The sequence below is a fragment of the Streptomyces sp. BE303 genome (assembly GCF_036290945.1).
Lineage (GTDB): Bacteria > Actinomycetota > Actinomycetes > Streptomycetales > Streptomycetaceae > Kitasatospora.
In genome coordinates this window covers 1-57,671 of the sequence record NZ_JAQYWZ010000804.1, presented here as the reverse complement: position 1 = coordinate 57,671, position 57,671 = coordinate 1, and the positions used below count along the sequence as shown (strand labels likewise).

The window sequence follows — 57,671 nt, the reverse complement described above, 5'->3', positions numbered from 1 at the left end:
GTCTCACCGGTCCAGTACCCGGCCGCCCGGTAGCGGTCGGCGGCGTCCTGGGGGTAGAGGCTCATTCGGCGTTCTCCAGTCCGACGGCGTGCAGGAAGGTCCGGAACTTCGCGGCCGTCTCGGCCAGTTCGTGTTCCGGGACGGACGCGGCGACGACCCCGGCACCGGCGAACAGCCGCAGCAGGTCGCCGTCCGCCTCGGCGCAGCGCAGGGTGACGACCCATTCGCCGTCGCCCGAGGCGTCGCCCCAGCCGACCACGCCCGTGTAGAGGCCGCGGTCGAAGGGTTCCAGTGTGCCGATCAGGTCCCGGGCCCGGTCGGTCGGGGTGCCGCACACGGCCGGGGTGGGGTGCAGGGCCAGCGCGAGGTCCAGGGCGCTGGTGGAGGGGTCGCGCAGCGTCCCGGTGATGGTGGTGGACAGGTGCCACATGGCCGCGGTGCGGATCAGGGACGGCCGCTCGGGGACGACGAGGTCGTCGCAGTGGGGTGCGAGCGCGCGCCGGACGGCGTCGACCACGAAGGCGTGCTCGGCGAGGTCCTTGGGGGAGCGGGCGAGCTCCTCGGCGCGGCGCCGGTCCTCCACCGGGTCGGTGCTGCGGGCGGCGGACCCGGCGAGCGGGTTCGACACGACGTGCCGGCCCCGGCGGGAGAGCAGCAGTTCGGGGCTGGCCCCGACCAGGGTGGCGGTCCCGCCGGCCGGTACGGCGAAGGTGTAGCCGTTCGGGTCGCGGTCGAGCAGCCGGCCGACCATGGCGGGGATGTCGGTGCCGCCGGGGGTGGCGAGTTCCAGGGTGCGGGCGAGGACGACCTTGGCGAGGTCGGGGTCCGCGTTCATGAGCCGCACGGCGCGGGCGACCGCGTCCCGGTAGCCCTCGGGCGCGGGGACGGGGCGCCGGGTCCACGCGCTCTCCGCGGTCCGGGCCGGCCCGGGGGTGGCGGTGAGGCCGGCGCGTATCGGGGCGGCGCGGTGCACCTGCTCGGGGATGAACAGTCGGGCGGGCCGTCCGGGTGAGAAGGGGATCGCCCCGACGACCAGCGGGTCGCGGCCCTCGGCCCGGGCCGCCGCCAGCAGCCGGCCGGCCTCGGCGGGGTCGGGCACGGGCCGGTGCACGCCTTCGGCGAGCAGGGTCCGGGTGGGGCCGGCGAGGAAGGCCCGGTCGGCACCCGGCCGGTAGGAGGCCAGAAGCTCACTGCCGTCCACCGGGGTCGCGACAGGGGACCGGGCTTCGGAAGCCGTGGTCATGGTGCTCCGTTCTGCCGGTGCCGGGGGCACCGGGTGGTGGGACTCGAAGGGGGCGGGCGATTCCGGGATCGCCCGGTTCGGGGTCAGGCCCGCAGCGTGGCGCCGCCGTCGACGTAGAGGTCGTGCATCGTGACGTGCCGCGCGCGGTCCCCGGCGAGGAAGAGGACCGCCTCGGCGATGTCCTCGGGCGTCGCGATCCGGCGGAGCGGGATCCCGGCCCGGTAGCTGGCGAGGTCGCCTTCGATGACCCGGCGCTCGCTCTCGTCGTCGGTCCACAGCGCCCGCTGCATCGGGGTGTCGGTCGAGCCGGGCGAGACGAGGTTGCAGCGCACGCCGGAGCCGGCGAGCTCCAGGCCCAGGCAGCGCATGAACATCGTGGTGGCCGCCTTGGAGGCCGCGTACGCCGCCATGTTCATCCGGGGCACGCCCGCGGCGTTGGACCCGACGGTGACGATGCTGCCCCGGCCGCGGTCGGCCATCCGGCGGCCGACGGACCGGCAGGTGTGGAACACCCCGGTGGTGTTGACGGCGAAGGTGTGCTGCCAGTCCTCGTCGCTGGTGCTCAGTGCGGGGCCGGCGTGCAGCACGCCCGCGACGTTGACCAGGATGTCGAGCGGTCCGTGCTCCTGCTCCGCAAGGTCCACCAGCTTCTCGACCGCGTCGGCGTCGGTGACGTCGAGCAGGTGCACCGAGAGGTCGGACGGGGAGCGGTCGCTCGCGACGACCCGGGCCCCGCGGTCGGCGAGCATGCGGGCGACGGCGGCTCCGATGCCCTGGGCGGCGCCGGTGACCAGGGCGGTCCGGCCGGCGAACTCGTCGGTGGATATCGAGGTCATCGGTCACCCCACCGTCGTGGCGGCCGACTTGCCGGTGTCCCGGCCGGTGCGGCGCGGTCTGGGGACACGGCTGGTGGTGGGTGGCATGGACCTTCTCCCTGGGGCGGAGCGCGGCGGCTGTCGGACGGGCTTGCGAAGCGGTGAGGTAAGGTTAGCCTAACCGCATCGGGGGTACGTCGGGGACCGTCCCACACGTCCTGAGGTACTGCTCCCCGGGCTCAGCTCCGCTCCACTGTTCTTCCGGCTCCCGCCAGGGCCGACGGCGACCCCGTCCACCCGGCCGGGGGCCCGCCCGCCGCCTGACGGAGCGTGACCTCCGGCGCGACGCCGGGTGCGACCGCGCGACGTCCGGCGCGGTGGGACGGCCGCCGGGCGCGGCCCGTGCGGCGCCGCCGACCGGCTGACATCCGTGCGGGTCGGGCGGCGGCTGCCCCGGGCCGCTGCGACCATGACCCGCATGGCATCCAGGGCAGCGGGCGCAGGGACGTCCCAGAAGTCGTCGAAGGCCGGGACCGTGCTGCTGACGCTCGCGGCCGGACAGTTCCTGATGGCGCTCGACAGTTCGGTCATGAACGTCTCGATCGCCACGGTCGCCGAGGACGTCGGCACGACGGTGAGCGGGATCCAGGGCGCCATCACGGCCTACACGCTGGTGATGGCGATGTTCATGATCCCCGGGGGCAAGGTCGGCGCGCTCATCGGCCGCAAGCGGGCGTTCCTGATCGGCAGCGTCATCTACGGCTGTGGCTCCCTGACGACCGCCGTCGCCCCGAACCTGCCGGTGCTCCTGCTCGGCTGGTCCTTCCTCGAAGGGGTCGGGGCGGCGCTCATCCTGCCCGCGATCGTGGCGCTGGTCGCCGGCAACTTCGGCGTCGAACGCCGCCCCGCCGCCTACGGGCTCGTCGCGGCGGCCGGGGCCGCGGCAATCGCCGTCGGGCCGCTCATCGGCGGCCTCGCCACGACGTACTTCTCCTGGCGCTGGGTCTTCGCCGGGGAGGTCGTCATCGTGGTCGGCATCCTCGTGCTCGCCCGCCGCATCGCGGACGCGCCCACCGCCGGGCGTGAGCGGATCGACCTGGTCGGCGCCGCGCTCTCCGCCCTCGGCCTGGGCGTCTTCGTCTACGGCGTGCTCCGGTCGAGCACGTGGGGCTGGTTCCTGCCGAAGCCCGACGCGCCCGCGTGGCTCGGGATCTCCCTCGTCGTCTGGCTGATGCTCGCCGGCCTGCTCCTGATCCGGCTCTTCCTGTCCTGGGAGGCCCGGCTGGTGGAGCGGGGCGCGGAGCCGCTGGTGGATCCGGCCCTGCTGCGCAACCGGCAGCTCACCGGCGGTCTGACGATGTTCTTCTTCCAGTACCTCGTCCAGATGGGCGTGTTCTTCGTCGTCCCGCTCTACCTGTCGGTCGCCCTCGGCCTGTCCGCGCTGAAGACCGGCGCCCGCATCCTGCCGCTGTCACTGACCCTGCTGGCCGCCGCGATCCTGATCCCGCGGCTGCTCCCGGACGTCTCGCCGCGACGGGTGGTGCGGCTCGGGGTCCTCGCGCTCTTCGCGGGAGCGGTGGCGCTGCTGGCCGCGCTCGATGCCGACGCGGGTGCGGAGATCGTGACCGTGCCGCTCCTGCTGATCGGGCTCGGCATGGGGGCGCTGGCGTCCCAGCTCGGGTCGGTCACCGTGTCCGCCGTGCCGGACGAGCAGAGCGCGGAGGTCGGCGGCGTCCAGAACGCCGTCACCAACCTGGGGGCCTCGATCGGCACGGCCCTGGCCGGGTCGATCCTGATCGGCGCGCTCACGTCGTCGTTCCTCGCCCACATCGAGCAGAATCCGGCCTTCCCGGCCGACGTCCGGAGCCAGGCGGTGGTGAATCTGGAGAGCGGCGTGCCCTTCCTGTCGGACGCCCAGCTCACGACCGTCCTCGCCGACACGGGCGCCACCTCCGAGGCCACCCAGGCGGCGTTGGACGCGAACGAGGCGGCGCGGCTGGACGGCCTCCGCGCCGCGCTGGCCGTCCTGGCGTTCGCCGCGCTACTCGCGCTGTACTTCACCCGGCGGATCCCGGTGACCCAGCCGGGCGCGCCGAAGGCGTCCCACGGCGCGGCCTGACCTCCCGGCGTCCGGAGGTCCCGGCTGCCCGGGGTCCCGGCGGCCTGACATCCCGGCCTGACGACCCGGCGGTTCGGGCGGGACGCCGGGAGGGGCCGCGCGTCAGCGGGCGTCGCTCCCGGCGGCCGGCTGCGAGGGCGCCGGCCGGTTCTGCGCGGTCGGCCACTTGAGCTCGATCTCGATTTCGATCTCGCCGTCACCGACCTCCACCTCGACCTCGCTCCGCAGCTCGTCGGGGATGCGCAGGGTGAGCGTCCCGGGGCCGAGTTCGAGCTCGGCGTTGCCGCCGTGCTTCAGCGCGGCCGCGAGTGCGGTGAGCAGATCGGCGGCCTCGAGACGGGTCAGCGAACGCTTCTGCTCGAACTTGAGGTCCTTCACGGATCTCTCCCGTCCGGCGGTGCGGTGCCGAGGGAGCGCCGCCGGTCGCGGCGTCCGGAGGGGCACCTCCTCCCTCCAGCCTGCGCGCCCCCGGCGGCCGGTGCCACCTCGGGCCGGCCGCGTCAGCCGCCCCGGGCCTCGGGTCCCGGTCCCGGTCCCGGTCCCGGTCCTTGCTCCGGCTCGGGCGGTCGGGGCCGGGCGAAGGCGAGGGCGAGGATCTCGCGCCAGTTCGGCGCGGGCCGGGCGGGCGGCGGGCCGGGGCGGTGCCGCGGTACCAGGACCCGCAGCGCGCCCGGGCGGATGCCGCAGACGACGGGGGCGGGCAGGAGCAGCGCCTCCCCGTCGACGGCGACCGGGAGGAGGTCCGCGTCCGACTCGACGACGACCCGGTGGCAGGTCAGCACCCGCAGTCCCGTCGCCCTGCCGCTGCGGAGCGCGACCTCGGCCGCCTGGGCCGCGTTGGTCACCCGGATCCCGACGACACCGAGCACACCGAGGTCCAGTCGTGGCCGCCGGCCGCCGGTGACCGGTTCGGTGCCCGCGTAGGGGTTGTTGCTGACCAGGAGCGCCTGCTGGGCGTCCAGCCGACCGCTCTCGGTCCGGGCGTCGACGCGGTGTCCGGAGAAGCCGAGCAGCAGGTCGGGCAGCGCGTCCAGGGCCGCGCCCGCCTTGGCACCGCGGTACTCGGGGCGCTGCACGATCTCCGCGTACACGCCGAACGAGGCCGTGTTGACGAAGGCGCGGCCACCCACCGTCCCCAGGTCGACGCGCAGTTCCTCCCCGTCGGTCAGCGCGTCGAGGCAGCGGGCCGGGTCGGTGCGGTCCAGGCCGAGGTCCATCGCGAAGTGGTTCCGCGTCCCGGCCGAGACGACCAGGAACGGCAGGCCGTGTTCGGCGGCGACCTCGGCCACCCTGGCCTGGGTGCCGTCGCCGCCCGCCACACCGAGCAGGTCCGCCCCCTCCGCGACCGCCCGGCGGGCGAGCGCGGCGACGTCGACCGGCACCGACGTGTCCAGGAGGACCACCCGGGCGCCCAGCGCCTCGGCCTTCTCGACCAGCCCGAACCGGCCGACCTTGCCGCCGCCCGACTTCGGGTTCATGATCAGGAACGGGTGGCGGGGGAGCGGTCCGGCGACCGCGCGCATACCGTCGGGCCGGCGCACCAGACGCACGGCGGACCGTGCGCTCGCCGCGGCGGCGGCCCACAGCACGATCGCGGCCAGCGCCTCCGGCCACAGACCCGCCCGGGCGTAGAGCACGACGAGGGCAGCGGGCGCGCCCACCATCAGCAGGAGACCGCACACCCGGACGGCCCCGTGGTGGGACACCGCCCACCAGATGCCGGCGGCGGTGAGCGCCGAACCGACCACCGCGGTGACCAGGAGCAGCAGGCCGCCGGGGCCGCCCCCGGCGACCAGCACCACCAGCGCGCCGAGGGCACAGACCACGGCCAGCCGGGCCGACAGCCGGGCGCGCCGGGGCACGGCCGAAGGGGGTGCCATCCTCCTCACCTCCTCCGGCCTCCTCCGGCCTTCCGACCCCGGCCGCCCGGACGGCCGCTCCGGGGTCATCCTGCGGTCGCCCTGTTCAGACGACCGGCCCGCCGTGGTCGCGGTGGACCGCGCAGAGGCCCCAGATGACGAAGGCACTGATGGCGATCACGGTGATGGACCAGACCGGGTAGTACGGGATGGAGAGGAAGTTGGCGATGATGAGCAGTACTGCCAGGGCCACACCGAGGATCCGGGCCCAGAGCGAGGCCCGGAACAGGCCGAGGCCGATGCAGATGGCGATCACGCCGAGGATCAGGTGGATCCAGCCCCAACTGGTCAGGTCGAACTTGAAGACGTAGTTGGGGGTCTGCACGAAGACGTCGTCCTCGGCGATCGCCATGATCCCTCGGAAGATGCTCAGCGCGCCCGCGAGCAGGAGCATCACGGCCGCGAAGGCGGTCAGGCCGCCCGCGAAGCCGGAGGAGCCGCTGTGGCCGGCGTGCACGGTGCCGGTGGGTGCGGACATGGATGCCTCGATTCGTACCGTCGGATTGGGGTCAGCCCTGGGAACCGGCGTCGATCTCGGCCACGGCGATGGCGAAGCCGAGGGCCTCGGTGATGTGGCCGGCGGCCGACATCACGCGGGCGGTGCCCACCACGGGGGCGATGGCCACCAGGACGTCCTGGACCTGGTCGGCGGTCACGTCGGACTCCATGGCGGGACCGAGGTGGGCGAGGTAGGACATCGGCGGCGCGTCCATGGCCACGAGCGCGGCGATGCGGGTGAGGAGGAGCATGTCGGTGGGCAGCCCGCAGCGCTCGATCGAGTCGAGAGTCATCGCGGCGAGGGTGTCCAGGACAGGAGTTTCGGACGATGTGGTCATGCCGGGTCATCTCCTGAGGGATCGGGTGCCGACGCTGTCGACCCGCAGGAAAGCGGGTTCCGGCGCGTCGCACCCCCGTGCTTCCGACCCTAGGAGCTTTCCGGTGCGGGTGCACCTTCGCACGGTCCCGCGTGCGGGGGGTGGCCGGCCGGGTGCGCGCCGTGGCGGCGCCGCCAGAACGGCTGGTCGGCCCAGCGCTGTTCCTGGCGGTAGGACAGCGCGTGGTTCCCGGTGTAGGCGGCGGCGATGCCGTCCAGGAAGTCGGTGTACCCGGCGAGTGCGGCGGCGGTCCGGCCCGGGTCGGTCAGGCAGTCGGCGACGGCCCGGCCGGCGCGGACCCCGGTGTGCAGCGCGGTGAGGATGCCCTGGGAGGAGAGTGGGTCGAAGGCGAGAGCGGCGTCCCCCGCGGCGACCCAGCCCGGGCCGGCGGCGGGCTCCAGCCGCAGCCCGTGGGCGGGCGTCCAGCGGGGGACGGGGGCCGCGGCGGGGTCGTACCCGGCGACCCGGCGGCGGACGTGGTCGGTCCGGGTGACGCCGTGCCAGAAGCCCTCGGGGGTCCGGAGTGCCGGGTCCGCGAGGTCGGGGTCGGTCAGGTGGGCGACCAGGCGGCCGGCCGGGACGAGGGTGGTGTACCACCAGCCGTGCGGCACCGCCTCGACGAGCGTGCGCGCCTCGCGGTCCCCCGTCCGGCGTGCGCCGCCCTCCTCCCCGCCTTCGCCGTTCTGTCCGCTCCCTGCGCTCCCTGCGCTCTCGGGGTGGCGGACGCCGAACACGGTGTAGACGGCGACGAGGCGGTCCTGCCGGTGGCGCAGGCCGTGCCGGCGGCCGATGACACAGCGGCGGCCCGTGGCGTCGACCGTCCACCGGCTGCGCAGCTCCCGCACGGCGCCGTCGTCCCGGTCGCGGACGACCAGACGGCCGCCGTCGCGCCGCCCCAGGACGCCGGCCCGCCGGACGTCGGCGCCGGCCGCGACCGCCGCGTCCCGGAGGAACGCGTCGAAACGGAGCCGGTCCAGGTGCCAGCCGTGGCCGTACGGGTCGAAGAGGTGACTGCGGCCGTGCAGGGCCGCCGAACCCCAGGCGGCGAAGGTCCCCGTGGAGCGGGGGTGCCCGGCGGCCAGGAAGGCGTCCAGCAAGCCGAGATCGCGCAGCAGCGGGCGGGCGGCGGGCGGCAGGAACTCGCCGATCCGGAACCCGGCTCCGCCGCTGCGGCGGTCGCCGCCGGGGCCCGGCGGGCGGGTCCCGGCGGGGCCGCCGTCGTCGAGGAGCACGACGCGGTGACCGGCGCCCGCCAGGACCAGCGCCGCGACGGCGCCCGCCGGGCCCCCGCCGGCCACGGCGGCGTCGACGCCGCCGGGCGCGCGCCGGACAGCGGTCATCGGCGGTGCCGGAGGCGTACGACCTTGTCGATGTAGCCCGCCGACACCTCCTCGTCGGGCTGCTCGGCCAGGGTGACGGCGCTGGCCAGCGCGGACTCGCCGAGGTCGGGGTCGGCGCCGAGCGGCACGTGCAGGGTGACCAGGTTGCGGGTGGCCGGCGGGGCGGGCTCGCGGGGGAAGGAGACCTCCGACTCGACCAGCATCTCGGCCGGGAACCGGGGGTCGTCCTCGACGCCGGGGCGGCGCTCGACGACACCGAGCCTGCCGAAGTCCTTCACCATCGCGTTGATGGTGTCGAGGTAGCCGGAGGGCAGCCAGCGGAGCCAGGTCCGCCGCTTCTCGAAGGCCGCCAGCCGCTCCGCGACCGGACGGGAGGTGTCGACCACGACGTCGTAGTCCTCCTCGGCGAGGACGTGGTTGGGCACCCGGGCGGGCCAGAAGGTGGGGAGGTACGGGTCGTACTTGGGGCCGAAGCCGGGTGCGCCGTAGCCGTACCCGGAGAGGCAGCTGGCGGTGTCGGTCTGCCACGGCACGGCCATCCACCGGGTCAGGTCGCCCGGGCCCTGGGCGTAGAGCGGACCGTCGACGGAGAGCGCGATCTCCGGGGTGAGCTTCGGCCCGTAGGACGCCGGTCGCGGGGCCCCCGGGTCGCGGTGGCGCACCCGGAACGGCCGGCTGTACAGCGTGGTGTGCCGCATCGGCCAGGTGAGTTCGCACCCGGGGTGGAACGCGTCGGCGAGGCAGAAGGACAGGGCGGCCCGGTCGAGGGCCTCGGGCCGCCGGGCGAGCGGGAGTTCGTCGAGGGACCGGGGCGGGGGTGCCTGCGGGTCGTGGTCAGCGGTGAAGTCGCCGTCGGCCCAGCGGTCCAGCAGCCGGTACTGCAGGGGGGAGAGCGTCACGTGCTGGCGCTCGGAGTCCGGGGGCAGGTTCATCGCGTCGCCGTAGATCGACGGCCACGGTACGGGCGACATGCCGTCCCGGTCGTACGCGCGCATGGTGGCCCAGACCTGCCGGCGCAGTTCGCGGTGGGCGGGCGAGGGGTCGGCCAGCTCCGCGAGCCGGCCGGGGGCGAGGAAGTTCGCGAACCCGCCGTGCCCGAACTGGACGGCCAGACCGTGGTTGACCCACTGGAGGCCGCAGAGGCGGCGCAGCACGGGCAGCACGTCGCGGGTGAACGACACCTGCTGCGGGGCGGGGAGCAGGCCGGCGGTGACGAAGGCGTCGCGCACCAGGTCGTGCATGGTCCGTACCGAGGTGAGTTCGGGCGCGTAGTTGGGCGGTGTGGTGACCACCCAGGCGGGCTCGACCGGCACCGTCCGCCCGTCGATGCGGACCTCGGCGGTGACCGGGCCGTCGGAGACGTCGTCGTGCCAGCCGTCGTTGTTGGCGAAGGTGTCGGCGGGGGTGTCGGTGGCCGAGGCGGAGACGCCGCGCCCGCCGAGGAAGAGCAGCCGGCCGCTGTCGTCGGTGCGCAGCTCGCCGAGGTAGACCGGCCGGTCGAGGAAGGTGCCGGTGTCGAAGCGGTACTCGGCCAGGCCGGAGCGGTTCCGGCCGCGCACCGAGCGCGGGCCGGGGTCGATGACCAGGCGGCCGCGCTGCGCGGCCGGGACCTTGGCGTTGCGCAGCAGGCTGTCGTCGGTCCGCTCCGCCTCGGGGATGTCGAGGGCCAGCTGGAACTGGTACCAGGCGGCCTTCGAGTTGGCGACGTGGACGGTCCACCGCAGGTCCGCGTTGTCGGCGGTGAGTTCGGCGACCGGCTCGCCGGCGGCGTTGTAGCCGTAGACGCGGAAGCGGACGGCCTGGCGCTTGAGGGCGCCGGTGGCGTCCTTGTAGCTGCCGGTGGGCAGCGCGGGTGCGTCCTCGGTCTCCGGGGCGAGGACGTACTCGTCCGTGCTGTCGCCGACCCGTGCCACGCCGATCGCGGGGTGCACGGCGGCCCGGACGATCCGGGTGTCGCGTCCGGGCGGCGGGGTGAGCTGGGGGCGGGCGGGGCCGGGTTCGGTCGCGGGGATGCCGTTCACGTCGCGGCGCCGCGCGGCCGAGGCCAGGTAGACCGTCCTTCGGGCGTCGGAGATGCTGCCCACCGGGCGGTGCTCGGCGAGGCTGTGCCACGGGTTGAAGGCGAGGTTCTCCCCGTAGGCGGCCTGGCCGCGGGCGCGGACGTCCTGCTTGTGGAGGGTCAGCCGGGCCACCCGTACCGGCCGGCCGTCGGACTCCTCCCAGCGGACGGTGGCCCGGTCCAGGGGCATCCGGGGCGGATCGTCGCGGAACTGGAGCATCAGGTCGAAGGCCGCCGGGCCGGCCGCGAGCCGGTGCCGCAGGTCGGCGCCCAGGTACCCGGGGTCCTCGTCGGCGGGCACCGCGTCCGGGTCGCCGGGCTCGCATCCGGCCGGCACCAGGCGGTACTTGACGAAGCGTTCGAGGCCGAAGGAGTAGGGCAGCACGCTCCAGTACGTGGCCGTCAGGACGCTCTCCTCGACCTTGGCCATCGCGTCGAGGATCTCCCGGGTGACGGGGTGCTCCCGCAGGTACGGTTCGTAGTCGCCGTCGACGACGCCGGCCCGGGTGAACTCGCACATGTCGCGCGCGGTGTCGACGAAGAAGACGTCGTGGTTCTGCAGCAGCAGGTCCTGGGTGTCGGCCCCGGACTCGCCCTCCAGCAGTTTCGGGCCGGGGACCTCGTACAGCTTGATGCCGACGCCGAGGGTCGTGCGCAGGTCGGGCCGGCCGGGCACGGTGTCGCCGGAGAACCGGACCCAGGCGGTCAGTCCGTCGGTCCGCTCGTGGGCGGCCTGGAGGAAGCCGACGCGCAGCTCGGGCGGGAGGTCGGGGTCGACGGTCAGCACGCCGCGGGCCGCCCCGTGCGGCTTGAGGAACACCGGACGCTGCGCGGGGTCCTGGCCGCGGGCGATCCGTGCGCCCTGGGTCCGGTCCACGAACATGTCCCGCAGCGCGGCCGTGGGGTCGTCCGCGCAGCCGGGCGGTTCCGGCTCCCCGGGGCCGGGGGTCGCGCCGGGGGAACCGGGTGTTCCGATCATGCTGTGCTCCCGTCAGTGCGGCGGCCTGCCGGTGGTCCGGCGGGCCGGCCGTCCACGTCCTGGATCCAGCGTGCACGAACATGTCCGGGGCGGGCACCGGGGTACCGCCAAACCGGCTAGGCCCGGCGGGGGTCCGGCCGGGGGCTTCTCCGGTGCGCCCCGGGTCGCGGTCCGGGGGGGGCATGACAGGCCGTTCCGGCCATCCGGTGGTCGTCCTCCGGTCATTCGGCGGCCGGGGCGGGTGGATGGCGTGCTTCCTTTTCCGAATCGGGCGCTCCGTTCGTGGATGGCTGCCATGCTTCCTCCCAGAACGATGTGACATGTCACATGGGTGCCCTCGACGTCCGTCGAGGGCACCGTTACGAGGGAGGGAACCCGATGAAGCGTCTTTCCGCCGTCCTGGCCGGCGTGGCAGCCCTGGCCGCACTGACCGGCACCCAGTCCGCGTCCGCCGTCACCGCACCCACCGGTCCGGTCGGTGCCGTCGTCACCTGCGGGAGCCCGGGTGCGCCCGGCTTCCTCCAGACCCGGGCGTGTATCGAGGTGACCGGTAACCAGGTCCGCTTCTACGGCAACGCCTACCCGACCAACCCGAGCTGGGTGGCGCAGAACGTCGGCTTCCGGCTGTCCGGCAACGCCGTCAGCCTGCCCCCGCAGCCGCCGATCACGCCGAACGTCCTGGTGCCGGTCGGAGGCCGCTCTGTCGGCGACATCGTGATCACGGTGCCCTGCGGCACCGCGGTGAACGCCGAGTTCAGCGTCGACCAGTTCGGCTGGCCGCCGTCGGTGGCGACGGCCGCGACCGTCGTCACCTGCTGACCCGCCCGCCCGGCCGCTGCGGTTGACCGCTCGGCCGGCCTGTGACCCCCGTCGCCCCGGGCCGCCTTCACGTGCCGGGGCGACGGGCCTGTTCGGGGTCCGTCGCCCCAGGACGTGAAGGCGCCCCGGGCCGCGGTGAAGCCCGGTGGCCGCGGTGGTCCGCGCCCCGGGCGGGGCCGCTTCCGGCCCGATCGGCCCTTCCGTTCCGTCCGGTGCGCGGGTGCTCGGGCTAGAACTCGTCGGCGCCGTTGCGCAGCTCCGGGGTCCAGTAGCCGGTGGCCCAGACTGCCGGGTCGACGGCGATGCCGGCCGGACCGGGGGCCTTGACGACGGCCTCCCCGCCCCCGCCGCCGAGGGTGACGGTGAAGGACGTCACGGCCTCGTCGGCCTCGTGGACCCCGCCGCCGGACAGCTTGACGACCGCGTAGGCGGGGGTGCCGGCGTCGACGACGACGGGCGCGGCGGGCTTGCTCCCGGCGACGGCGGGGACGCTCTCGCGGTGGCTCTCCAGGAACCGGATCTGGGGGAAGTCGACGAGCCGGCAGCCGCGGCCGGAGAAGTTCCTCGCCGTCAGGACGAGGTGGATGTACGGCGGTCCGCCCTGGAGGGCGGCGGTGATGCTGACGTCCTTCGTGGTGCAGGCCGGGACGGAGGTGCCCGCCGGTGCGGCCGAAGTCGGGGAGCCGGCGCCGGGCGTCGCACCCGCGGGGGAGCCTCCGGCCCCGGTCTTTCCCGTACCGGCGTTCGGGGCCGGGGCCGGGGCCGACGCGCTTCCGCCGGTGCCGCCTCCGCCGCCGGCTCCGGCCGCCGGCTGCGCGGGGGAGGGTGCCGCCGCGGCGGGCGCGGTGCCGGAGTCGTTCCTGCCGCAGGCGGTCAGGGTCAGGACGAGCGCGGCGGTGCCTGCGGCGGCCAGGGCGGTGGTGCGGTGGAGGGTGCGCATGGTGGATCCCCGCTGTCGGTGGTGTGGTGACGCACGGTCCGGTGGGACCGGGAACGACCATGCACCGTGATCCGCTCCCGCCGCCAGCGCCGGCCGCCGATCCGGGGCGCCGCGACGCCCCGACTCCCCTGACGTGAGGAAACGCTGCCGCCTGGAACGGCGGGTCGGGGCGCTGCTGGGCGGCGGCACGGCAGCGGCGGCGGTCGCGACGACGGTCCGGGGCCGCCGGGGACACGACGAGGGCCCCCGACACGGTCGGGGGCCTCGTGGAGCGGTGCGGCGTCAAGTGCTCGGCGGGGGCAAGTGTCCGGCCCCCGCCGGGGAGATCAGCAGCGGACGTTGCGCTCGCAGTCGACGAGCCGCTGGATGTAGGCGTCCAGCGCCTGGGCGCGGGCCTCGGTGACGTTGGCCTCGCGGTAGTGGCCCTGGTGGCGGAGCCTGTCGGCCTGGGCGTGGAGGTTGCGGGCCTGGGCCCGGAGCTCCTCGATGTTCACCGAGACCGACGAGCCCCGGGTGGCGGCCGAGGCGGACTCGGCGGGCGCCACGGAGAGGAGCAGGCCTCCCGCGAGTACGGCGGTGACGGCGAGCGCGGACATGCGGCGACGCATGGTTCCCCCTGATTTTCCTGATGTTTTCCGACATGACGGTCATCCGTCGAACTGATGACCGGTCAGTAGTGTAGAAGATCGTGTCCGATGCTCGGACACCACCCACCGCTCAGCCGGACGACCGGCCCGCCGAACCCGTCCGCACCGCCCCCGCACCGGCCACCACCACCAGGGCGACCGCCAGACACTGCCCGGCCGACAGGGCCTGCCCGAGGACCAGGAACCCGGCCAGTGCCGCGATCGCCGGGGACAGGCTCATCAGCACCGCGAAGGTCGCCGCGGGCAGGCGGCGCAGGGCCAGCAGTTCCAGCGTGTACGGCAACCCCGAGGAGAGCAGTGCCACGGCGAGCCCCGGTCCCAGGACCCGCGGATCGAGCAGCGCTCCGCCCGCGGAGGCGACCCCGAGCGGCAGGCTGACCAGCGCGGCCACGGCCATCGCCAGGGCCAGCCCGTCCAGCCGGGGGAACCGGGCCCCGGTCCGGGCGTTGCACACGATGTACAGCGCGCACAGCGCACCGGCGCCGAGCGCGAACCCGGCGCCCGCCGGGTCGAGCCCGTCGAAGCCGTCCCGCCCGAGGAGGAAGACGCCGACGAGCGCCAGCCCCGCCCACAGCAGGCTGACCGGTCGGCGCGCGGTGACGACGGACAGCAGGAGGGGGCCGAGGACCTCCAGGGTCACCGCCGGGCCCAGCGGGATCCGGTCGATCGCCTGGTAGAACAGGATGTTCATGCCGCCGAGCGCGACCCCGAAGGCGCCGACCAGCGCCCAGTCCCCACGGCTGTGGCCGCGCAGCCGGGGCCGGCAGACGGCCAGCAGCAGGACGGCGGCGATCGTCACCCGCAGGGTCACCACGCCGAGAGCCCCGACGCGCGGGAAGAGCAGGGCGGCGACGGCGGAACCGAAGTGCACCGACAGACCGGCCGCCACCACCAGTCCGATGCCGCCGAGGCTGCCGAGACCGGCGCCGGCCGGCGCCGGGGCCGCGCCGGGCGCTCCCGCGGCTGCCGGTGTCGCCGCCCCCGCGGCTGCCCGTGCCGTCGCTCCTGCCGTGACCGGGTGGGACCTCGTGTTCGTCATGTCTCCACGCTAGGAAGCCGTCCGCCTCGCGGGAAATGCCGATCGGACCGCGGTTATGCTTGCCGCGCATGACCATGGAGCTGCGCCACCTGCGAGCCTTCCTCGCCATCGCCGAGGAGGGCACGATCACGCGCGCCGCGGCCCGCCTGCACATCGGCCAGCCCGCGCTCTCGCGGACGCTGCGCCGGCTGGAGGACCACCTCGGCGTACGCCTGATCGACCGCTCCACCCACCACCTGGAGCTCACCCCGGCGGGCCGGGCGTTCCGCGACCGGGCCGCCGCCGCAGTGGCGGCCGTGGAGGCGGCCCTCGATCCCCGCGCCCTGACGGTCCTTCCGCTGCGCATCGGTCACCCCTGGGCCGCGCTCGGCGACCACACCATCCCGTTGCTGCGCCGCTGGGACGAGGAGCACCCCGACGTGCCGTTGGAGCTGCGGCGCATCGACGACCGGACGGCCGGGCTCACCCGGGGCAGGGTCGACGTCGCCCTGCTGCGCGGCGAGGTGGCGACGCCGGGCCTGGTGACGGAGCTGCTGCTGGAGGAGGAGCGGGTCGCGGTGGTCCCGGCGGACAGCGACCTCGCCGAGCGCGACGCCCTCACGCTGGCGGACCTCGCGGCGTGGCCTCTCGTGCTGAACACGGTGGCGGGCACGACCACCCTGGACCTCTGGCCCGCCGCCGTACGCCCGACGGTGACGATCGAGGTCACCAACACGGACGAGTGGCTCACGGCCGTCGCGGTGGGCCGGGCCGTGGGCGTCTCGACGTCGGCCACACCCCGACTGCACCGGCACCCCGCCCTCGCCTACCGGCCGCTGACCGACGCGCCGCCGGTGCCCCTGCTGCTGGCCTGGCGGCGCGGAGTCCCGGCGCACCCGGCGATCCCGGACCTGGTCCGGCTGACCCGCGAGCTGCTGGCCGACCGCTGAGGGCGGGCGTCGGGAGGTGCCGTCCGTGGCCCATATCTGCTCCGCACACGCATGATTGACACATCGTGAGACGGCTGATCCTGCACCCCGTCAGGGGGATGACGTGGCGACTTTACCTCCCTATGGTCTAGTCCATGTTGAACGCATCACTGAGATCCGTGTGCGGGGCGGTGGCCCTGGCGCTCGCCGCCGCCCTCGCCGCCGCAGGACCGGCCGAGGCCGCGCCCAACCCGCCCGCCCAGCGGCTGAGCTGGGCGGACTGCCCGCCCGACCCCTCGTCCGCGCCGGTGGACCCCCGCCTGCGCTGTGCCACGCTCCGCGTCCCCCTGGACTACCGGGCGCCGTCCGGGAAGACCATCGAGATCGTGGTGTCCCGGCTGAACACCGCCAAGCCGGGACTGCGCCGGGGCGTCCTGGTCCACAACGGCGGCGGCCCGGGCGTGGCCAGCCTGCACATCCCGAGCAGCCGCGTGAACGACTACCCCCAGGACGTGCTGGACCGCTACGACCTCGTCAGCTTCGACCCGCGCGGCGTCGGCTACAGCACCCCGGTCACCTGCGGGCGCACGGCCGCACAGAACCCCAACGAGCTCGTCTTCCCGTTCCCCGGCCCCGACGGCTCCATCGCCCCCAACGTGCGGTTCGCCCGTGAGGTCGCCCGGGACTGCCTGGCCAACGGCGGCGAGCTGATCCGGCACCTGAACACGGCCAACACGGCGCGCGACCTCGACCGGATCCGTGCCGCCCTCGGCGAGCCGCGGATCTCCTACCTGAGCGCGTCCTACGGCACCTACCTGGGCGCCGTGTACGCGGAGCTGTTCCCCGGGCGCACCGACCGGGTCGTGCTCGACGCCAACGTCAGCCCCAACGTCACCTGGCAGGAACGTTTCGCCCTCCTGGATCAGGCCAGCGAGGCCCGCTTCGGCGACTTCGCCGCCTGGGCGGCCGCGCGCGACGCCGACCTCCACCTCGGCGCGACGCCCGCCGCCGTGCGCCGGAACTACCTCGCCCTCGCCGAGAAGCTCGACCGCACCCCGGTGACGCACCCGGTGGCCGGGCCGGTCAACGGCGGCCTGTGGCGCGCGATCTACCGCTTCGACGCCTACCACGCCGCGTTCTTCCAGGAGATCGCCGACTGGTGGATCTACCTCGCCGCCGACGGCAACGCCCCGGTCCCGTACTGGTGGCTGAACCGGACGACGCCCGGGATCCCCGCGGACAACGACGTGGCCGCGCTTTTCGCCGTGGTCTGCAACGACAGCCCGGCGCCGCGCAGCACCGCCCGCTACCAGCGGAACGTGACCGCGAGCCGGGCCGCGTACCCGATCCTGGACGGCCTGGGCGCCAACATCTGGCCCTGCGCGTTCTGGACCGAACCGCTCGAACCGCAGGTCCGGATCACCGACCGGGGGCCCGCCAACGTCCTCCTCCTGCAGACCGCCCGCGACGCGGTGACCCCGTACGAGGGAGCCCTCGCCATGCGGTCCACGCTGGGCCGGCGCGCCAGGATGGTCACGGTCGACGGCGGCAACCACGGCGCCTACGACCCCGGCACCCCGTCCTGCGCGGTCACCGCGGCCAACCGCTTCCTGGCCGACGGCGTCCTGCCCGCGCGCGACCGGTTCTGTGCCGTGGACCCGGTGGCCGCTCCCGCCGGAGCGGCCGCGCCGAGGTTCGCGCGCCCCGGAGTGCAGGCCCTCGCCTGACGCCCCGGCGCCGAGCTCCGGCCTGACGCCGCCGCCGGACCGTCCGCCCCCCGTGCGGTCGGCTCCCCGGCGTCCGGCCGGGGTGGCCGCGCCGGGCGGGACCCCGAACGGGGCCCCGCCCGGCGCGGACCGCCGTCAGCTCGCGATGCCGCAGTACTGCTGCTGCTTGCCGATCGCGCGGTACACGCAGTCCGCCGTCTCCACCAGCCGCAGCACGGCCTCGCGGTTGCGGCTGGTCTCCCGCCCGATCACCTCGTCCGGCGGGTAGAAGCCGCTGCTGCCGTTCGGCCCGGGGTACATCTCGAAGGTGTAGGCGAAGACCCGCTGCACGCCCCACAGCCAGTCGTCGATCGAGCCGTCGGTGATGTAGAGGTCGCTCGACTGCTCCGGCGTGTAGCCGTTGGTTCCGGCCAGGGTCCGGCCCAGGGTGGCGAAGGTGTTGTACTCGTCGGCCGTCATTCCGGTGGTGGTGTTGGCCGTGGTCCAGCCGAAGGGCCAGAGCACCAGCTCGCTGTACGTGTGGAAGTCGATGGCGGCGGTGATCTGCTGCTTGCCGCCGACGACCCGGGTGCGGACGAAGTCCGCGACCACCTTGGCCTCCTTGGCGGACTCGGGGGCGCTGCCCCGGTAGGTCTCGCTGGAGGTGGATCCGGAGGAGCCGCCGCAGCAGCCCCACTTGTAGTTCCAGTTGCGGTTGAGGTCGGTGCCGACGTTGCTGCTGCCGGAGTTCGGCTGGCGGTCCTTGCGCCAGCTGCGGTAGCGGCCGGTGGCGATGTCGTACTCGCCGCCGTCGGGGTTGAGATCGGGGACCACCCAGATCTCGCGGCTGTTGACGGCGTTGGCGATCCGGCCGTCGGTGGCGTACTTGTCGCCGAACTCGTGGAGCAGGTACAGGGCCATCTCGACGGTGAGGTGTTCGCGGGCGTGCTGGTGGGCGGTGAACAGCACCTCGGGTTCGTTCTCGTCGGTGCCGACGTTGTCACTGATCTTGACGGCCACGATCGGCCGGCCCTCGTACGAGGTGCCGATGACGCGCTTGCTCATGATGGCGGGGTGGGTGGCCACGACGGCGTCGATGTCGGCGGCGGCCTCCGCGTAGTTGTGGTAGCCGGAGTCGGCGGACGGGAAGTCGTACACCGACGCCCCCACGCCCTGCTCGCCGGGTTCGGCGCCGTACAGGGGGCCGGGCAGCAGGACGGGGGCCCAGCCGAGCGCCCGGAGGCGGGCGGCCTCGGCGGGGGTGGCGGTGACGGTGACCGAGTCGGGCCGGACGGCGTCGACGGAGGCGCCGGTGGCGGCGACGGCGGTGCGCTCGGCGACGGTGCGGGGCCCGTCGAGGCGGTACTGCCGGGCGGAGTCGGCCGCACCGGCTCGGTCCGCGACCGCGGACGGAGCGGCCACCGGGTTCGCGGCGGCCTGGACGGTGAGCGGGGAGGCGAGTGCGAGGGCCAGCAGGACGGCGGTGGCCGCGGCGGGCTTCCCTCGGCGGGGCAGTCGCATGACTGTCCTCCTGTGGGGGATCCGTAGGGACGGAACAGGGGAGGAACTGCGGCGCGCGCCAGCATGATGGTGCGTCAATGTCATGCTTTCGTCAAGGAGTTGGGGTCGGGAGACCTCGCCGAGTCCTGCGGAGAGCCGCCCGGGACGGACCCGGGCGCGCGCGGCGCTCCCCAGGGCTCAGCGGGTCGCGGGGGCGACGCCGCCGATCTCCACCACCCGGGCCCACCCGGGCGGGACGTCCGGCCGGTAGCCGGGATCGTCCTCGCGCCACGAGTTGCCCGCGCGCCCCCGGGAGAACAGCCCGATCACCGTCCGGCACGCCGGCCGGGCGTCCGGCCACGGTGTCTGCCCGTCGGTCAGGACGACGAGCACGTCCGGACGGGGCCGCGCCCGGAGAGCCGCGGCGAAGCCCGTCCGCAGGTCCGTCCCCCCGCCGCCCACCAGGGGGATCCCCTCGGCCCGGCACAACTGGTGCACCGCGCGGGCCGCCGCGTCGCACGGCAGCACGGTGACCAGGTCGCGCCGTCCGCCCACGGCCCGCGCGATCGCCGCCACCTCCAGGAGCGCGCTGCCCAACTCGGCGTCGCTGACCGACCCGGACGTGTCGATCACCACGGACACCTGCGGCGGCCTGCGCCGCAGGCTCGGCAGCACGGCGCCGGGCACCGACGCCGAACGCCGCGACGGCCGGCCGTAGCTGTAGTCCTGGCCCGCGCCGGTGCCCGAGGCCGCGGAGCGGACCGCCGACCCCAGCAGCTCCCGCCACGGCTGCGGCGCGTGGAACGCCTCCGTCGCCCACCGCCGCCACCCCTTCGGCGCCGACCCCGGACGGCCGTTGATGCCCCGGGCCACCCGGAACCGCACCGCGTCCCGTTCGTGCGGACCGAGGCCGTGTGCCCCGTCCGGCCCGAGGTCCCACGCCCGGTCCAGCCCGTCCGCGCCGCTGCCGCAGTCCAGCCACGCCACGTCCTGCATCTGCGGTCCGAGGCGGAACCGGCGCAGGTAGTCCTCCATCAACTCGCCCTCGGGCAGCCCCAGGGCCGCCGGCTCGACCGCCCCCTCCGGCCGGACCAGCCCGTCCCCGAACACGTCGTCGTTGATCTCGCAGTCCGCGGCGATGTTCATGCGCAGCCGCTCGCCCGGACCGGTCAGCCCGCGCTCCCGCGCGACCCGGTCGCTGCGCCCGTGGTGGTCGCGCAGCAGGTGCGACACCTCGTGCACCCAGACACCGGCCAGCTCCTCGACCGGTGTCAGCGCGACGAACGCCGGCGAGACGTAGCACCGCCAGTGCCGGTCGACGGCCATCGTCGGGACCTGCCGCGACTCCACGACGTGGAGGGCGAACAGGGCCGTCGCCAGGTAGGGACGGACCCGGGCGGCGTGCAGGCGGGCGGCGAACAGCTTGTCGAGGTCCAGCGCCGTGGGCGCCCGCGGCGCGGTCGTCGGCCGTTCGGCCACCGGGGCGGGCCCGGCCGCCGACCCGGCCCCGGGCCCGCCCGCCGGGCCGGTGTCGGGCGCGGTGTCCCAGGCGGTGTCGGGATCGTCGTTCCGGAGGGTTCCGGGTGTGGCCTCGGGCACGCTGTCCCAGGCGGTGTCGGGATCGTCGTTCCGGAGGGTTCCGGGTGTGGCCTCGGGCACGCTGTCCCAGGCGGTGTCGGGATCGTCGTTCCGGAGGGTTCCGGGTGTGGCCTCGGGCACGCTGTCCCAGGCGGTGTCCGGATCGTCGTCCCGCGCGGCGTCACGGGCGGTGGCGGGCGCGATGTCCCAGGCGGTGTCGGGTGCGGTGTCCCGCACGGGCGTGCTCATCGGCCCGCCTTCGCGGCGGACACGGCGGCCACCCGCCCGGCCGCGCGGTCGGCCCGTCGGGACAGTGCCACCGCCCCGGCGAGTCCCTCGATGGACGCGGGCACGTCCCAGTCCTCCCGGCGCAGGGCGGCGAGCGTGGTCGCGGGCACCACCACCAGGTCCGGAGCCCCGGTCTCCACCGCCCGGACCAGCAGCGCCCAGGCGGCGTCCCAGCGGGACCGCTCCGGGCGCCGGCGGACCGCCGCGACCACGCCGTCGAGGACGGCCTGCCGGAGGTCCCCCCGTTCGGGCAGCTCGGCGCCCACGGGGTCGGCGAGCAGCGCCTCGGGATCGGGCAGGTCCATCCGGTCCACGCTCGCCAGGAGCTCCAGCCCCGGTCCGTCCCCCACCGTGCCACGGACCAGCAGGGACAGCACCTCCCGGTCGGATCCGGCGGCGGTCGCGAAGGCGATCAGCCGGAGGGTCATCTCCCAGCTCCGCGGTGACGGCCAGGCGCCGCCGCGCCGGGTCTCGTTCTCGGGCAGCCGGTGGACCAGTGCGGGGCGGGCGGTCAGCAGCCCGCACACCGCGCGTCGGGCGAAGTCCACGGCCCCGGTGAGGCGTTGGGGGTCGAGCCGCGGCAGGGTGGCCCGCGGCCAGGTCCCGCCGAGGCCGCGGATCACCACCTCGGGATCGTGGGTCCACTGGAGATGGACGAACCGGTTGGCCAGCGGCGGGCTGAGCTCCCAGCCGTCCGCCGCCGAGGAGCGCGGATTGGCGGCGGCCACGATCCTGACGCCGGGCGGGAGCCGGAGCGCGCCGATCCGCCGTTCCAGGACCAGCCGCAGCAGGGCCGCCTGGACGGCCGGTGGCGCGGTGGACAGCTCGTCCAGGAAGAGCAGTCCCCGTCCGGCCCGGACCAGACGGACCGCCCAGTCCGGTGGGGCCATGGGGACGCCCTGCTCGGCGGGGTCGTCCCCGACGACGGGCAGCCCGGAGAAGTCGGACGGCTCGTGCACGCTGGCGATCACGGTGGTGAGCGGGAGGTCCAGGGCTTCGGCGAGCCGGGTCAGCGCTGCCGTCTTGCCGATCCCGGGCTCGCCCCAGAGCAGTACCGGCAGGTCGGCGGCGACGGCCAGGGTCAGGGCTTCCAGCCGGGTGTCCGGGCGCGGTTCGGTGGCGGTGTCGCCGAGCAGGGTCAACAGGTCTGCGGCGACGTCGAGTCGAGAGGCGGCAGGGGCTGTGGCGGGCATGGTGGACAGGGGCGTGGAAACAGGCATGGGTGACGACCTTCCGGTTCACGGCGGGTGGGTGGGCGAGGTGCTGGGGCGGGTCAGCGGGAGTCGGCGTGGCGCGGGCGCGAGCGGCGGCCGCGAGAGCGTCGGAGGCCCGGCCGGCCGACGTGCTCCGGCCGGGAACCGACCAGGCCGGCGCGGAACAGCCCGTAGACGATGCGCCGTCGGGCCGCCTCCTCCAGGTCGTCCCGCAAGGCACCGTCGCGCAGCAGCGCTTCGGGCCCGAGCAGACCCTCGACGACGGCCAGGGCACCGGCGGTGTCGCCGTGGGCGAGGCGTGCGCGGACGTCGTCGAGGTTCTCCGGGTGACGGTGCGCCCGGTCGATGACCTGGAGACAGGGGAGCGGCGTGCCGGTCAGGGAGGCCAGCAACTCCTCCCTGCGGATCTCGGCGGGGTCGTGGTCCAGCGGGACCAGCACCCCGTCGACCAGCCCGATCCGGTGGAGGGCTCCGCGGCACTCCACCGGGTGGGGTGCCCCGGCGGGGTCGGGCGCCCCCGCCGGGGCAGGGGCGGGCCGGTGGCCCGGAGCCAACGCCGCGGCGACCAGGGGGTGCAGGCGGTCGGGCCGGATCAGCCCGGCCCGGAGCAGCTCCAGGTCCGGCAGCAACCAGGTCGCCGCATCGGGCAGTACCGGCAGCCCGGCGGCCCGGTCGGCGGTGGACGGAGTCACGGTGAGCCCGACCCCGTCGGCGAGCAGGTCGAGGACCAGCCGCTGCCGTGAACCGAGACGAACGGCCACGGCCCCGGGGGGCCGGCCCTCGGCGCGGAGCAGGATTCCCGCCTCCGCCGCCCACCGGTCCACGGCGCAGGCGAACCCCGGGGGCACCGGGATCCGGTCCGCGGGCGGCCGATCGGCGCCGGCCCGTTCCCCTAGCTCGTGGGCCCGGCGGGCGTCCCAGAGGTGTCGGTGCAGGTCGAACCGGAACCTCCGATGCGGGTGGGGGTGCGGGTGGGGGTGTGGATGCGGATGTCGGCGGTCGCGGGACCCGGCGCGGGACGCGTCCCACAGCGCGAGGCCGATCCGCTGGCCGGCATCCGCCCAGGCCGGGGGAGTCCGGACCACGAGCTGCACCGCGCCCGCGCCGTACCGTGCCAGCGGCACGGTCAGCCCGGGGCGCAGCAGCCCGTCCGGGGCGACCCTCGGCAGGTGCCAGCGCAACAGGTCCGGCGCCAGGTGCCGCAGATCGCCGCGGATCAGCGCCGCGAGATCGCTGCCGTGGGCGCGTGCGACGGATCGCAGGTCCAGGTCGACATCGACACCTGCGGCCGCACACGCCCCGGCCCAGTCACCGACCAGGCGGCGGGCGGTCGAAGTCTCGATCATGGTGGGCGGCACGGCGAACTCGCGCACGCGCTGCCAGAAGGAAAGCCGGGCGTCCCCGTTCGCGGTTCGAGTGAGCATCAGCACTCACTTCGCGCGGACGGGACCCCCGATCTGGAAGGAGGAGTCATCATCGCGCCGACCCTACTGCGCGCCCGCTCGACCCCGCACCTCGTTTTCCGTCGGCCCGTCAGCGGGGAGGCCGACGGGCCGGTGGCCGCGGTGTGACCGTGTCACGAGGCGCGTCGGTCCGCGCCCGGCGGCGGGTGCGGCGGCGCGCCCGTCGGTGCGGGCGGGGGCGGCGACAGGGGTCGCGGTGCGGGGGGCGCCGTCGGCATCGGGGGGATCCGGGGGACCGGCGGATCCGCCGCCCCCGGTTCGTCGGACAGCAGCGGGATCCCGTGGCGCAGGTGCACCGCGCCGGGCAGGTCGTAGGTGAGCCGACGCTGCGCGACGGTCTGCCGTTCGACGGTCAGCGCGCCGGTGACGGTGCAGTTCCCGGCCCGGATCTCCGCCAGACGGGTGCGGCGCACCACGGCCACCACGCCGTCCAGCTCGATGACGAGGGCCAGCGCCATCCGGACCGAACCGACCGGGGTGCCGTCCACCAGCAGGTCGACGTGCGGGCTGTTGGTCGAGGTGATGCGGTGCCTGGCCAGCGCCACGACCTCCTCGGTGTCGGGGGCGGCCCGGGTGCGCCGGGCGGCCGATGTCAGGGCCGCGTACCGGCTCCAGCCGGAGGCGGCGCACTCGAACAGGTTCCGGCCGAGCAGGCCGTCCAGCGCCGCGGCCACTTCGTGTTCGACGGCCCGCCCGGCCGCGCCGGTGAACCGGGGGACACCGCGCATCAGGGCATCGACGGTGCCTTGTTCGCGCAGGGCCCCGGTGAGCGCGTCCACGGCGCTGCCGGCCTCCGCCGAGAACAGCAGGTCCCGCGCGGTGGCCGGGTCGGTCAGGGTGGCGCCGGTCATTCCTCCTCCTCGTGCTCCTCGACGCGGTGGGTGCCGGGATCGGATCGCGGCTCCAGCCGGACGGTGCGGGTCGGGCCCGCCGGGTCGTCGGTCTCGTCCACCCGCGGCCGGGGTGGTTCACCGGGGGAGGGCTCGACGGCGACGTGCCCGGAGGCCCAGCGCGGGCCCCGATGCCGGCCGAGGACGTAGGCCCCGGCGGCGGCCAGCACGGCCGCACCACCGGCCGCCGGGCCGACCACCCAGGTGGTGGGCGTCGTGTCGTCCGCGCCGGGGTCGCCGCCCGCGGCCGGGTCGCTGCCCGCTCCCGGGTCGCTGCCCTGGCCGGGCGCCAGGATCTCGAAGGCGGCGTCGTCCGCCATGGCCGGGTAGGCCGGGCACACCGCGTGCAGGGTGTAACGGCCCGGCCGGGCGTCGTCGGCGATCCGGGTGGTCGTGGTGAACCGTCCGCCGTCGTCGGTGGCGACCCGCCGCCAGGTGGTGCCGTTCCAGGACAGCTCGACCTCGGTGCCGTGGCACGCGAAGCCGGCGCCGGTGACCGCGACCGGCTCGCCCACCCGTCCGCTCGCGGGGGCGGCGCGTAGCTCGGGCCGGCCGTCCCGGGATCCGGTCGAACCGCTCCCGCCGGGAGGGGTCACCGTGAACGTCGCCTCGGCGTGGTACGGGGAGTCGGGGCCGCAGGACGCCGTCACCGGATGCTCGCCCGGCGGCGTCTCGGCCGGCACGGTGAGCGGACGGCTGAAGGAACCGTCGGCGGCGGGTGCGCCTCGCGCGACCACCTGTCCGTCCCACCGCACCACGACGAGTGCGCTCTTCGTGCAGTGGAAACCGGTGCCCTCGGCGGTGAACTGCCGCCCGGCGGGTCCGCTCGCAGGCTCCAGGGCCAGGGTGGAGGTCACCTCGTCCCCCGTCGCCTCGACCGTGAACGTCGCCGTCGCGGACACGGTCACCGCCGCGGCGGCGGGCGGGGGCGCGATGGCGGGGCCGGGCGCGGAGACGACCGGGCCGTCGTCGGGCGGTTCCGGTGTGCCGGGCGACGACGGTGTGCCGGGTGACGGCGGAGCGGTACAGCCGGCCGTCACCTCGTGGGCACCCGGAGAGGCGTTCGCGGGGACGTCGACGGTTCCGGTGAAGCGGCCCTTCGACCCGACCTGGGCCGTTCCGGCCGGTGAGGAGTCCCAGGTCAGCTGCACGGTGGCGGTCCCGGGGAGGCACGCCCGGAAGCCGTCGCCCCCGACCGTCACCCGGGTCTTCGCCGGGCCGTGGTCCGGGTCGAGGCGCACCGTTGCCCGGGCCTGCGCGGCCGGGGCGAGGAGCACGGAGGCGACGGCGACCACCGCGCCCAGCAGCGCCGCGGCCAGGGCGAGGAGCACCGGCCGACCGGTCCCTAACGGCAATCGCCGCCCGCCTCCGGGGCGGTTCCGGGCACGGTGGGGCCGGTGCGCGGGGGGCCGGGCAGGGCCGGAGCCGCTCGCGCCGGCCGAGCGGGGCAGGTGTCGGGTCATCGCCGACCGTCCTTCTACGAACCTTCTCCCATCATCCTCCGCCCACGGTCACCGCACCATGCCCACGGACGGCGCCCACCGACGATGCCCACGGACGGTCACCGGACCGGGCCCGCCGATCACGGACGCCGTCACGGCGCGTGCCCGCACCCGACCCCCAATGGCCCGTGGAGCCCGCCCTACCGCCCGTCCTACCGCCCGTCCGTGCGGGCGTGACGGCGGTAGTGGTCGAGGACGTCCTGGCGCAGGAGCGCGCCGAAGCCGGCCGACTCCAGACGGAGCCCGAGCTGGGCCTCGGTGAGGCCCAGGGCCTCGGCGGTGGCCGGGAGGTGCCAGTAGTGGGCGGCGAGCCGGTCGAGGAGGTGGCCCCGGCGGACCTGGCTCTCGGAGAGGCGGAAGGACTTGAGGTAGGCGATCCGGCCGTCCTCGTCGGTGATCGCCTCACCGATGTGGTTCTCCCGCTTGGGCCGGAAGTCCGGCAGGAAACGGGAGAGGGTGAAACGGTCGAGCCGGTACACCGTCCGGCGCCGGTAGTCGGCGTCCAGCAGCCCGGCCGCCATGGCCGTGTCGTGGAACTCCGCCCAGGCGCGCTCCTGCTGCTCGACGGCGGCCCGGAGCGCGGCCGGGGAGTCGACCGGACCGGCCGCCCGCAGGTCGGCCCGGAAGTCGGGGACCGGCGCGCTCAGGACGCCGTAGTGGTGGATCAGCTCGCCGTAGAGGTCGAGGAGCAGGCTCCGGTGCAGCGCCCGGTAGTCGTCGGGGTGCGGGACGGCGAACGCGGCGGCGAGCGCGTCGGCGACGTAGAGCACGACGCCGCACTGGCCGGGGTGGATCTCGAACTGCCGCAGGGCGTCGGCGAGTCCGCGGACCTGGGCGCCGCCGTACGCCTCCTCGGCGCGCGGGGACAGCCCGCGCCGCAGGGCGTGTTCGGACCACTGCTCCCAGGAGATCGACGGGCCGCCGAAGTGCAGGGAGAGGTAGCCTTCGAGGGCGAGGTGGAGGGGCAGGAAGCGCAGGCGGGTCCGGTCGGCCCGCTTGGTCATCCGGCGCGGTGCGTGCACCTTGACCAGCTCCGGCGGGGTCCCGGGCGAGGACGTGTCGAGCCGGGTCCCGTACGCCGCCGCCGGGGTGCCGTCCCCGCTCCAGTCCGCGACGAAGCCGTGCGGGACGTACGACGAGCTGTACGTGTCGCGGCGGCCCACCGCGACGGTGGCGAACTCGTCCTCGTAGAGCTCCTGGCGGAGCCGGAGACCCTCGACCGGCTCGTCCCGGACCAGCGGCACCAGCCGCACGCCGCCCCACACCTGGGCGGGCCGGGTGTCGAGGCCGGCCAGGTCGATCCGGAACGCCGGCGGAACGGTGGTCATCGGCCTGCTCCCGCCGCGAGGAACCGCTCGGTGCGGACGGCCAGGTGGTCCGTCAGCTCGGTGAGGTCGGTACGGCCCTCCGCGAACCGGGCGAACTCGACCAGCGCCGGCAGGTCCTCGGCGTCGCGCAGCCCGGCGGTGGGCACGGTCGGGGCGAGGCGCCGGACGTCGAAGTCCTCGGCGTCGTAGACCGGGTTGAGGTGCACGATGCTGGTCCGCCGCTGCGGGTCCAGCCGGGTACGCCAGACCCGCAGTACCTCGGCGGCCAGGCCGGGCGGCGCGTTGTCCCAGCCGTCCGAGACGATCAGCAGCCGCTGCGGTGCGGTGTCGAGGGCGTCGAGGATCCGCCGGCCGAGCGGGGTCGGGCCCGAGGGGCGGGCGAGCAGCGCGTCCGTGAGGCCGGAGGTCCACAGCGCGGTGTACTCGTCGGCGAGCACCTCCAGCAGGAAGTGGCTCGCCAGGGCGGCGGCGAGCGGCCGCCGACGCTTGGTGCCCGAGCCGTACGAGGAGAAGCTGTCGTCGAGGACGGCCGTGACCCGCCCCCAACTGCCCTCCCGCGCACCGGCGGTGCGTGCGGCCCGGAGGGCCGCGCCGCGCAGGGCACCGGTCAGCTCCGCCCGCCGGGCCGTCCGGTCGGCGGGCGGCAGCCCGAGCACGTACGAGGCGAGCCGGGTGAGCGGCATCCGGGACAGGTCCGTGCGGACGGCGTCGGCGCCGTGGTCGCGGGCGGACTCCTGGAGGCGCAGCCGCTCCAGGGCGGTCATCCGCGGGGCGATGCGTTCCAGGAAGGCGGCACGGGGGATGCCGTGCCGGTGGGCGAAGCCCTCGGCCACCGTGTAGGGAAGCTCGTAGAGGGCCGACTGCTGGTGGTGGGCACGCCGCCAGGCGTCGAGCAGCGGGGCCTCGAACCGGGCGCGGCGGCGCGGGGCGTACAGGAAGTCGCCGGTCTCCTCCGCCACGGTCCGCAGGTGGGTGTGGCGCAGCGCCAGCTTGAGGCCGGCGCGGTACTTCACGGCGTCGAACGCCTGGTCCGGGCGGGCGGCGAGCCAGTCGCGCACGATGGCGCGGGTGCGGCGGTTGTTGACCTTGGCCCGGCGCAGGTCGGCGATCAGCCGGTAGACCCGCTGCGGGGGCAGCAGCGCCAGCCGGCGTGCGATCAGCCGGCCCTCGGTGTGCCGCTGCTCGACGGTCGCGTCGCGGGCGCTCTCCAGCAGGTGCCGGACGATCAGCGCCGCGTTGTGGTCGTTGATGTCCAGGGCGAGCGCGGCGGCGTACGGTCCGCGGTAGTTGACGAGCATGTACGTGTGCAGGAAGTCGAGCGAGAGGCGCTGCTCGTCCGCGCCGCTGTGGAACTCGCGCTGGCCGGTGCCGGTGATGGCGGCGTTGACGAAGAGCAGCACGTCCTCGGCGGCGATCAGGTCGCCGTACGTCTCCACCGTTCCGCTCCCCGCCCCTGTGTGCTGCCGTCCGTGACCCCGGACCCGGGGTGCCGGCCGGGGAATGGGGGTGCGAACTGCGAATCAATGCTGTACAGGCGCGTTTCGGAAGTCGCACCGGAGTCCCGCGGCCGGCCCGTCGACCGTAGCAGAGGCGGCCGGGCGGGGTGCCACGGCCCGGAGCCACGGCCCGGAGCTGCGGGCCCCGCCTCCCGCCGCTCCCGGTGTCGCGCTCTCTCGTCGCCGAGTCGCCCAGTCGCCGAGTCGCCTTCGGCGGGCCCGTGGAGGGGCTCACGCCCAGGGCAGCGCGGCGCGGGTGCGCCAGTACGCCTCGGCCGGTTCGGCCATCGGGGCCAGCCCGGCGAGCTGCGCCGATGTGAGGCCGAGCCCGGCGGCGATGAGGTTGGAGGCCAGCTGCCCGGTGGTGGCCGCCCCCGAGAGCACGACGTCCGCCCAGGGCCGGGCGGCCGCGGCGGCCAGTGCGACGGCGTCGCAGGACGCGCCGGTGGCGGCGGCGAGGGCGCGCAGCGCGGCGGTGTCGGGGCCGGTGGCGTTGCGGTCGGCGAGGCGGCCGTTGGCCATGCCCTCCTTGACCACCACCAGGAGGCCCGCCGCGTGGGCCTCGGCGAGCGCGGGCCCGGCGGACGGCTCCAGCACGTTCCAGGTCGACTGGACGGCGGCGAACAGCGGCCGGCCGTCGGCCTCGACCTCCAGCGCGGCCCGGACGGTCGCGGCCTGCGCCGGGCCGCTGGTGGACAGACCCACCCGGACGCCCTCGGCGGCCAGCCCGGCCAGCCGCGTGTGCAGGGCGGGGTCGGTGAGGGCGGGGCTGTCGGGCGTGACGGAGTGCACCAGGTACACGTCCGGGCGCCTGCCCAGCAGAGTCCGGGTCTCCTCGACCTGACGGTCGAACACGGCCGTCGAGTGCTCCTTGACCTCGTGGACGGGGACCCCGGAGGTCCGCCAGTCGGCGGTGTAGGTGTAGCCCCACTTGCTGCCGATCGTCACGTCGGCCACGTTCCCCGGCCGGGAGGCCAGCCACTCGCCGAGGAACTCCTCGGCGCGGCCGTACGAGCGGGCGGTGTCGAAGTACCGCACGCCCGCCGCGTAGGCGGCGTCGAGCAGGGTGTGGGTCCGGGTCCGGAGCGCCTCGACGGTGCGCTCGGCGGGCAGGTCGAGGTCGCGTCCGAGCGTGAGGTAGCCGGGCCGTCCGACCGCGGCCGTGCCCAGACCGAACCGTCCGACCGACGGCCCGGCCGCACCCGCCGCGCCGGCCCCGGGAGGGCGCTGCGCGGGATTCCCGGCGACAGGTCACGATCACCGGTGAATCCACGGCGGAACGGCCCCTGGACCGGCGGGAATCCCTTCTGGGGGCACGTCCTGCCTGACTAGGCTTCGAGCTGTGAAGATCGGAGTCAACATCCACAACTTCGGCCCCGGCACCGACCCGGGAGCCCTGCGGAGCTGGGCCCGCACCGTCGAGGACCTGGGGTTCGACCTGCTGATGGTCTCGGACCACCTCGTCATCACGCCCGACGTCGCCGAGCGGTATCCGGCCCCGTTCTACGAGCCCTTCACCACCCTGTCCTGGCTCGCCGGCGTCACCACCCGGATCCGGCTCGGCACGACCGTCCTGGTCGCCCCGTACCGGCACCCGCTGCTCACCGCGCGGATGGCGGCCAACCTGGACCGGCTGAGCGGTGGCCGGCTGGTCCTCGGTGTGGGGGTGGGCTGGGCACGGCAGGAGTTCGCCGCCCTCGGGATCCCGTTCGAACAGCGCGGCCGGCTGACCGACGACCACCTCCGGGCCGTTCGGGCGGCCTGGGCCGACACCGCCGACTACGGTGCCGGGCGGATCCCGGTCTGGGTCGGCGGGAACAGCGACGCCGGGTTGCGGCGTGCCGTGCGCTTCGGTGACGCCTGGCACCCGCTGCGGCCCACCATGCCGTGGCTGTGCGAGGCGGCGGTGAGGCTGAAGGCCGTCGCCGACGAACTGGGGCTCCCCGTACCGGCCTTCGCGCCACGGATCGCCCTCCGGCTCACCGGGGCACCGATCGTCGGCCCGGACCGGAAGGCCGGTGAGGGCACGATCGAGCAGATCACGGACGACCTGGACCGGCTGCGGCTGCTGGGCGCGGAGACCGTCGTCCTCGACCCCTACGACGGGGACCCGCGCACGACCTGCCACCCGGAGACGGGCCGGGAGGCGCTCGCCGCGGTGGCCGCACACCTCCACCGTCCTCACCGCCGAGACAGCCAGGACAGCCGAAACAGTCGAAGCAGCAGCCGACGCAACCTGACGGAGCAGTCATGACCGCACCCCACGACCTCGCCCTCCTCCGACGGGCCGTCGCACTCGCGGCCGAGGCACGCGACGGCGGCAACCCGCCGTTCGGCTCGCTGCTCGCGGGCCCGGACGGGACGGTCCTGGCGGAGGACCGCAACACGACCCTCACCGATCAGGACATCACCGCACACCCGGAGTTGAAGCTGGCGCGGTGGGCCGCGCGGGAGCTGGACCCGGCCACGGCGGCAGGAACCACCCTGTACACCAGCTGCGAGCCCTGCCCGATGTGCGCGGCGGTCGTCCGGCGGGCGGGCCTGCGGCGGGTGGTGTTCGCCCTGTCCGGCGAACAGCTCCTGGACATCAGGCCGGGCAGCGATCAGCCGCCCGTCCCGCAGGAGGGCCCCGCGCTGCTCGACGAGGCCCGGTCCGTCGTCGAGCCGTACTACCGCTGACCCCCGGCGCCCGGCGTCCGGCGCCCCGTTCACCTGCGACGGGGCGTGGGGGTTGTCGGTCGGGTGCGGTAGTTTGTGCTCGCTCCGGGGAGGCAGCCGGGAAATGCAGGTGCCCGCGCGAGGGGTGCTGTGCTTGCCTGTGTCCTGTCGTACACAGGCAGCGGACCAGTTGCTTCCCCGATCTCTACGCCGCTCTCAGGAGGCTTCCCATCAACGCCGTGATACGCAGGACCGTCCGCACCACCCTGGTCGCCGCCGCCTGCAGCACCGTTCTCGCCGCCGGGCTCGCCGCGTGCGGTACCGTCCAGCAGCTCACCGCCGCGGAGAAGGTGTCCGACGCCTTCGGGAAGCTCAACGACAGCAAGTCGTTCAGTGCGAAGTTCTCCATCGACGCGACTCCCGCGCAGATCGAGGCCTTCGGCACCGCCACCGGCGAGAAGGTCGACGCGGAGACCGCGGCCGCGCTCTCCGCCGTGAGCCTGGCGGTCTCCTTCAGCGCGGACAAGCCGCTCAAGGACGTCAAGCCGAGCAAGGGCGCCGACGGCAAGACCGTCGACGCGCTGTCGGACAAGTCGGTCTCCTTCTCCTACGCGCTCACCGGCAAGGGCGGCGCGTCGCTGGTCGAGCTGCGCCAGGTCGGCGGCAAGACCTACGCGCAGGCCGACCTCGCGGGCATCGCCACGCTGGTCGGCGAGGACCCGGCCCAGGTCAAGGAGATGACGGAGGGCCTGCCGACGGCCCTGAAGGACGGCCTGACCGGGAAGTGGGTCACCTTCGACGCGTCGGCGCTCCAGGACTCCGCGAAGTCGGCCGGCGGCAAGGCGGGGGCCTCGCCCTCCGCCGCGCCCACGCTGGACCCGAAGGTCTCGGAGGGCCTCGCGACGTCGCTGAAGAACATCTTCACCAGTGACGTCTCCTTCGAGGACAAGGGCAAGAAGGACGGCAAGGACCTGATCACCCTCAGCGCTCCCGCCCGCAAGCTGGCGGACGACCTGCTGAAGGCCGTCGAGCCGCTGGCCAAGGAGCTTCCGAGCGGGGCCAAGCTTCCGAAGGCCGTCCCGAGTGACGTGCCTGACCGCAAGCTGGCCCTGGACCTCTACCTGGACGGCGGCGCGCTGTCCGCCGTGACCTTCGACCTCGCCCAGCTGGAGGAGAAGCCCACCCCGGGCGCCACGCTTCCGGTGCGGATCGCGTTCGGCAAGGACGCCCCGGCGGTCCAGGCGCCCTCCGGTGCCGCCGAGATCACCTCGGCGGACATCGAGGACATCTTCGGCGGCCTCCTCGGCGGCGGCCTCGGCGGTGCCTCCGTGGGCGGCGCGGACGACTCGGCCGGTGCGGCGGCGGCCACGCCGCTCACCGACGCCCAGGTGAAGGAGCTGACCAAGGGCGGTGGGCTGACCGAGGACGAGGTGCGCCTCTACAACAAGCTGGGCCTCGGCTACGAGGACATCAAGGACCTGGCCACCGCGGGCGCCTGACCTGACCTGACCAAGGCCTGTCCGCGGTCCGCCCGTCCCGTTCGCCCCGTCCGCCGCACCCGGTGGGCGGGGCGGACGCGTGTCCGGCCGGTCCGCCGGAACGCGCCCGCCCCCGGGCCGGAGCAGGAATCGGCCCGGAACCGGTCGTCCCGGAAGCAATCCTGTGATGGTGTGGTACCCCGTGTCCGAGTCCAGGGGAGGCCACCGTGTTCCGAACGCCGCAGCAGATCTTCCAGAGCTACGTCTACGCGGGTTCCCTGACCCGGAACGCCGACGCCCTGGCCGAGAACTTCACCGAGGACGGAGTCCTCGAAGCGCCGCTGATGCCGGCCGGCGCCGCCTTCCCCAGGAAGCTGGTGGGGCGCGAGGAGATCCGTCGGACGATGGCGGCCTACTACGAGCGGGAGTCGGAGGGCGGCCGGTTGCCGAACCTGGAGAAGTCCGGGTACGTGCTGCACGTGACCGCCGATCCCGACGTGTTCATCGCCGAGATCGACACGGTCTTCGACGGGCCCGGTGACGGGGGAGGGGGCGACGAGACCGTCTCGCTGGTGCAGATCTTCCGCGTCCGGGACGGGAGGATCGCTCGCCTGCGGGACTACTTCGCGCCCGAGTTGATGAGCTGAGGACGTTCGAGCACGCGTCACGCCGGCACGCTCACCACCGGGGCCCGCGCGGCCGGGTCGGTCACCGCCGGTCGTCGCCGGGAAACCCGTTGGCGAACCGTCCGCTCTCCAACGATCATGGAACGCATGAGCGACCTCCTCCCGACCGACCCGACCGAGACCGACCGGCCCGCACGATGGAGCCGGGCGACCGTCTACCCCGACATGTGGGCCGATCCGGACGACGACCCCCGTGCCCGGGACCAGACCGGTCCGGACGGCGAGCTCGCGACGCTGCTGAACTTCCTGGCGGACTACCGCACCACCCTGCGGATGAAGTGCGAGGGCCTCGACGCCGAACAGCTCGCGCGCCGGTCGGTCCCGCCGTCGACGATGTCGTTGCTCGGTCTCGTCCGGCACCTCGCCGAGGTGGAACGGGACTGGCAGAACTGGATCACCAACGGTGAGCCGCTGCCGAAGCTGTACGGCAGGCGCGACGCGGACTTCGACGAAGCCGTCGCCGAACAGGCCGTGGTCGACGGCGCGCACGCCGATCTGGCGCGCGAGCAGGCCGCGACCGATGCCGCCCTGGCCGGGCACCCGGACCTCGGCGAGCGCCTGGGGAAGGACGGGATCGCGGTGCGGGAGCTGATGGTCCACCGGATCGAGGAGTACGCCCGACACTGCGGGCACGCCGACCTGCTGCGCGAGTGCGTCGACGGGAGGGTGGGCCAGTAGCTCGTGCGAGGGGCGGACCGGGGGCGGCGTCCTCTCCTTTGGCCCGCCGGCGCGCCTCCGCGTCGTCGTGTCCCCACGTCGCCGTGCCCGGTGTCCCCGTGCCGGGTGTCTCAGTCCCACCGGACGCGGAACGTGGTGGACAACGACCTCAGCGCGTCCAGCTCGGCGGCCAGTTCCGGCGCGGACACCTCGATCCGCTGCCCGTCCACCAGCGGCTCGGAGCTGTAGATCTTGCGCAGCGAGAAGTCCCAGCCGGAGGCGTCCCCGGGAACGCCCGGAGCGCTGCCGGCCGTGACCTTCAGCCGGTGCGGCTCGTACCGGATCATGGCACTCTCCACCCGCGTGGCCTCGCAGGCGTCGAGCGCGGACCACAGCTGCGGATCGGTCAGCCGAGCGAGCCCGGCCGGGGCGAGGTCCGTGCTGTCGAGCAGCCGGCGGGCCAGGCGGCGGACCACCGAGACCGGACCCACGTTGTCCCACGAGGTGTGCAGCCGTGCTTCCGCGCAGACCAGGCCGACCAGCGAGGCGGCGGTCTCGCGGTCGGCCGACACCGCGGCGTCCTTGAGACGGAGTCGGCCCAGCAGGGCGGCCGGATCGGCGTCCAGGCGCCCGGCGGCACGCCCACTGCGCACGTAGGAGTCGAGATGGTCGAGATTCAGCAGGCCGGAGCGGTTGGTGAGCGGTGAGGGCGGCTGCGCGCCGAGTGCGGCGACGACGGCTCGGGCGCTGATCCCGTGCTCCTCCAGCACCGGACGGATCGGGTCGGCCCGCAGCAACTGCAGGCCGATCGCGTGGTGGTCGAGGCCGGAGAGGCCCTCGAAGGTGTGGCTCAACGGCAGGTGGCCGATGTCGTGCACCAGCGCCGCGACCCGCAGGAGTTCGTCCTCCGGTCGGAAGTGCGCGACCAGGGCGAGCACGCCGAGGGTGTGTTCGAGCCGGGAGTACGACTGCAGGGTGCTGATCGTCGAAGCCCCGCCGTGTGCCACGAAGTGCAGGCGCCGCAGCGGTTCGGTGCGCAGCAGGGCGACTTCGACGGGGTTCAGCCGGACGGGGATCCGCCACAACGGGTCGGTGAACACGGGTGACAGGCCCACCACATGGGTCGGGGCGGGTGATACCGCGTCATTTCCGGTTTCCTGCAACGGTTTCTGATCCATTCGGCCGGCCATCCGGTCACTCTACGGGCGGACGCCGGCCTTGGGCAGTCAATTGATCGCCCGGTCACCGGCCGTGCGGCGTGGCGCCGACCCGCAGGTTCGGCGCCACGCCGCCTCGTGCGTCACCCTGCGGGTGATCCCGGCGCGGCACAGGCGACTCGGACCCTACGGACGCCAGACGGTGGCCAGGTGGGAGGGGTAGAGACTTCCCGCCGACCGGAACAGCGAGAGCCCGACGACCAGGCCCGTGTTGTTGATGAACAGGGTGGTGTTGGTGGTGCCGGTGGGGTCGAGGTCCGTGAGGGTGCCGTCGGCGGCCCAGATCTTGCCCGCCTGGTACTGCCGGGCCGGGATGCCGTCCCACGAGTAGCCGATCGCGGTGCCGGAGTCGTTGATCCCGACGGCGGTCGACTTGGCGCCCGACGAGGCGGCGAGGGGGAGAGGGGTGAGGGTGCCGGTGGGGCTCCACTTCGCGGCGGACGTCTGGCTGGAGGTCGGGTTCGGCTGGTGCTGGCCCACGACGGTGCCGGAGCCGTTGATCGCGACCGGCAGGGTGTTCGCCCCGAGGTCGAGGATCGCCCCGTCGGGCGACCGGACCAGGCCGTGCCGGACGGTTCCGGTCGACTGCGGCCGGTCGGCCCATCCGATCACCGTGCCGGCGTCGTTGATCTGGACCGGCACGTCGCCGGCCCCGCCGGTCGGACCGGTCTGGAACGGGGTCGGGGTGCCGGTGGAGCTCCAGATCACGCCGCGGTACGTGCCGCTCCCCGTGGAGGAGCGGCCGATCGCGACTCCGGCGCCGTTGATGTCGACGGCCTCGCTCCTGGTGCCCCCGGGCAGCGGGGCGAGGGCGACGACGGTGCCGTCCGGGCGCCAGGCCACGGCGTGCTCCACGGCGCTGTTGCTGGAGACCCCGACCACGGCGCCGCCGGAGCCGATCGCCGTGGGCTTGCTGTACTGGTCGCCGGGCAGCGGCGGCAGGACGGTGGGTGTGCCGTCGGCGGCCCAGCGGACGGCCGTCGCCCGGTAGCGGTCCCGGGAGGCGGGCCAGGAGATGCCGATGGCGAGGTTCGCGTCGTTCACCCCCAGGGCCTGCGCGAAGTCCTCGCCGGACAGCGGGGGGAGGGTGGTGGGGGTGAGGTCGGGGTTCCAGCGGATGGCGCTGGTGTCGTTGCCCTGGGACCCGTAGGCGTAGCCGACGACGACGCCGTTGTCGTTGACCCCGGTGGGGTCGCTGAAGGACCGGGCGGGCAGGCCGGTCTGCAGGATGGTCGGGGTGGGGGCGGTGGCCGCGGCGGGTGCGGCCGGCGTCGCGGGGGCGGCCCCCAGCAGCGCTCCGGCGGTGAGGGCGGCGGTGACGGCGATCGCCGTACGGCGGCCGGTCCGGAAGTCCATGGCACGGGTTCCCTGTCTACTCGGCGACATGTCGGCCCGGTCCGGCGGCGGTTGCGGCGGACGGGCCGGTGGTGCGGTGGTACGGGACGGGCCGTGCTTGCTCGCCGCCGGTACGGACACCGGGCACACCGGGGCGGTGGTACCGCCCGCTCGCGGGTGGCCGGTGGTCGGGCCGCGCGCCCGGCGGCGAACTGTCGTGGCCGCGACTCTAGTTGGCGCACCTCGCCTTCGCAGGGTATTCCGTCTGTCCGGATGGGGCTTCCCAGGTGTGCACGCGTCAGGAGGGGGCGATGGCGCCTCCGCACGTTGCGGACCCGCCCCGGGGCGCCCCTGGCGGCAGTGGCACCCGGGCGCCCGAGGGGGCGGTCGCGGCGGGTGCCGGCCGCCGGCGTGCCGTCGAGTGGGGCGAACCGCCGGCGGGCCTTCTCGTGGAGCCCGGCCGCGAGCGGATCGGCCCGGAGCGCGGCGAGGCGGGCCCGGGCGGACGCCGCGCCGGGGGCACGGGTGCAGGCGGCTTCCTGGACGGGTGACCTGTCAGGAGCACCTGGCCACGGTTGTCGGAGACAGCCGGCCGGGCAGGCCCCGGGATCCAGGGCCTGCCCCTGTCAGTGCAGTTCGGAAGGACGAACGCAGGGGATGGTGCGGCGCTGCCTCCCGGGGCGCCGGGTCAGGCCGTCCTGATGTCGAAGGCGTACTCGAATTCTGCGAGTCCCTTGCCCTCGTCGTCGTGGAGCTCCGCCTTGGCGGTGTAGCTCCCACGGTTCAGCATCCCGCTGGGTGCCTCCTCCCAGCCGTGACGGGGGAAGGTCACCGAGTGCGGCATTCCCTGCTTCGGGAACGAACCCAACATCTGCTTGTCCCGGCCGACCCTGAGACCTTTGCGGTAGTGGCTGCTGGTGTACAGGACCCCGGACACGGGCGCATCGTCGACACGGAAGTCGACCCTGATCCGGTAGTGGCAGCCCTCGGGCAGGACGAACGCGTCCGCCTTGGTCGCGGCGAGTGCTTCCGCGCTGTCCAGCTGCCGCGCCACGGCAGGCCGGCGTTCGTCCTCGAACTCCACCCTGAATGTGAGCAGGTTCAGGGTTCCCCCGCTCCCCTCCAGGCCCTTCCTGTCGCGCTCGACAAGGGCCTTGAAGTAGGCCTCGTCACGCTCCGGAACGTCCACGCCTTCGGACAGGCCGCCTCCTCACCGTTAGTCATCACCGACGGACCGGCCGGCGGACACCGCCGGCCACAGGGGGAAGATCACCACACCCGGAGCGGTCCGACGGGCAGAACACCGCCCCGCGATCTGCCGCCCCGCCCGTCGGCTCGCGAAAGCCGCGCCCCTCCCTCACCCGTACGGGCCCCGCGCCCGCTGTCCTCCTGTTGACGGGCCGTCCCCGGACGGGCCCGCGCTCCTGCTCGGACCAGTGTGCCGCGGCTCAGCCGCACACCGAATGCAGTTGATCCCGCGTCGGCCGACGGCTTCTGCAAGTGGCCGGGGGCGTCCAGCCGGTGCGCCGCGGTCGACGGACTGCCCGGCACCAGCCCCTGGGTCACTCGGCCGGTGCGCGGGCCGAAGGGCCCGGTCGCTCAGGTTCCGCCGGGTTTGCCCGTCGAGACCAGCAGGAGGACGGACGAGCCCGGTGCCACCGGTGCTGCGCCGCCCCGGGGCTGACTGCTGATCACCTGCCCCGCGGGAGCATTCCAGTCCGTGTGCCGCATGATCGTGCAGCTCAGTCCGAGTCCGCGCAGCAGGCTTCTGGCCTGTTCGACCGGCATGCCAGCCAGGTCCGGCAGCGCGATGCCCGCTCCTGCGGTCTGCTCCTGCTCCTGTGTCGGAGTCGCATCGGCGCTTCCGCTCTTGGGGGTGCCGGTGGCGAGCGGGGTGCACGCCCCGTTCGCCGGTGGGGACAGGGACGGGGAGGCGCCGGGCGCGGGCGGCACGGGCTTCAGCGCGAAGAACCCCACCGTGGCGCACGCCAGCACGCAGCACGCCGCAGCGGTGCCGAGGAGCGCCCGGCGGGTGCGGCTGCGGCTGACGGCTCGCTCGATCGCGGCCGCGTCGACGACCGGTGCCGTCGGCCCGTCGGCGAAGGAGGCCACCGCGGCACGCAGCTCGGCTTCGAGGCCCGGCTCGAACGGGGCCGGTCCGAACGACGTGTTCCTCACTTCGTACCTCCGAAAGCGGCAGACGGCGTGTGCGGCGCCTGGGCGCCCGATACGGAATCGCGCAGCTTGGCCAGGCCGCGGGCGAGCTGGGACCTCACCGCACTCGAAGAGATGTCCAGGACGTCGGCGACCTGCCGGGCGTCCAGATCGTGCAGGTAGTACAGGACCACCACGCTGCGCATGCCCATCGGCAGCCCGAGCAGTGCCTCGATCAGTTCCGCGCGCAGATCCACCTGCCCGAACCGGTCCCGGGGGTCGGCCATCTCGGGCACCCCCGACAGCCCGGGGCGCTCGCCCCGGCGCGCCAGCCGCCGCCAGCGGTCGTTGGCCAGGTTGACCAGCACTTTGCGCACGTACGCCTCCGGCGAGTCCGCCACCGCGACCTTCCGCCACTGTCGGCACGCCCGCTCCAGCGTCTCCTGCACCAGATCCTCGGCCACGTGCACGTCACCGGTCAGCGCATACGCGGTGCGGAACAACGCTCCCGACCGATGTGCGACGAACTCCGTGAATCCGTTGCCCGGACCGCTCCTGCGAAACCTCACCCGCCGACCTCCTCTCCTCGTCCCGTCCCGATCACTGCCCCCATGACGGCGGAACGGGGCCGAATGCTGCACCGAGCCGCTGGCAGTGACGTGAATCACAGCCGGGACGGAAGGGTGTCCCAGGACCTCGCGCCGCTGCCGCCCGGGGTGCGGGCGGGGCCAGGCGAAGCGGACGGCGCGTCCGCGCCGACGCCCCGACTGACCGTTTGTGTGGCCGCGCGTTCACCGTCGCCGGTCCGACCCGGCCGTGACCGGCCTCCCGGCCCGCCGCCGGGCGCGCCCACCCTCCTACCGACCGTCAGACGCAGGAAGTCTGGTGCATGCCCTCCTCAGTGAGCGGGACCACCCGGCTGCCAGGAAGCTACCCAGCCCCGGCGTTCGTCTCCGGGGGTTCCGGTCGATGGCCGGGCGCGGCTTCACATGTGCGTACCGCTGCGTACCGTCTGCGTACCGCCTTGCGTACCGTCTTATACATACTCTGACCTGGGCGCGTTCGCGAGTCCCGACCGCCCCCGTCCTCAGCGGCGCGCGTCGCCGGGGGCCAGCAGGCTGGTGACGTCCGCGATCGCCTCGGCGGAGGGCTTGAAGTACCGCCGGACGTTGTCCGCCTTCTTGTGCCGGGACTTGGCCATCAGCATCAGCTCGGAGGCCCCCTGCTCGCCGAGGTGGGTCAGGGAGGAGTGGCGGTACTCGTGCAGGTCCCAGCCGGTGCCCGGCCCAGCCAGGGCGGTGTGCTGGTCAAGGAGCGCGCGGGCCTGACCGTAGGAGAGGCGGGCCAGACCAGTGTCGGGGCAGACGTCGCGAGCGGAGAGCACCTTGCCGGGGCCGGGGCGGCGGTGGGTGACGAACACCGGCCCGCGGGTGCGGCCCCTCAGCAGGTGGGGCAGCAGCCGGGCAGCCCCGGCGTTCCAGAACACCATCTCCAGCACGTAGTCGGCGCGTTCCGCGCCGCGCCGACGCACCTTCGGCTGGGCGCCCTTGGCCTTCACCGGGGCCCGGCGCCCAGCCAGGTCCAGCTCCTCGATGTTGACGTCCAGGATCTCCTCGGAGCGGGCGCACGTCTCGTAGAGCATCCGCCACAGCGCCTTCTCCCGCAGGTGGACGTCGCGGCGGGCGATCAGCCGATCGATCGCCATCTTCGAGCGCACCGGGGTGTCGGAGTCCGGTGGCGGCATCCGCTTCGCCCAGGCCGGCACCTGCGGCCCGTCGTAGCCGCGCTCGGCGCACCAGCTCGTCCAGGAGGGCACCGCGCCGCGGCGGGCGTTCCAGGTGTTCACCGCCGAGCTGCCCCAGAGCAGTTCCAGCGCGCCGCCGATCTCGTCGTCCGCAACTGCGGTGAACGGGCGGGCCCCGCCTAGGTGCTCGGCGGTCTTCCCGACCGTGATGCCGTAGTTCCGAACGGTGTTCGGGTTGGCGAGCGAGTCGAGGAAGACATCGGCCCGCCAATCCAGGTCTGATCATTCATGGGCCGAGCCTACGAGGCATGCCCGACAATCCGGACGTCCGCCTCCGAGGCGAGTACGGTCATCGCCGAGTCTCTGGATGGGCCCCAGGCCTCGCCGGCCAAGCGGGCCAGAAAACGTGTCCGCTGACCGTGACGGGTGGCCAATTGTCGTGCTCAGTCACACCCGGCACGACAGATGCCGCGCTGACACGACAGTTAGCCTGCTGAGTCACACCACTACTCACCGTAATGAGCTAGTTGGGCCGCCACCTATCGCTTCCAACCGCCACCCATCGGTTCCAGTCACAAGATCCTCCCGTCGGCGGGGTCCTGCTCTGGACGTGAAAACAAGCAGGTGTGATTGCTTTTTCTCGCGCACGGTGCCACTCTGCTCACCGACGGCGAACATCGGGCCACCGGTCGGGGAGGCGCTCGCGTGACATCGGGGTCGAAGTCGGGTGCGGGGGAGGCGGATCGGCCGGGGCCGGTGCTGCGGATCGGCAATGCGTCGGGGTTCTACGGGGACCGGTTCTCGGCGGTGCGGGAGATGCTCACGGGCGGGCCGTTGGACGTGCTCACCGGGGACTACCTGGCCGAGCTGACCATGCTGATCCTCGCCCGCGACCGGCTGAGGGATCCCTCCCTCGGGTACGCGAAGACCTTCCTCCGGCAGATGGAGGAGTGCCTCGGCCTGGCCCTGGAGCGCGGGGTCCGGATCGTGACCAACGCCGGCGGGCTCAACCCGGCCCGACTGGCGGACGCCGTCGTGGAGTTGGCGAAGCGACAGGGGCTGGAGCCGGCTGTCGCGTACGTCGAGGGGGACGACCTGCTGCCCCGCCGGGCCGAACTCGGACTCCCGGAGGGGCTGTTGGCGGCCAACGCCTACCTCGGAGCGTTCGGCGTCGCGGAGTGCCTGACGGCCGGCGCCGACGTGGTGGTCACCGGCCGGGTGACCGACGCCTCGTTGGTCGTCGGGCCGGCCGTCGCCCGCTTCGGCTGGACCGGGGACGACCTGGACGCCCTCGCGGGCGCCGTCGTCGCCGGGCACGTCCTGGAGTGCGGCGCGCAGGCCACCGGCGGCAACTACGCGTTCTTCCGGGAGCACGACGTCACCCGGCCCGGCTTCCCGGTCGCGGAGCTGCACGCCGACGGGTCCAGCGTGGTGACCAAGCACCCCGGGACGGGCGGCGCGGTCACCGTCGGCACCGTCACCGCCCAGCTCCTCTACGAGACGGGTGGACCGCGCTACCTGGGCCCGGACGTGACGGCGCGTCTGGACACCGTCCGGCTCACCCGGGAGGGCCCGGACCGGGTCCGGATCGACGGGGTGCGCGGCGAGGCCCCGCCCACCACGCTCAAGGCCGGGCTCAACCGGCTGGGCGGGCACCGCAACGAGGTGGTCTTCGTCCTCACCGGGCTGGACATCGAGGCCAAGGCGGACCTGGTGCGGCGGCAGTTCGAGGAGGCGCTGGCGCCCGGATCCCGGCCTGCCGAGCTGCGCTGGACGCTGGCCCGCACCGACCACCCGGACGCCGAGACCGAGGAGGCCTCCTCCGCGCTGCTCCGGCTCACCGCGCGGGATCCGGATCCCGCCAGGGTCGGCCGCGACCTCGGCCGGGCGGCGGTGGAACTCGGGCTCGCCGGCTACCCGGGCTTCCACCTGGTCGCTCCGCCCGGGCCCGGGGCGCCGTACGGGGTGTTCACGGCCGTGCCCGTGGACGCGGCGGCGGTCGAGCACACGGCGGTCCTGCCGGACGGCCGCCGGGTGGCCGTCCCGCCCGCCGCACCGCCGCCCGCCGCACCGCCGCGTCCCGAACCGCCGCCGCCCGCGGCGCAACTCCCGGGCGGGGAAGCCGGGTACGGGCTCCCCGAGCCGCTCCCCGACGGCGGTCCCACCCGCCGGGCACCGCTCGGCCTGGTGGCGGGCGCCAGGAGCGGCGACAAGGGCGGTGACGCCAACCTCGGCGTCTGGGCCCGCGACGAGCCCGGCTGGCGCTGGCTCGCGCACGCCCTCACCGTCGACCGGCTGCGGGAGCTCCTCCCCGAGACGTCGGAGTCGGAGATCGTCCGGCACGTCCTGCCGAATCTCCGCGCGCTCAACTTCACCATCACCGGTCTGCTCGGCGAGGGGGTGGCGGCCCAGCACCGCTTCGACCCGCAGGCGAAGGCGCTGGGGGAGTGGCTGCGCTCGCGCCACCTCGACATCCCGGAGGCACTGCTGTGACCGTCCTGCCCACCCGCCTCGACCCGGGCGGCGCCGACTTCACCGGGCACCGTGCCGCGATGCTCGCCAAGCTGGCCGAACTCGACGCCGAGCATGCCGCGGCGCTGGCCGGCGGCGGTCCCAGGTACGTCGAACGCCACCGCGAGCGCGGCAAGTTGCTGCCGCGGGAGCGGATCGAGCTGCTGATCGACCAGGACTCGCCGTTCCTGGAGCTCTCCCCGCTCGCCGCCTGGGGCAGCGACTACCCGGTGGGCGCCGCACTGGTCACGGGGATCGGCGTGGTCGAGGGCGTCGAGTGCGTGATCACCGCCAACGACCCGACCGTGCGCGGCGGAGCCTCCAACCCGTGGACGCTGCGCAAGGCCCTGCGCGCCAACGAGATCGCCCTCACCAACCGCCTCCCCCTGGTCAATCTGGTCGAGTCCGGCGGCGCCGACCTGCCCAGCCAGAAGGAGATCTTCATCCCCGGCGGCGCCCTCTTCCGCGACCTCACCCGGCTCTCCGCCGCCGGGATCCCCACCGTGGCGGTGGTGTTCGGCAACTCGACGGCCGGCGGCGCCTACGTGCCCGGGATGTCCGACCACACCGTGATGGTCGCGGAGCGGGCCAAGGTGTTCCTGGGCGGCCCGCCGCTGGTGAAGATGGCCACCGGGGAGGAGACGGACGACGAGTCGCTCGGCGGCGCCGAGATGCACGCCCGCACCTCCGGGCTGGCCGATCACTTCGCGGCGGACGAGCAGGACGCGCTGCGCCTCGCCCGCCGGATCGTGGCCCGCTTCGACCACCGCAAGCCGGGCCCCGACCCCGACCCGTCGGCCGAGCCGCCGAAGTACGCCGAGGAGGAACTGCTCGGCATCGTCCCGGGTGACCTCAAGGTGCCGTTCGACCCGCGCGAGGTGATCGCCCGGATCGTCGACGGCTCCGACTTCGACGAGTTCAAGCCGCTCTACGGCACCAGCCTGGCCACCGGCTGGGCCCGCCTGCACGGATACCCGGTCGGCATCCTGGCCAACGCGCAGGGCGTCCTGTTCAGCCAGGAGTCCCAGAAGGCGGCGCAGTTCATCCAGCTGGCCAACCAGCGGGCGGTCCCGCTGCTCTTCCTGCACAACACCACCGGGTACATGGTCGGCCGCGCGTACGAGCAGGGCGGCATCATCAAGCACGGCGCGATGATGATCAACGCGGTCGCCAACTCCCGCGTCCCGCACCTGTCCGTGCTGCTGGGCGCCTCCTACGGGGCCGGTCACTACGGCATGTGCGGGCGGGCGTACGACCCGCGGTTCCTGTTCGCGTGGCCGAGCGCCAAGTCGGCGGTGATGGGGCCGCAGCAACTGGCCGGGGTGCTGTCGATCGTCGCGCGGCAGTCCGCCGCCGCGAAGGGCCGGCCCTACGACGAGGACGCGGACGCGGCGATCCGGGCCATGGTGGAGCAGCAGATCGAGGCGGAGTCGCTGCCGGTGTTCCTCTCCGGGCGGCTCTACGACGACGGGGTGATCGACCCGCGCGACACCCGGACGGTGCTCGGGCTCTGCCTCTCCGCGGTCCACAACGCGCCGGTCGAGGGCGCGTCCGGCTATGGCGTCTTCCGGATGTGAGAGGGAACAACGTGCTGATCACCCACCTGCTGGTGGCCAACCGCGGCGAGATCGCCCGCCGGATCCTGCACACGTGCCGGGAGTTGGGCATCGCCACCACGGCCGTGTACGCCGACCCGGACGCCGACGCCCCGCACGTCCGCGAGGCCGACACCGCCGTCCGGCTGCCCGGTGCGGCGCCCGCCGACACCTACCTGCGCGGCGACCTCCTGATCGCCGCCGCGCTCGCGGCCGGCGCCGATGCCGTCCACCCCGGGTACGGGTTCCTCTCGGAGGACGCCGGTTTCGCGCGGGCCGTGCTGGACGCGGGCCTCGTCTGGGTCGGTCCCGGGCCGGAGGCGATCGCCGCGATGGGCTCCAAGACGGCCGCCAAGCGGCTGATGACGAAGGCCGGTGTGCCCGTCCTGGACGCCTTGGCCGAGCCGGTCGAGGCCGACCTGCCGCTGCTGGTCAAGGCGGCCGCCGGCGGCGGCGGGCGCGGTATGCGGGTGGTACGCCGACTGGCCGACCTGGAGAGCGAGTTGGCGTCGGCCAGGGTGGAGGCGGCGAGGGCCTTCGGCTCCGACGAGGTGTTCTGCGAGCGCTACCTGCCCGCCGGCCGGCACGTCGAGGTGCAGGTGCTCGCCGACGCGCACGGGACGGTATGGGCGGTGGGCGACCGTGACTGCTCGTTGCAGCGGCGGCATCAGAAGGTCGTCGAGGAGGCGCCCGCGCCCGGCCTCGACCCGGCGGTGCGCGCCGCCCTGCGCGAAGCCGCCGTCGCCGCCGCCCGGGCCACCGGGTACGTCGGCGCGGGGACGGCGGAGTTCCTGCTCGCGCCGGACGGGCGGTTCTACTTCCTGGAGATGAACACCCGTCTCCAGGTGGAGCATCCGGTCACCGAAGCCGTCACCGGCCTCGACCTGGTCGCCCTCCAGCTCACCGTCGCCGAGGGCGGGAGGCTCACCGGGCCCGCGCCGGAGACGGTCGGCTGCGCGATCGAGGCCCGCCTCTACGCGGAGGACCCGGACCACGCCTGGCGGCCCTCCACCGGCGTCCTGCACCGTTTCGGGATCCCGCTCCCGCACACCGAGTTCACCGGGCGCGGGCTACGGCTGGACTCCGGCGTCGCCGACGGCGGCGAGATCACAGCGCACTACGACGCGATGCTGGCGAAGGTGATCGCCTGGGGGCCGACCCGGTCGGCCGCCGCCCGGCGGCTGGCGGACGCGCTCGCCCGGGCCCGCATCCACGGGCCCGTCACCAACCGGGAGTTGCTGGTGCGCGCGCTCCGGCACCCGGAGTTCCTGGCGGGGCGCCTGCACACCGCCTTCCTGACCGAGCACGCGGCCGAGCTCGTCGCGCCGGGCGCCCCGGCCCCCGGCGGCGCCCGCGGCGCCGCCCCCGACGGTGCTGACCGGGCCCTCGCCGCCCTCGCCGCCCTCGCCGCCGCGCTCGCCGACGCGGCGGGCCGCCGGACCGCACTGCCGTCGGGCTGGCGCAACCTCCCCTCCCAGCCACAGGTGAAGCGCTACCGGACCGCCGACGGCGTCGAGACGGAGGTCCGCTACCGGCTCACCCGCGACGGCCTGCGGGCCGAGGGCCACCCGGACACGGTCCTGGTCGACTCCGCGCCGGAGCGCGTCACGCTGCGGACCGGCCCGCTCCGCCGGACCTTCGACGTCACCCGCCACGGCGACCGCGTGTACGTCGACACACCGTCCGGCACCACGGTGCTCACCGTGTCGGACCGCTTCCCCGACCCCGCCGCGCGGACCGACCCGGGCGCGCTGCTCGCCCCGATGCCCGGCACCGTCGTCCGCACCGTCGCCGCCGTCGGCGACACCGTCACCGCCGGGCAGCCGCTGCTCTGGCTGGAGGCGATGAAGATGGAGCACCGCGTCACCGCTCCCACCGACGGCGTCCTCGCCGAGCTCCGGGCCGCCCCGGGCCAGCAGGTGGAACTCGGCACCCTGCTCGCCGTCGTGCAGCCCGCCACCTGAGCACCGCGCGCCCGGAACGGCCGAGCCGGGCCCCGGCCCCGGCTCCCGCCCCCGCCCCCGCTCCCGTACCGAGAGCCCCCGCCCCCGCCCGGAAGGACCAGACCATGTCCGCACCGCGCACCACCGCCCCCGGCAGCCCGCTCGTCGAGAGCCCCGAACGCCAGGCGCTGCGCCGCGCCGTCGCCGACCTCGGCGCCCGTTACGGCTCCGCCTACTACCTGGCCAGGGCCCGCGCCGGCGAGCCCGTCGACGAGCTCTGGGCCGATGCCGGGAAGGCCGGCTATCTCGGGGTGAACCTCCCCGCCGAGTACGGCGGTGGTGGCGGCGGGATCACCGACCTCGCCATCGTCCTGGAGGAACTCGGCACCGCCGGGTGCCCGCTGCTGCTCCTGATCGTCTCCCCGGCGATCTGCGGCACGGTCGTGGCCCGTTTCGGCACCGAGGAGCAGAAGCGGCACTGGCTGCCCGGACTGGCCGACGGCAGCCGGCGGATGGCCTTCGGCATCACCGAGCCGGACGCCGGCTCCAACACGCACCGGATCTCCACCGTCGCGCGCCGCGACGGCGGGGACTGGCTGCTGACCGGCCGCAAGGTGTTCGTCTCCGGCATCGACCACTCCGACGCCGTCCTGTTCGTCGCCCGCACCGAGGACGCCCGCACCGGGCGGCTCAAGCCCGCCCTGTTCGTCGTGCCGCGCGGGACCCCGGGCTTCGAGTTCCGGCCGATCCCGATGGAACTGGTCTCCCCCGAACGCCAGTTCCAGGTGTTCCTGGACGAGGTCCGGCTGCCCGCCGACGCCCTGGTCGGGGACGAGGACGCGGGGCTGCTCCAGCTCTTCGCGGGCCTCAACCCCGAGCGGATCATGACCGCCGCGTTCTCCCTCGGTCTGGCCCGCCAGGCGCTCGGCAAGGCCGTCGAGTACGCGAAGACCCGCACCGTCTGGTCGACCCCGATCGGCGCGCACCAGGGCCTGGCGCACCCGCTCGCCCGGTGCGCGGTGGAGATCGAGCTGGCGCGGCTGATGACCCAGAAGGCGGGTCTGCTCTACGACGCGGGCGACGACCGGGCCGCAGGCGAGGCCGCCAACATGGCGAAGTACGCGGCGGGGGAGGCGGCCGCCCGGACGGTCGACCAGGCCGTTCAGACCCTCGGCGGCAACGGTCTCACCCAGGAGTACGGCCTCGGGGCCCTGCTCGCCGCGACCAGGGTCGGCCGGGTCGCCCCGGTCAGCCGCGAGATGGTGCTCAACTACGTGGCCCAGCACACGCTCGGGCTGCCCAGGTCCTACTAGGCGGGCCGGACCGGTCCCGTCCGGAACCGGTCCGGCCCCGCCCCGAGGACTCCCTGCCGCCCCACCGCGCCGAGCCCTCGAACGGATCGTCGCATCATCGTTCTGGCATCTGACCGTCTCCGGAGGCGTCCGGCCCTCCGACCTCGGTGTTCGCGGACCGCGCCCCTTCTTGCGCCCCGCGCGCTCCGCCAAACGTTCGTCACTACGACGCACCGCCCGGCCACTGTCCGTATGCTCCTGTGCGCACCGTGCGGCCGGTCGTCCAGGACCTCCCGCCGGCCACCCCGCCCCGCGCCAATTTCCGCACAGGAGGCACTCCTTGGTGTTCCACAGCGAGTTCCCGGACGTCGGCATCGTCGACCTGCCCCTGCACGAGGCCGTCCTGGGCGGCGCCGAACGCCACGGTGACCGGCCCGCCCTGGTCGACGGCGTCACCGGCGAGACGGTCACCCACGCCCAGCTCGGCCGTGCCGTCCGCCGGGTCGCGGCCGGACTGGCCGAGGCGGGCGTCCGCCAGGGCGACGTGGTGGCCCTGTTCAGTCCCAACTCCATCGGCTACCCGATGGCCTGCTACGGCGCCGGTCGGGCCGGCGCCACCGTCACCACCGTCTCCTCCTTCGCCACCCCCGGCGACCTCGCCGGCCAGCTGGCCGACAGCGGCGCCCGCTGGCTGATCACCGTCTCGGCGTTCCTGCCCACCGCCCGGGCCGCCGCCGAGAAGCTCGCCGCAGAAGGACGGCCGCTCGCCGAGATCATCGTCCTGGACGGCGTCCCGGGCCACCGCTCGCTCGCCGACCTGCTCGCCGCCACCGGCCCCGCACCCGAGATCGACCTCGACCCGGCGACCGACATCGCCGTCCTGCCGTACTCCAGCGGCACCACCGGGATGCCCAAGGGGGTGATGCTCACCCACCGCTCGATCGCCACCAACCTCGCCCAGACCGACGCCCTCTACCGCCCCGCAGAGGGCGAACGGGTGCTCGCCGTCCTCCCCTTCTTCCACATCTACGGCCTCGCCGCCCTGCTCAACCAGCCGCTGCGCTGCGGTGCCACCGTCGTCGTGCTGCCCCGCTTCGACCTGGAACAGTTCTGCCGCACCATCGAGGAGCAGCGCGTCCAGGCCCTGATCGTGGCCCCGCCGATCGCCCTCGCCCTGGCCCGGCACCCGGTGGTCGACCGCTACGACCTGTCCTCGGTCGAGTACCTGCTCTGCGCGGCGGCCCCGCTGGACGGCGATCTCGCCGAGTCCTGCGCCCGCCGCCTCGGCCTGCCGCACATCCTCCAGGGCTACGGCATGACCGAGCTCTCCCCGGTCAGCCACCTGGTCTCCCCCTCCGAGACCGACCCGCCGCCGGGCTCGGTCGGCCGGATGGTCCCCTCCACCGAGCTGCGCGTCGCCGCCCTCGACGGCAGCGACCCGGACCTCGGCCCCGGTGAACGCGGCGAGCTGCTGATCCGCGGCCCCCAGGTGATGAAGGGCTACCTCGGCCGCGCGTCCGAGACCGCCGCCACCGTCGACGCCGACGGCTGGCTGCACACCGGGGACGTCGGCTTCGTCGACGACCGCGGCTACCTGCACATCGTCGACCGGGTGAAGGAGCTGATCAAGTACAAGGGGTACCAGGTCGCCCCCGCCGAACTGGAGGCGCTGCTGCTCAGCCACCCGCAGATCGCCGACGCGGCGGTGATCGGCGTGCGGAACGCCGAGGGCACCGAGTGCCCCAAGGCCTTCGTGGTGCGGGCCCCGGGCAGCGCGCTCACCGAGGAGGAGGTCGCGGCCTTCGTGGCCGGGCAGGTCGCCCCGTACAAGAAGGTCCGCGTGGTCGAGTTCCTGGAGGTCGTCCCCAAGTCCCCGGCCGGCAAGATCCTGCGCCGGGAGCTGCGGGCCCGGGAGGCCGCCCGCTGACGGGCACCCGCCGCGTCGCCGAACGACCCGGGGCGTCACCGGCCGCACCGCGCGGGCCGTGGTCTGGCAGGATCTGGCGCACCCCCCGGCCCCGGGCCGGTCGCCGTCCCCGGCCCCGCCCGCCGGCCCTCGCACGAACGGAACCGCCACCGCAGATGACCACGCACCCCGCCGCCCGCGCCCCCCAGCAGGACCGCAGCCGTGCCACCCGGGCGCGGCTGCTGGCGGCGGCCGTCGACTGCCTCGCCGAGCTCGGCTGGAACGGCTCCACCGTCGCCGTCGTCGCCGAGCGGGCCGGCGTCTCCCGGGGCGCGGCCCAGCACCACTTCCCGACCCGCGAGGACCTCTTCACCGCGGCGGTCGAGCACGTCACCGCCGAGCGGCTGGCCGCCGTCCGGGCCCACGCGGACGAGCTGCCGGCCGCGGGCCCGGCGCGCACCGAGGCCGTCGTCGGCATGATCGTCCGCCTCTACACCGGCCCGCTGTTCCGCGCGGCCCTCCACCTGTGGGTCGCCGCCGCCACCGAGGAGTCGCTGCGCGACCGGATCATCGGCCTGGAGGGACACGTCGGACGCGAGGCCCACCGGGCCGCCGTCGAGTTCCTCGGGGCCGACGAAAGCGTTCCCGGTGTTCGCGAGACGGTGCAGGCCACCCTCGACATGGCACGCGGTCTCGGCCTGGCGAACCTGCTCACCGACGACAGTGCACGACGATCCGGAGTGATCCGGCAGTGGGCGGGCGTTCTTGAGGGTACGCTGCGGCCGGTACGCCCATGACGCCCGTACACCTGAACGACCGGCCGACCCTTCACCAAGGGGTCGCCGGGCGGCCGATGTCCGTGCAGTCTGGAGAAGAACCCCGGCCGGCACGGACCGCGAGGCCCCGCCCGGCCGGGCACGAGCCGAACCGGGGTGCTGCCTGATCATGCGGAGACACGAGTGGGACGCGACCGACGCCGCCGGCCCCGATCCGGGCGGCACCTCCGCACGTCTGGACGGCCATCGGCTCGTTCCGCTCGCCACCGCCCTGCTCCAGGACGACGGTCTGATCCTCCACTGGAGCGAGGACGCCGAGGCACTGCTCGGCTACCCCGCCGACGAGGCCGTCGGCAGCTACGCGGCCCAGCTGCTCACCGCCTCGGACGACCGCCCCGAAGTGCTGGAACTCTTCGAACGCATCATGGGCGGCAAGGGCTGGTCGGGCGTCTTCCCCGTCCGCCACCGCGACGGTCACACCGTCGAGCTGGAGTTCCGCACCTACCCGATCTCCGGCCCCGGCGGCACCCTGCTGCTGCTCGCCACCGCCTCCGACACCGTCGCCCTGCACCGCGTCGAGGCGGACCTCGCCGTCCTCGACGGCATCTTCGGCCAGTCCCCGATCGGGATGGCCGTCTACGACACCGACCTGCGCTACGTTCGGCTGAACGAGTCGCTGGCCCGGATGAACGGCGTCCCCGTCGCCGCCCACCTCGGCCGCCGGATCAGCAGCGTGCTGCCCGGCATCAACAGCGCCGAGATAGAACAGACCATGCGCCAGGTGCTCGCCACCGGCCGCCCCGTCGTCGACGCCCGCTCGCACGGCCGCGTTCCCGGGGACCCGCGCCGCGACCGCGCCTGGTCCGCCTCCTACTTCCGGCTGGAGGACTCCACCGGCCGGGTCTTCGGCGTCTGTTCGTCGATCATCGACGTCACCGAGCGCTTCCAGGCCGAGGCCCGCGCCGCCCGCGCGCAGGAACGTCTCTCCACCATCGCCGAGGCCACCGCCCGGATCGGCACCACCCTCGACCTCCAGCGCACCGCCGAGGAACTGATCGAGGCGGTCGTCCCGCGGTTCGCCGACTTCGCCACCGTGGACCTGCTCGAAACGGTGCTGCGCGGCTCCGAGCCCACCGCCATCCCGGAGGACCGCTCCGTCCAGCTGCGCGCCGTCGCCGTCGGCGAGTCCTACGAGTCCGGACTGGTCCACGCCGTCGACACCATCGGCGAGGTCTCCGAGTACGCCCCCGGCCGCAGCTACACCCAGTGCCTGCGCAGCGGCCGCCCGCTGCTGCGCGCCCACGTCGACGAGGAGGTGCTGCGCGGGCTGGTCGCCTCCGAGGACCGCGTCGCCCCCGGCATCGAGGCGGGCATCCACTCGTACCTGATGCTCCCGCTCACCGCGCGGGGCATGGTGCTGGGCGGCGCCGAGTTCATCCGCATGCGCAACCCCGAACCGTTCACCGCCGCGGACGTCGCGCTCGCCGAGGAGCTGATCGCCCGCACCGCCCTCGCCATCGACAACGCCCGGCTCTACCGGCGCGAGCGCGAGACCGCGCTCACCCTCCAGCGCAGCCTGCTGCCCCAGGAGATCCACCGGACCCTGGGTCTGGAGATCGCCTACCGCTACCTGCCCTCCAGCGTCACCAGCGAGGTCGGCGGCGACTGGTTCGACGTCGTGCCGCTCTCCTGCGGGCGGGTCGCCCTGGTCGTCGGCGACGTCATGGGCCACGGCATCCGGGCCGCCGCCACCATGGGCCAGCTGCGCACCGTCGCCCGCACCCTCGCCACCCTGGACATGCCGCCCGAGCAGGTGCTCACCCGGCTGGACGAGACCGCCTCCGGCATCGGTGAGGGCCAGTTCGCCACCTGTATCTGCGCCGTCTACGACCCCCTGGAGCGCACCGTCCAGGTCGCCTCGGCGGGCCACCTGCCGCCCGTCTGGGTGGCCCCCGACGGCACCGCCCGCCGGGTGGAGGTGCCGCCGGGCGTCCCGCTCGGGGTCGGCGGCGTGGCCTTCGAATCCGTCGGGTTCAGCCTCCCGGAGGGCGCCATGGTCGCCCTCTACACCGACGGCCTGGTCGAACGCCGAGGCCGCGACCTCGACGAGGGCATCGACCTGTTCGCCCGCACCCTCTCCGGCCCCGGACGCACCCTGGAGGAGAGCTGCGACGCCGTCCTCGGCGCGCTGGTCACCGACGGCACCGACGACGACATCGCGATGATCATGGCCCGGGTGCTGCCGCTGCCCGCGGACCGGGTCGCCACCCTGCCGCTCACCGGCGGCGGGAGGCTCCCCGGCATGGCCCGCCGCTTCACCCGCAGCACGCTCGACGGCTGGGGCCTGTCCGGCCTCTCCGACTACGCCGAGCTGCTGGTCAGCGAGCTGGTCACGAACGCCCTGCTGCACGCCGACGCCCCGCGCCGGCTCCGGCTCTTCCGCGACCGGGTGCTCACCCTGGAGGTCGCGGACGCCGGCGGCCAGACGCCCCAGCTGCGCCCCTTCGCCGAGCAGGACGAGGGCGGGCGCGGCATGTTCCTGGTCAGCGAACTCGCCCAGCGCTGGGGGAGCCGGCTGACCCGCGACGGCAAGGTGGTCTGGGCGGAGCTGGAGCTCCCCTTCGGCGCGGTGTGACGCCGCCGGGCCTGCCCGAAAGCGTCCGTCCGGCGCGAACCGTCGGGACCGGCACACGACGGGGCCCGGTCCGATCGACGATCGGACCGGGCCCCGCGCGCCCGTGACTACACCCCGGCCTTCTCCGGCGTCCGCTCCTCCTTCGGCTCCTGCTGCGGGGCCGCGTCGGGCAGCTTCCGCAGCAGCCGCCAGGCCAGCAGGGCCGCGCCCAGCAGCAGCACGCCCGCCAGGATCGCCGCGACGTTCAGCCCGTGGACGAAGGCGTCCCGGGCACTGGCCAGCAGCGGAGCGGCCAGCGCCTCCGGCAGTCCGTGCGCGGCCTCGACCGCGCCGCCCAGCGACTCACCGGCCTGCGCCGCCGCCGACCCGGCCTCGGCGGGGACGACCAGCCGGCCCACGTACAGTGCGCCGACCACCGAGCCGACCAGCGCGATGCCGAGCGCGGTGCCCAGCTCGTACGCCGTCTCGGAGACCGCGGACGCGGCGCCGGCCTTGTCGGCGGGCGCGGCACCCAGCACCAGGTCGGCGCCGAGCGTGTAGACCACGCCCTCGGCCGTGCCGACCAGGAGGAAGGCGGCGGCCAGCACCAGGTAGGTGGTGTCCTGCTGGATCCAGCCGAGGATGCCGATCCCGACGCCCATCGTCAGCAGTCCGGCGGTCAGCGCCGTGCGGGCACCCGTGCGGCGGACCAGCCGCGCGGTCAGCAGGCCGCCGACCACCGCGCCGGCGAAGGCCGGCAGCTCGGCCAGGCCGGCCTTCAGCGGCGGGTAGCCGCGTACCAGCTGCAGGTACTGCGAGGTCACGAAGACCACGCCGGAGAGCCCGATCAGCGCGGTCAGCGACGCGAGGACGGCGGCGGTGAAGCGACGGTCGGTGAAGAGCCGGACGTCCAGCAGCGGGGTCTCCAGCCGCAGCTGGCGGCGGACGAAGACGGTCAGCGCCGCCGCGCCCAGGACGGCCGCGACCGGCACGTCCCAGCGGACGAGGCCGTGGGCGGCGGCCTCCTTGATCGCGTAGACCACGCCGATCACACCGGTGAGGGAGAGCAGCACGCTCAGCACGTCCCAGCGGCCGGGCTTCGGGTCCTTCGACTCGGGCAGCAGCCAGGCACCGAGCACCAGCAGCAGGAGCAGCACCGGGATGTTGAGCAGGAAGACCGAGCCCCACCAGAAGTGCTCCAGCAGCACCCCGCCGACCACCGGGCCGAGCGCGGCGCCGGCGGTGGCCGCCGCGCCCCAGATGCCGATCGCGGTGGCCCGCTCCCGGTCGTCCGGGAAGAGCGAGCGGATCAGCGAGAGCGTGGACGGCATGACGGTCGCCCCGGCGACGCCGAGCAGCGCGCGGGCGACGATCAGCCAGCCGGCGGTGGGGGCGTAGGCGGCGAGCAGCGAGGCGGCGCCGAACGCGGCGGAGCCGGCCAGCAGCAGCTTCTTGCGGCCGATCCGGTCACTGAGCGCGCCCATCGAGACCAGCAGGCCGGCCAGGACGAAGGAGTAGGCGTCGCCGATCCAGAGCAGCTGGGTGCCGCTGGGCCGCAGGGTCTCGCTGATCGAGGGGATGGCCAGGGAGAGGACGGTCGCGTCGACGGCGACCAGGGTGACGGCCAGGACGAGGACGGCGAGGCCGGTCCAGCGCTGGCGGGGGCGGAGGTGGACGGTGCTGCTCATGGGTATCGGTGTCCGGTTTCCGGTCCGAGGTGCGTGGATGGTGGAGATCAGTGCGGCTGCGGGTGGGGCTGCGGCCGGGAGCTGCGCAGCGCGCCGCCGAGGAACAGTTCGGCCAGCGAGAACGCGGCGTCGCGCGGGGCGAGCCGGCCGTCCTGGATGGCCCAGCCGATGCCGGCCACCAGGTCGAAGAAGGCCTCGCTCAGCCAGGCCGCCGAGAGTTCGATCCGGAAGGCGCCCTGCTGCTGCCCGCGCAGGAAGAGTGCGTGCATCCGGTCGATCTGGGAGTCCCAGAGGTCGTTGATGTCGGCGTCGTCGTAGAGCTGGTTCTCGCCGGCCAGGAACGCGCAGAGCGCGGCGTCCGGGACGACCGCGTCGACCAGGCGGCGCAGCGCGGCGTGGGCGTCGCCCTCCTCGACGGCCGCGGTGTCGAGCGCGGCGCCGAACCGGCGGAGCCCGAGCAGGCCGACCTCGCGGATCAGCGCGTCACGGCCCGGGAAGAGCCGGTGCAGGGTGGCGCGGCTGATGCCCGCGGCGCGGGCGATCTCGTCGAGGTGGGCGGTCGGGCGGCGGGAGAGCACGCCGACAGCGGCTTCGAGGACGGAGTCACGATCGGTGGCCATGGAGCGAGTGTACGCTGAATGAGACATGGATGTCTCAAAATTAATTCTGGTGACGCAGATGAGGCGAGAGTCGATGGGCGGCGGGCAGCAAAAAACCGGGGACGGCACCTGCCGTCCCCGGTCGCGGGCTTCCGCGGTCAGCTCTGGTTGTAGAACCCGGTCTCGTCCAGGGGTCGGTCGATGACCATCACCTCGACGTCCGCCGGGGTCAGCAGGAACACCCGGCGGGCGATCCGCTCGATGCCGCCACGGGTGCCGAAGATCAGACCGGAGGCGAAGTCGACCATGCGCTTGGCCTCGGCCTCGTCCATCTCGGTGAGGTCCATGACCACCGGGATGCTGGCCCGGATGTGCTCGCCGACCGTGCGGGCTGCCTCGAATCCGGTCGGCCGCAGGGAGACGATCTTGGTGGGGGCTGGGGAGGACTGCACCGTCTCCTGCTCGACCCACTCGTCGTCGTACACCGCGGCCGGGTAGTTCCCGGAGGGCATCAGCCACCCGTTGTGGTGCTCGTCGCGAAGTGCTCCCATGCCGCGCCTCCCTGCCTCGTTCCGTACAGGTCCCCCGGGTGCGCGTGTCCTTTTGACACGTCATCCACTCGTCGGAACTGTCCGAGTATCGCACTGATCACCGGTACCGTGCCCGCTCGCGACCCCCGTACGAGTCGTGCCGCGCCGGAAGCCCGGGCGGACCCGGACACCTCTTGCGACGCTGGTGCGCGACGTACGGTTGCGCGCGTAGACCATATCGGTCGCGGTCACCGCGCAATTGACCTTCTGTCAACAATGCGGGAACGATTTCACACACGTCCGACAGTGACCCCCGGCCGGCCGAGCGGATCGGCGGGTCCGACGCGCCCGGCGCACCGGGTCGGGCGCCGGGCGCTCAGGCCGCGGTCGAGCGCCGCCGGGCGGCGGCCCGCCACAGCGAGACCAGACTCACCAGGCAGAGCACCCCGATGGCCCCGGCCGACAGCAGGAACGCCGTCGACCCGGGCTCGCGCGCGGTGGCCGCGGCCGTGACGTAGACCGCCGTCAACGGCGTCACCCCCAGCGCCGTCGCGGTGACGAAGGGGGCGAACGGCACCCCGGAGAAGGCGGCGCCGTAGTTGCCCGCCTGGAACGGCAGCCCGGGCAGCAACCGCAGCAGGAAGACGCTGCGGAAGCCCTGCTCGGTGAAGCGGCGGTCCAGGGAGAGCAGCAGCCGCCCGCGCAGGTAGGGGCGGAGCGCGTCCCGCCCGAGCCGGCGGGCCAGGACGAACGCCATTGCCGCGCCGAGCGTGGTGCCGAGGACGGCCAGCACCACGCCCTGCTGCACGCCCAGCAGCAGCCCCGCGGCCGCGTTGAGCGCCGGCCGGGGGAAGAACGCCACCGTGCCCAGTGCGTAGACCGCGACGAACACGGGAGCCAGCGGCACGCCGGGCGGGAGCCCGCCGTCGAGCAGCGCCGTCGGGCTCCACAGCAGGAGCGAGCCGGCCGCGGCACCGAGGATCGCCAGGAGCGCCGCGAACCGGACCCGGACCGCGCGCGGCAGACGCCCCGCGGGCGCGGGAACCGTCGGTGAGGACACCGTCGGCGAGGCGTCCGTCGGCGAGGCGTCCGCCGGCACGGGGCCGGTCTCTGCCGGTACGGGCGGCGTCGGGGGTGTCACGGCTGCGGGCACGCCCCCGAGCCTAACCGCGGACGTCACCGGTCCGGGAGGCGGGACCGTCCGTGCCCGCGCGCGTGCTCAGAGTCGGACGGGCGGCCGGAGGCCGGTCCACAGCTGGTTGAGTCCCCCGTTGGCGCCCCACTGGATCACCGGGGCGCCGTCGCTCGCGTCGTACCCGGCCACGTCGAGCACCAGGCCGTTGCCGTTGCCGACGGTGCCGACCGGGTCGCTGTTGACCCCGGGGACGTACCAGCGCTGGCTGCCCGACGCCGGTCGCGGTGCGCAGTGCGACTGGACGGGCCGTTCGCCCCAGACGGTGCTGCCGCCGGGGACGTCGAGGCACAGCCCGCTGTTCCGGTTGACCAGGAACCCGTTGCTGTTGGCCGCCCACTGCTGGTTGGCCCCGCCCGTGCAGGTCCACTGGCGGACGGGCGCACCCGCGTCCCTGCGCCAGTCGGAGACCTCCAGGCACTTGCCGGT

Annotated in this window: 48 protein-coding genes (1 of these 48 running past the window's edge); 16 read left to right on the top strand and 32 right to left on the bottom strand. The window is 74.6% G+C overall.

The features are described 5' to 3' along the window. The 3 genes from PUR56_RS26775 to dhbA form a co-directional block, all read right to left on the bottom strand. Positions 1-65 carry the start of a (2,3-dihydroxybenzoyl)adenylate synthase gene (locus PUR56_RS26775; RefSeq protein ID WP_329950787.1) on the bottom strand. 1,528 nt of this gene lie to the left of the window's left edge, so the window shows 65 of its 1,593 coding nt (coding positions 1-65); the start codon lies at positions 63-65; its stop codon lies beyond the left edge, outside the window. Next, positions 62-1,243 (bottom strand): isochorismate synthase, encoded by a 1,182-nt coding sequence (locus PUR56_RS26770; RefSeq protein ID WP_329950786.1) that lies wholly within the window; start codon positions 1,241-1,243, stop codon positions 62-64. Before PUR56_RS26770 ends, PUR56_RS26775 begins: the two co-directional genes overlap by 4 nt. A gap of 83 nt (positions 1,244-1,326) precedes the next feature. Next, entirely contained in the window at positions 1,327-2,079 is a 753-nt protein-coding gene (gene dhbA, locus PUR56_RS26765; RefSeq protein ID WP_329950785.1) for a 2,3-dihydro-2,3-dihydroxybenzoate dehydrogenase, read from the bottom strand. A 457-nt stretch (positions 2,080-2,536) separates the two neighbouring features. Here dhbA and PUR56_RS26760 point away from each other — a divergent pair, with 457 nt between their 5' ends. Continuing rightward, on the top strand, positions 2,537-4,177 hold the full coding sequence (locus PUR56_RS26760) for an MFS transporter (RefSeq protein WP_329950784.1): 1,641 nt from the start codon (positions 2,537-2,539) through the stop codon (positions 4,175-4,177). A 102-nt stretch (positions 4,178-4,279) separates the two neighbouring features. On the opposite strand, the gene PUR56_RS26755 is transcribed toward PUR56_RS26760, so the two are convergent. The 6 genes from PUR56_RS26755 to PUR56_RS26730 form a co-directional block, all read right to left on the bottom strand. Continuing rightward, on the bottom strand, positions 4,280-4,555 hold the full coding sequence (locus PUR56_RS26755) for an amphi-Trp domain-containing protein (protein WP_329950783.1): 276 nt from the start codon (positions 4,553-4,555) through the stop codon (positions 4,280-4,282). A 122-nt stretch (positions 4,556-4,677) separates the two neighbouring features. Then, a complete protein-coding gene (locus PUR56_RS26750; protein ID WP_329950782.1) occupies positions 4,678-6,057 on the bottom strand; it encodes a diacylglycerol/lipid kinase family protein in 1,380 nt (459 codons plus the stop codon). Between the two features lie 85 nt (positions 6,058-6,142). Next, a complete protein-coding gene (locus PUR56_RS26745; RefSeq protein WP_329950781.1) occupies positions 6,143-6,574 on the bottom strand; it encodes a DUF7144 family membrane protein in 432 nt (143 codons plus the stop codon). Between the two features lie 31 nt (positions 6,575-6,605). Then, a complete protein-coding gene (locus PUR56_RS26740) occupies positions 6,606-6,932 on the bottom strand; it encodes a carboxymuconolactone decarboxylase family protein (protein WP_329882472.1) in 327 nt (108 codons plus the stop codon). 89 nt (positions 6,933-7,021) lie between these two features. Further along, a complete protein-coding gene (locus tag PUR56_RS26735) occupies positions 7,022-8,311 on the bottom strand; it encodes an FAD-dependent monooxygenase (protein ID WP_329950780.1) in 1,290 nt (429 codons plus the stop codon). After that, positions 8,308-11,349: a LodA/GoxA family CTQ-dependent oxidase gene (locus PUR56_RS26730; protein WP_329950779.1), complete on the bottom strand. Its 3,042-nt coding sequence runs from the start codon at positions 11,347-11,349 to the stop codon at positions 8,308-8,310. Before PUR56_RS26730 ends, PUR56_RS26735 begins: the two co-directional genes overlap by 4 nt. Before the next feature lie 378 nt (positions 11,350-11,727). On the opposite strand from PUR56_RS26730, the gene PUR56_RS26725 reads away from it, so the two are divergent. Next, on the top strand, positions 11,728-12,168 hold the full coding sequence (locus PUR56_RS26725) for a hypothetical protein (protein WP_329882469.1): 441 nt from the start codon (positions 11,728-11,730) through the stop codon (positions 12,166-12,168). Positions 12,169-12,397: 229 nt separating this feature from the next. Here PUR56_RS26725 and PUR56_RS26720 read toward each other — a convergent pair whose 3' ends face one another. The 3 genes from PUR56_RS26720 to PUR56_RS26710 form a co-directional block, all read right to left on the bottom strand. Continuing rightward, entirely contained in the window at positions 12,398-13,108 is a 711-nt protein-coding gene (locus PUR56_RS26720) for a DUF4232 domain-containing protein (RefSeq protein ID WP_329950778.1), read from the bottom strand. Positions 13,109-13,434: 326 nt separating this feature from the next. Beyond that, on the bottom strand, positions 13,435-13,716 hold the full coding sequence (locus tag PUR56_RS26715; RefSeq protein WP_329882467.1) for a hypothetical protein: 282 nt from the start codon (positions 13,714-13,716) through the stop codon (positions 13,435-13,437). A gap of 109 nt (positions 13,717-13,825) precedes the next feature. Next, positions 13,826-14,794, bottom strand: coding sequence for an EamA family transporter (locus tag PUR56_RS26710; RefSeq protein WP_329950777.1), 969 nt, complete (start codon positions 14,792-14,794; stop codon positions 13,826-13,828). Between the two features lie 68 nt (positions 14,795-14,862). Here PUR56_RS26710 and PUR56_RS26705 point away from each other — a divergent pair, with 68 nt between their 5' ends. Beyond that, a complete protein-coding gene (locus PUR56_RS26705) occupies positions 14,863-15,723 on the top strand; it encodes a LysR family transcriptional regulator (RefSeq protein WP_329950776.1) in 861 nt (286 codons plus the stop codon). 134 nt (positions 15,724-15,857) lie between these two features. Then, positions 15,858-17,429, top strand: coding sequence for an alpha/beta hydrolase (locus PUR56_RS26700; RefSeq protein WP_329882464.1), 1,572 nt, complete (start codon positions 15,858-15,860; stop codon positions 17,427-17,429). Between the two features lie 135 nt (positions 17,430-17,564). On the opposite strand, the gene PUR56_RS26695 is transcribed toward PUR56_RS26700, so the two are convergent. The 9 genes from PUR56_RS26695 to PUR56_RS26655 all read right to left on the bottom strand — a co-directional run bounded on the left by PUR56_RS26695 (position 17,565) and on the right by PUR56_RS26655 (position 29,837). Beyond that, positions 17,565-18,929, bottom strand: a complete 1,365-nt coding sequence (locus tag PUR56_RS26695) for a M14 family metallopeptidase (RefSeq protein ID WP_329950775.1) — start codon at positions 18,927-18,929, stop codon at positions 17,565-17,567. Between the two features lie 177 nt (positions 18,930-19,106). After that, positions 19,107-20,387: a vWA domain-containing protein gene (locus PUR56_RS26690; protein ID WP_329950800.1), complete on the bottom strand. Its 1,281-nt coding sequence runs from the start codon at positions 20,385-20,387 to the stop codon at positions 19,107-19,109. A 344-nt stretch (positions 20,388-20,731) separates the two neighbouring features. Continuing rightward, positions 20,732-21,967: an AAA family ATPase gene (locus tag PUR56_RS26685; RefSeq protein WP_329950799.1), complete on the bottom strand. Its 1,236-nt coding sequence runs from the start codon at positions 21,965-21,967 to the stop codon at positions 20,732-20,734. A gap of 80 nt (positions 21,968-22,047) precedes the next feature. Then, positions 22,048-23,412: a hypothetical protein gene (locus PUR56_RS26680; protein WP_329950774.1), complete on the bottom strand. Its 1,365-nt coding sequence runs from the start codon at positions 23,410-23,412 to the stop codon at positions 22,048-22,050. A 152-nt stretch (positions 23,413-23,564) separates the two neighbouring features. Next, entirely contained in the window at positions 23,565-24,302 is a 738-nt protein-coding gene (locus tag PUR56_RS26675; RefSeq protein ID WP_329950773.1) for a hypothetical protein, read from the bottom strand. Next, complete coding sequence (locus PUR56_RS26670; protein WP_329950772.1) at positions 24,299-25,672, bottom strand: hypothetical protein; 1,374 nt, start codon at positions 25,670-25,672, stop codon at positions 24,299-24,301. The genes PUR56_RS26675 and PUR56_RS26670 overlap by 4 nt, the downstream gene beginning before the upstream one ends. Before the next feature lie 323 nt (positions 25,673-25,995). Then, the gene (locus tag PUR56_RS26665) at positions 25,996-27,171 is read right to left on the bottom strand and encodes an ARPP-2 domain-containing protein (protein ID WP_329950771.1); all 1,176 of its coding nucleotides are present in this window, start codon (positions 27,169-27,171) and stop codon (positions 25,996-25,998) included. Beyond that, the gene (locus PUR56_RS26660) at positions 27,168-28,607 is read right to left on the bottom strand and encodes a hypothetical protein (protein WP_329950770.1); all 1,440 of its coding nucleotides are present in this window, start codon (positions 28,605-28,607) and stop codon (positions 27,168-27,170) included. Before PUR56_RS26660 ends, PUR56_RS26665 begins: the two co-directional genes overlap by 4 nt. A 291-nt stretch (positions 28,608-28,898) precedes the next feature. After that, complete coding sequence (locus PUR56_RS26655; RefSeq protein WP_329950798.1) at positions 28,899-29,837, bottom strand: aldo/keto reductase; 939 nt, start codon at positions 29,835-29,837, stop codon at positions 28,899-28,901. Between the two features lie 172 nt (positions 29,838-30,009). On the opposite strand from PUR56_RS26655, the gene PUR56_RS26650 reads away from it, so the two are divergent. The 5 genes from PUR56_RS26650 to PUR56_RS26630 all read left to right on the top strand — a co-directional run bounded on the left by PUR56_RS26650 (position 30,010) and on the right by PUR56_RS26630 (position 34,167). After that, complete coding sequence (locus tag PUR56_RS26650) at positions 30,010-30,921, top strand: LLM class flavin-dependent oxidoreductase (protein WP_329950769.1); 912 nt, start codon at positions 30,010-30,012, stop codon at positions 30,919-30,921. Then, positions 30,918-31,346: a nucleoside deaminase gene (locus PUR56_RS26645; RefSeq protein WP_329950768.1), complete on the top strand. Its 429-nt coding sequence runs from the start codon at positions 30,918-30,920 to the stop codon at positions 31,344-31,346. Before PUR56_RS26650 ends, PUR56_RS26645 begins: the two co-directional genes overlap by 4 nt. 218 nt (positions 31,347-31,564) lie before the next feature. Continuing rightward, positions 31,565-32,824 carry a hypothetical protein gene (locus PUR56_RS26640; protein ID WP_329950767.1) on the top strand — a complete coding sequence of 420 codons (1,260 nt, stop codon included), beginning with the start codon at positions 31,565-31,567 and terminating at the stop codon, positions 32,822-32,824. A gap of 206 nt (positions 32,825-33,030) precedes the next feature. Beyond that, on the top strand, positions 33,031-33,450 hold the full coding sequence (locus tag PUR56_RS26635) for a nuclear transport factor 2 family protein (RefSeq protein ID WP_329950766.1): 420 nt from the start codon (positions 33,031-33,033) through the stop codon (positions 33,448-33,450). Positions 33,451-33,576: 126 nt separating this feature from the next. After that, positions 33,577-34,167 carry a DinB family protein gene (locus PUR56_RS26630; protein ID WP_329950765.1) on the top strand — a complete coding sequence of 197 codons (591 nt, stop codon included), beginning with the start codon at positions 33,577-33,579 and terminating at the stop codon, positions 34,165-34,167. Between the two features lie 110 nt (positions 34,168-34,277). On the opposite strand, the gene PUR56_RS26625 is transcribed toward PUR56_RS26630, so the two are convergent. The 6 genes from PUR56_RS26625 to PUR56_RS26600 all read right to left on the bottom strand — a co-directional run bounded on the left by PUR56_RS26625 (position 34,278) and on the right by PUR56_RS26600 (position 40,872). Beyond that, positions 34,278-35,246 (bottom strand): HD domain-containing protein, encoded by a 969-nt coding sequence (locus tag PUR56_RS26625; RefSeq protein WP_329950764.1) that lies wholly within the window; start codon positions 35,244-35,246, stop codon positions 34,278-34,280. Between the two features lie 243 nt (positions 35,247-35,489). Continuing rightward, complete coding sequence (locus tag PUR56_RS26620; protein WP_329950763.1) at positions 35,490-36,719, bottom strand: hypothetical protein; 1,230 nt, start codon at positions 36,717-36,719, stop codon at positions 35,490-35,492. A gap of 667 nt (positions 36,720-37,386) precedes the next feature. After that, positions 37,387-37,887, bottom strand: a complete 501-nt coding sequence (locus PUR56_RS26615; protein WP_329950762.1) for a hypothetical protein — start codon at positions 37,885-37,887, stop codon at positions 37,387-37,389. A gap of 410 nt (positions 37,888-38,297) precedes the next feature. Next, the gene (locus PUR56_RS26610; protein ID WP_329950761.1) at positions 38,298-38,876 is read right to left on the bottom strand and encodes a PASTA domain-containing protein; all 579 of its coding nucleotides are present in this window, start codon (positions 38,874-38,876) and stop codon (positions 38,298-38,300) included. Beyond that, positions 38,873-39,421 (bottom strand): SigE family RNA polymerase sigma factor, encoded by a 549-nt coding sequence (locus PUR56_RS26605; RefSeq protein WP_329950760.1) that lies wholly within the window; start codon positions 39,419-39,421, stop codon positions 38,873-38,875. Before PUR56_RS26605 ends, PUR56_RS26610 begins: the two co-directional genes overlap by 4 nt. A 518-nt stretch (positions 39,422-39,939) precedes the next feature. Continuing rightward, complete coding sequence (locus tag PUR56_RS26600) at positions 39,940-40,872, bottom strand: site-specific integrase (RefSeq protein WP_329950797.1); 933 nt, start codon at positions 40,870-40,872, stop codon at positions 39,940-39,942. A gap of 540 nt (positions 40,873-41,412) precedes the next feature. Between PUR56_RS26600 and PUR56_RS26595 the strand changes: the two genes are divergently transcribed. The 7 genes from PUR56_RS26595 (at position 41,413) to PUR56_RS26565 (ending at position 53,254) form a co-directional block, all read left to right on the top strand. Continuing rightward, positions 41,413-43,089 carry an acyclic terpene utilization AtuA family protein gene (locus tag PUR56_RS26595; protein ID WP_443034574.1) on the top strand — a complete coding sequence of 559 codons (1,677 nt, stop codon included), beginning with the start codon at positions 41,413-41,415 and terminating at the stop codon, positions 43,087-43,089. After that, entirely contained in the window at positions 43,086-44,684 is a 1,599-nt protein-coding gene (locus PUR56_RS26590; protein WP_329950758.1) for an acyl-CoA carboxylase subunit beta, read from the top strand. Before PUR56_RS26595 ends, PUR56_RS26590 begins: the two co-directional genes overlap by 4 nt. 14 nt (positions 44,685-44,698) lie before the next feature. Further along, positions 44,699-46,666 (top strand): acetyl/propionyl/methylcrotonyl-CoA carboxylase subunit alpha, encoded by a 1,968-nt coding sequence (locus PUR56_RS26585; RefSeq protein WP_329950796.1) that lies wholly within the window; start codon positions 44,699-44,701, stop codon positions 46,664-46,666. Positions 46,667-46,770: 104 nt separating this feature from the next. Then, the gene (locus tag PUR56_RS26580) at positions 46,771-47,958 is read left to right on the top strand and encodes an acyl-CoA dehydrogenase family protein (RefSeq protein ID WP_329950757.1); all 1,188 of its coding nucleotides are present in this window, start codon (positions 46,771-46,773) and stop codon (positions 47,956-47,958) included. 319 nt (positions 47,959-48,277) lie between these two features. Next, positions 48,278-49,864: a 4-coumarate--CoA ligase family protein gene (locus tag PUR56_RS26575; RefSeq protein WP_329950756.1), complete on the top strand. Its 1,587-nt coding sequence runs from the start codon at positions 48,278-48,280 to the stop codon at positions 49,862-49,864. A gap of 155 nt (positions 49,865-50,019) precedes the next feature. Further along, positions 50,020-50,640, top strand: a complete 621-nt coding sequence (locus PUR56_RS26570; protein ID WP_329950755.1) for a TetR/AcrR family transcriptional regulator — start codon at positions 50,020-50,022, stop codon at positions 50,638-50,640. Between the two features lie 148 nt (positions 50,641-50,788). Then, positions 50,789-53,254, top strand: coding sequence for a SpoIIE family protein phosphatase (locus tag PUR56_RS26565; protein WP_329950754.1), 2,466 nt, complete (start codon positions 50,789-50,791; stop codon positions 53,252-53,254). Positions 53,255-53,361: 107 nt separating this feature from the next. Here the strand turns inward: PUR56_RS26565 and PUR56_RS26560 are convergent, their stop codons facing one another. The 5 genes from PUR56_RS26560 to PUR56_RS26540 form a co-directional block, all read right to left on the bottom strand. Continuing rightward, complete coding sequence (locus PUR56_RS26560; RefSeq protein ID WP_329950753.1) at positions 53,362-54,921, bottom strand: MFS transporter; 1,560 nt, start codon at positions 54,919-54,921, stop codon at positions 53,362-53,364. A gap of 47 nt (positions 54,922-54,968) precedes the next feature. Next, entirely contained in the window at positions 54,969-55,541 is a 573-nt protein-coding gene (locus PUR56_RS26555; protein WP_329950752.1) for a TetR/AcrR family transcriptional regulator, read from the bottom strand. 137 nt (positions 55,542-55,678) lie between these two features. Beyond that, positions 55,679-56,071, bottom strand: a complete 393-nt coding sequence (locus tag PUR56_RS26550) for a cell division protein SepF (protein WP_329882440.1) — start codon at positions 56,069-56,071, stop codon at positions 55,679-55,681. A gap of 355 nt (positions 56,072-56,426) precedes the next feature. After that, positions 56,427-57,203 carry a TVP38/TMEM64 family protein gene (locus PUR56_RS26545; RefSeq protein WP_329950751.1) on the bottom strand — a complete coding sequence of 259 codons (777 nt, stop codon included), beginning with the start codon at positions 57,201-57,203 and terminating at the stop codon, positions 56,427-56,429. Positions 57,204-57,269: 66 nt separating this feature from the next. Then, on the bottom strand, positions 57,270-57,671 hold a 402-nt coding region (locus tag PUR56_RS26540), incomplete at its 5' end, for an RICIN domain-containing protein (RefSeq protein WP_329950750.1).

Coding starts and splice junctions, on each gene's coding strand:
- PUR56_RS26735 (WP_329950780.1), bottom strand. CDS start 8,311: ATGACCGCTGTCCGGCGCGCGCCCGGCGGCGTCGACGCCGCCGTGGCC.
- PUR56_RS26700 (WP_329882464.1), top strand. CDS start 15,858: ATGTTGAACGCATCACTGAGATCCGTGTGCGGGGCGGTGGCCCTGGCG.
- PUR56_RS26645 (WP_329950768.1), top strand. CDS start 30,918: ATGACCGCACCCCACGACCTCGCCCTCCTCCGACGGGCCGTCGCACTC.
- PUR56_RS26560 (WP_329950753.1), bottom strand. CDS start 54,921: ATGAGCAGCACCGTCCACCTCCGCCCCCGCCAGCGCTGGACCGGCCTC.
- PUR56_RS26745 (WP_329950781.1), bottom strand. CDS start 6,574: ATGTCCGCACCCACCGGCACCGTGCACGCCGGCCACAGCGGCTCCTCC.
- PUR56_RS26675 (WP_329950773.1), bottom strand. CDS start 24,302: ATGACCGGCGCCACCCTGACCGACCCGGCCACCGCGCGGGACCTGCTG.
- PUR56_RS26705 (WP_329950776.1), top strand. CDS start 14,863: ATGACCATGGAGCTGCGCCACCTGCGAGCCTTCCTCGCCATCGCCGAG.
- PUR56_RS26665 (WP_329950771.1), bottom strand. CDS start 27,171: ATGACCACCGTTCCGCCGGCGTTCCGGATCGACCTGGCCGGCCTCGAC.
- PUR56_RS26550 (WP_329882440.1), bottom strand. CDS start 56,071: ATGGGAGCACTTCGCGACGAGCACCACAACGGGTGGCTGATGCCCTCC.
- PUR56_RS26720 (WP_329950778.1), bottom strand. CDS start 13,108: ATGCGCACCCTCCACCGCACCACCGCCCTGGCCGCCGCAGGCACCGCC.
- PUR56_RS26570 (WP_329950755.1), top strand. CDS start 50,020: ATGACCACGCACCCCGCCGCCCGCGCCCCCCAGCAGGACCGCAGCCGT.
- PUR56_RS26620 (WP_329950763.1), bottom strand. CDS start 36,719: ATGGACTTCCGGACCGGCCGCCGTACGGCGATCGCCGTCACCGCCGCC.
- PUR56_RS26770 (WP_329950786.1), bottom strand. CDS start 1,243: ATGACCACGGCTTCCGAAGCCCGGTCCCCTGTCGCGACCCCGGTGGAC.
- dhbA (WP_329950785.1), bottom strand. CDS start 2,079: ATGACCTCGATATCCACCGACGAGTTCGCCGGCCGGACCGCCCTGGTC.
- PUR56_RS26710 (WP_329950777.1), bottom strand. CDS start 14,794: ATGACGAACACGAGGTCCCACCCGGTCACGGCAGGAGCGACGGCACGG.
- PUR56_RS26630 (WP_329950765.1), top strand. CDS start 33,577: ATGAGCGACCTCCTCCCGACCGACCCGACCGAGACCGACCGGCCCGCA.
- PUR56_RS26740 (WP_329882472.1), bottom strand. CDS start 6,932: ATGACCACATCGTCCGAAACTCCTGTCCTGGACACCCTCGCCGCGATG.
- PUR56_RS26715 (WP_329882467.1), bottom strand. CDS start 13,716: ATGCGTCGCCGCATGTCCGCGCTCGCCGTCACCGCCGTACTCGCGGGA.
- PUR56_RS26565 (WP_329950754.1), top strand. CDS start 50,789: ATGCGGAGACACGAGTGGGACGCGACCGACGCCGCCGGCCCCGATCCG.
- PUR56_RS26595 (WP_443034574.1), top strand. CDS start 41,413: ATGCTCACGGGCGGGCCGTTGGACGTGCTCACCGGGGACTACCTGGCC.
- PUR56_RS26555 (WP_329950752.1), bottom strand. CDS start 55,541: ATGGCCACCGATCGTGACTCCGTCCTCGAAGCCGCTGTCGGCGTGCTC.
- PUR56_RS26680 (WP_329950774.1), bottom strand. CDS start 23,412: ATGCTCACTCGAACCGCGAACGGGGACGCCCGGCTTTCCTTCTGGCAG.
- PUR56_RS26725 (WP_329882469.1), top strand. CDS start 11,728: ATGAAGCGTCTTTCCGCCGTCCTGGCCGGCGTGGCAGCCCTGGCCGCA.
- PUR56_RS26730 (WP_329950779.1), bottom strand. CDS start 11,349: ATGATCGGAACACCCGGTTCCCCCGGCGCGACCCCCGGCCCCGGGGAG.
- PUR56_RS26685 (WP_329950799.1), bottom strand. CDS start 21,967: ATGCCCGCCACAGCCCCTGCCGCCTCTCGACTCGACGTCGCCGCAGAC.
- PUR56_RS26695 (WP_329950775.1), bottom strand. CDS start 18,929: ATGCGACTGCCCCGCCGAGGGAAGCCCGCCGCGGCCACCGCCGTCCTG.
- PUR56_RS26760 (WP_329950784.1), top strand. CDS start 2,537: ATGGCATCCAGGGCAGCGGGCGCAGGGACGTCCCAGAAGTCGTCGAAG.
- PUR56_RS26750 (WP_329950782.1), bottom strand. CDS start 6,057: ATGGCACCCCCTTCGGCCGTGCCCCGGCGCGCCCGGCTGTCGGCCCGG.
- PUR56_RS26580 (WP_329950757.1), top strand. CDS start 46,771: ATGTCCGCACCGCGCACCACCGCCCCCGGCAGCCCGCTCGTCGAGAGC.